Source organism: Pseudomonas putida, from assembly GCF_050989985.1.
GTDB classification, from domain to species: Bacteria; Pseudomonadota; Gammaproteobacteria; order Pseudomonadales; family Pseudomonadaceae; genus Aquipseudomonas; species Aquipseudomonas putida_AI.
Map to the genome: position 1 here is coordinate 907,501 of NZ_CP158815.1, position 56,078 is coordinate 963,578.

General features: G+C 59.8%; 50 protein-coding genes, 2 tRNA genes, 2 rRNA genes and 2 pseudogenes (2 of these 56 only partly in view). 30 read left to right on the forward strand and 26 right to left on the reverse strand.

The genetic code is table 11. The features are described 5' to 3' along the window. The 5 genes from ABTV29_RS04340 to ABTV29_RS04360 form a co-directional block, all read left to right on the forward strand. Window positions 1-2,810 (forward strand): 23S ribosomal RNA (locus ABTV29_RS04340) (it extends 84 nt beyond the left edge of the window). 142 nt (window positions 2,811-2,952) lie between these two features. Next, window positions 2,953-3,068: ribosomal RNA gene (gene rrf / locus ABTV29_RS04345) — 5S ribosomal RNA — on the forward strand. Window positions 3,069-3,216: 148 nt separating this feature from the next. Further along, window positions 3,217-3,873, forward strand: coding sequence for a paraquat-inducible protein A (locus tag ABTV29_RS04350; protein WP_433768987.1), 657 nt, complete (start codon window positions 3,217-3,219; stop codon window positions 3,871-3,873). Next, window positions 3,860-4,483 carry a paraquat-inducible protein A gene (locus ABTV29_RS04355; protein ID WP_433768988.1) on the forward strand — a complete coding sequence of 208 codons (624 nt, stop codon included), beginning with the start codon at window positions 3,860-3,862 and terminating at the stop codon, window positions 4,481-4,483. The genes ABTV29_RS04350 and ABTV29_RS04355 overlap by 14 nt, the downstream gene beginning before the upstream one ends. Then, window positions 4,476-6,779, forward strand: coding sequence for an MlaD family protein (locus ABTV29_RS04360; protein WP_433768989.1), 2,304 nt, complete (start codon window positions 4,476-4,478; stop codon window positions 6,777-6,779). The genes ABTV29_RS04355 and ABTV29_RS04360 overlap by 8 nt, the downstream gene beginning before the upstream one ends. A gap of 68 nt (window positions 6,780-6,847) precedes the next feature. Here the strand turns inward: ABTV29_RS04360 and mksF are convergent, their stop codons facing one another. Genes mksF through mksB form a run of 3 tightly spaced genes read right to left on the reverse strand, consistent with a single transcriptional unit; the run spans window position 6,848 to window position 11,656 of the window. Continuing rightward, entirely contained in the window at window positions 6,848-9,688 is a 2,841-nt protein-coding gene (gene mksF / locus ABTV29_RS04365) for an Mks condensin complex protein MksF (protein WP_433768990.1), read from the reverse strand. Then, a complete protein-coding gene (gene mksE / locus ABTV29_RS04370) occupies window positions 9,685-10,386 on the reverse strand; it encodes an Mks condensin complex protein MksE (protein WP_433768991.1) in 702 nt (233 codons plus the stop codon). The genes mksF and mksE overlap by 4 nt, the downstream gene beginning before the upstream one ends. Continuing rightward, window positions 10,376-11,656 carry an Mks condensin complex protein MksB gene (gene mksB / locus ABTV29_RS04375; RefSeq protein ID WP_433768992.1) on the reverse strand — a complete coding sequence of 427 codons (1,281 nt, stop codon included), beginning with the start codon at window positions 11,654-11,656 and terminating at the stop codon, window positions 10,376-10,378. The genes mksE and mksB overlap by 11 nt, the downstream gene beginning before the upstream one ends. 219 nt (window positions 11,657-11,875) lie before the next feature. Between mksB and ABTV29_RS04380 the strand changes: the two genes are divergently transcribed. After that, complete coding sequence (locus ABTV29_RS04380) at window positions 11,876-12,637, forward strand: energy transducer TonB (RefSeq protein ID WP_433771734.1); 762 nt, start codon at window positions 11,876-11,878, stop codon at window positions 12,635-12,637. Then, window positions 12,630-13,082 carry a ribosomal protein S18-alanine N-acetyltransferase gene (gene rimI / locus ABTV29_RS04385; protein WP_110964883.1) on the forward strand — a complete coding sequence of 151 codons (453 nt, stop codon included), beginning with the start codon at window positions 12,630-12,632 and terminating at the stop codon, window positions 13,080-13,082. Before ABTV29_RS04380 ends, rimI begins: the two co-directional genes overlap by 8 nt. Window positions 13,083-13,168: 86 nt before the next feature. On the opposite strand, the gene ABTV29_RS04390 is transcribed toward rimI, so the two are convergent. After that, on the reverse strand, window positions 13,169-13,573 hold the full coding sequence (locus ABTV29_RS04390) for a serine kinase/phosphatase (protein WP_433768993.1): 405 nt from the start codon (window positions 13,571-13,573) through the stop codon (window positions 13,169-13,171). A 155-nt stretch (window positions 13,574-13,728) separates the two neighbouring features. On the opposite strand from ABTV29_RS04390, the gene can reads away from it, so the two are divergent. Further along, window positions 13,729-14,373, forward strand: coding sequence for a carbonate dehydratase (gene can / locus ABTV29_RS04395; protein ID WP_433768994.1), 645 nt, complete (start codon window positions 13,729-13,731; stop codon window positions 14,371-14,373). 6 nt (window positions 14,374-14,379) lie between these two features. Here the strand turns inward: can and ABTV29_RS04400 are convergent, their stop codons facing one another. Further along, window positions 14,380-14,904 carry a lysine methyltransferase gene (locus tag ABTV29_RS04400; RefSeq protein WP_433768995.1) on the reverse strand — a complete coding sequence of 175 codons (525 nt, stop codon included), beginning with the start codon at window positions 14,902-14,904 and terminating at the stop codon, window positions 14,380-14,382. 144 nt (window positions 14,905-15,048) lie between these two features. After that, window positions 15,049-16,221, reverse strand: coding sequence for a hypothetical protein (locus tag ABTV29_RS04405; RefSeq protein ID WP_433768996.1), 1,173 nt, complete (start codon window positions 16,219-16,221; stop codon window positions 15,049-15,051). A gap of 137 nt (window positions 16,222-16,358) precedes the next feature. Here ABTV29_RS04405 and ABTV29_RS04410 point away from each other — a divergent pair, with 137 nt between their 5' ends. Next, complete coding sequence (locus ABTV29_RS04410) at window positions 16,359-16,649, forward strand: nucleotidyltransferase family protein (RefSeq protein ID WP_433768997.1); 291 nt, start codon at window positions 16,359-16,361, stop codon at window positions 16,647-16,649. After that, entirely contained in the window at window positions 16,646-16,987 is a 342-nt protein-coding gene (locus tag ABTV29_RS04415) for a HepT-like ribonuclease domain-containing protein (RefSeq protein ID WP_433768998.1), read from the forward strand. Before ABTV29_RS04410 ends, ABTV29_RS04415 begins: the two co-directional genes overlap by 4 nt. Window positions 16,988-17,029: 42 nt before the next feature. Here the strand turns inward: ABTV29_RS04415 and ABTV29_RS04420 are convergent, their stop codons facing one another. Beyond that, window positions 17,030-18,448, reverse strand: coding sequence for a short-chain fatty acid transporter (locus tag ABTV29_RS04420; protein WP_433768999.1), 1,419 nt, complete (start codon window positions 18,446-18,448; stop codon window positions 17,030-17,032). A gap of 199 nt (window positions 18,449-18,647) precedes the next feature. Between ABTV29_RS04420 and ABTV29_RS04425 the strand changes: the two genes are divergently transcribed. The 7 genes and pseudogenes from ABTV29_RS04425 (at window position 18,648) to ddlA (ending at window position 24,171) form a co-directional block, all read left to right on the forward strand. Further along, window positions 18,648-19,961: an MFS transporter gene (locus ABTV29_RS04425; RefSeq protein WP_433769000.1), complete on the forward strand. Its 1,314-nt coding sequence runs from the start codon at window positions 18,648-18,650 to the stop codon at window positions 19,959-19,961. Window positions 19,962-20,181: 220 nt separating this feature from the next. Next, window positions 20,182-20,820: pseudogene (locus ABTV29_RS04430) on the forward strand (PAS domain-containing protein); the annotation flags it as partial. A gap of 150 nt (window positions 20,821-20,970) precedes the next feature. Continuing rightward, window positions 20,971-21,408, forward strand: a pseudogene (locus ABTV29_RS04435) (methyl-accepting chemotaxis protein); the annotation flags it as partial. A gap of 205 nt (window positions 21,409-21,613) precedes the next feature. After that, window positions 21,614-22,174, forward strand: coding sequence for a DUF2975 domain-containing protein (locus ABTV29_RS04440; protein ID WP_433769001.1), 561 nt, complete (start codon window positions 21,614-21,616; stop codon window positions 22,172-22,174). Window positions 22,175-22,181: 7 nt separating this feature from the next. Then, window positions 22,182-22,400 carry a helix-turn-helix domain-containing protein gene (locus ABTV29_RS04445; RefSeq protein WP_433769002.1) on the forward strand — a complete coding sequence of 73 codons (219 nt, stop codon included), beginning with the start codon at window positions 22,182-22,184 and terminating at the stop codon, window positions 22,398-22,400. 52 nt (window positions 22,401-22,452) lie between these two features. Then, on the forward strand, window positions 22,453-23,052 hold the full coding sequence (locus tag ABTV29_RS04450; RefSeq protein ID WP_433769003.1) for a flavin reductase family protein: 600 nt from the start codon (window positions 22,453-22,455) through the stop codon (window positions 23,050-23,052). A gap of 24 nt (window positions 23,053-23,076) precedes the next feature. Next, entirely contained in the window at window positions 23,077-24,171 is a 1,095-nt protein-coding gene (gene ddlA / locus ABTV29_RS04455; protein WP_433769004.1) for a D-alanine--D-alanine ligase, read from the forward strand. 110 nt (window positions 24,172-24,281) lie between these two features. On the opposite strand, the gene ggt is transcribed toward ddlA, so the two are convergent. Next, on the reverse strand, window positions 24,282-26,126 hold the full coding sequence (ggt, locus tag ABTV29_RS04460) for a gamma-glutamyltransferase (protein WP_433769005.1): 1,845 nt from the start codon (window positions 26,124-26,126) through the stop codon (window positions 24,282-24,284). A 165-nt stretch (window positions 26,127-26,291) separates the two neighbouring features. On the opposite strand from ggt, the gene ABTV29_RS04465 reads away from it, so the two are divergent. Further along, window positions 26,292-27,401: a M14 family metallopeptidase gene (locus ABTV29_RS04465; protein ID WP_433769006.1), complete on the forward strand. Its 1,110-nt coding sequence runs from the start codon at window positions 26,292-26,294 to the stop codon at window positions 27,399-27,401. A 197-nt stretch (window positions 27,402-27,598) separates the two neighbouring features. Here ABTV29_RS04465 and ABTV29_RS04470 read toward each other — a convergent pair. Further along, window positions 27,599-27,675: transfer RNA gene (locus ABTV29_RS04470), tRNA-Met, on the reverse strand. Between the two features lie 116 nt (window positions 27,676-27,791). Continuing rightward, the gene (locus ABTV29_RS04475; RefSeq protein WP_433769007.1) at window positions 27,792-29,849 is read right to left on the reverse strand and encodes a methyl-accepting chemotaxis protein; all 2,058 of its coding nucleotides are present in this window, start codon (window positions 29,847-29,849) and stop codon (window positions 27,792-27,794) included. Window positions 29,850-30,180: 331 nt separating this feature from the next. Between ABTV29_RS04475 and ABTV29_RS04480 the strand changes: the two genes are divergently transcribed. Beyond that, the gene (locus ABTV29_RS04480; RefSeq protein ID WP_433769008.1) at window positions 30,181-31,398 is read left to right on the forward strand and encodes an MFS transporter; all 1,218 of its coding nucleotides are present in this window, start codon (window positions 30,181-30,183) and stop codon (window positions 31,396-31,398) included. 178 nt (window positions 31,399-31,576) lie between these two features. Here ABTV29_RS04480 and ychF read toward each other — a convergent pair whose 3' ends face one another. The 8 genes from ychF to ABTV29_RS04520 form a co-directional block, all read right to left on the reverse strand. Beyond that, window positions 31,577-32,677 (reverse strand): redox-regulated ATPase YchF, encoded by a 1,101-nt coding sequence (ychF, locus tag ABTV29_RS04485; protein WP_433769009.1) that lies wholly within the window; start codon window positions 32,675-32,677, stop codon window positions 31,577-31,579. A 22-nt stretch (window positions 32,678-32,699) separates the two neighbouring features. Further along, entirely contained in the window at window positions 32,700-33,284 is a 585-nt protein-coding gene (pth, locus tag ABTV29_RS04490; RefSeq protein WP_020799735.1) for an aminoacyl-tRNA hydrolase, read from the reverse strand. A gap of 169 nt (window positions 33,285-33,453) precedes the next feature. Further along, window positions 33,454-34,050 (reverse strand): 50S ribosomal protein L25/general stress protein Ctc, encoded by a 597-nt coding sequence (locus ABTV29_RS04495; RefSeq protein WP_433769010.1) that lies wholly within the window; start codon window positions 34,048-34,050, stop codon window positions 33,454-33,456. Window positions 34,051-34,190: 140 nt separating this feature from the next. Further along, the gene (locus ABTV29_RS04500; RefSeq protein WP_003171603.1) at window positions 34,191-35,132 is read right to left on the reverse strand and encodes a ribose-phosphate pyrophosphokinase; all 942 of its coding nucleotides are present in this window, start codon (window positions 35,130-35,132) and stop codon (window positions 34,191-34,193) included. A 47-nt stretch (window positions 35,133-35,179) separates the two neighbouring features. Further along, window positions 35,180-35,254: transfer RNA gene (locus tag ABTV29_RS04505), tRNA-Gln, on the reverse strand. A gap of 36 nt (window positions 35,255-35,290) precedes the next feature. Beyond that, window positions 35,291-36,142, reverse strand: a complete 852-nt coding sequence (gene ispE, locus ABTV29_RS04510; RefSeq protein WP_433769011.1) for a 4-(cytidine 5'-diphospho)-2-C-methyl-D-erythritol kinase — start codon at window positions 36,140-36,142, stop codon at window positions 35,291-35,293. Window position 36,143: 1 nt separating this feature from the next. Continuing rightward, window positions 36,144-36,761 (reverse strand): lipoprotein insertase outer membrane protein LolB, encoded by a 618-nt coding sequence (gene lolB, locus ABTV29_RS04515; protein ID WP_433769012.1) that lies wholly within the window; start codon window positions 36,759-36,761, stop codon window positions 36,144-36,146. Window positions 36,762-36,765: 4 nt separating this feature from the next. Continuing rightward, window positions 36,766-38,490 (reverse strand): tetratricopeptide repeat protein, encoded by a 1,725-nt coding sequence (locus ABTV29_RS04520; RefSeq protein ID WP_433769013.1) that lies wholly within the window; start codon window positions 38,488-38,490, stop codon window positions 36,766-36,768. Between the two features lie 237 nt (window positions 38,491-38,727). Between ABTV29_RS04520 and hemA the strand changes: the two genes are divergently transcribed. The 6 genes from hemA (at window position 38,728) to ABTV29_RS04550 (ending at window position 44,089) form a co-directional block, all read left to right on the forward strand. Next, the gene (gene hemA, locus ABTV29_RS04525; protein WP_433769014.1) at window positions 38,728-40,017 is read left to right on the forward strand and encodes a glutamyl-tRNA reductase; all 1,290 of its coding nucleotides are present in this window, start codon (window positions 38,728-38,730) and stop codon (window positions 40,015-40,017) included. Next, window positions 40,014-41,096, forward strand: a complete 1,083-nt coding sequence (prfA, locus tag ABTV29_RS04530) for a peptide chain release factor 1 (protein WP_110964863.1) — start codon at window positions 40,014-40,016, stop codon at window positions 41,094-41,096. The genes hemA and prfA overlap by 4 nt, the downstream gene beginning before the upstream one ends. Continuing rightward, window positions 41,097-41,927, forward strand: a complete 831-nt coding sequence (gene prmC, locus ABTV29_RS04535) for a peptide chain release factor N(5)-glutamine methyltransferase (protein ID WP_433769015.1) — start codon at window positions 41,097-41,099, stop codon at window positions 41,925-41,927. It begins immediately after the preceding gene. Next, window positions 41,921-42,676 carry a molybdopterin-synthase adenylyltransferase MoeB gene (locus ABTV29_RS04540; protein ID WP_433769016.1) on the forward strand — a complete coding sequence of 252 codons (756 nt, stop codon included), beginning with the start codon at window positions 41,921-41,923 and terminating at the stop codon, window positions 42,674-42,676. Before prmC ends, ABTV29_RS04540 begins: the two co-directional genes overlap by 7 nt. After that, complete coding sequence (gene murI, locus ABTV29_RS04545) at window positions 42,669-43,460, forward strand: glutamate racemase (protein ID WP_433769017.1); 792 nt, start codon at window positions 42,669-42,671, stop codon at window positions 43,458-43,460. Before ABTV29_RS04540 ends, murI begins: the two co-directional genes overlap by 8 nt. 110 nt (window positions 43,461-43,570) lie before the next feature. Further along, window positions 43,571-44,089 carry an acyloxyacyl hydrolase gene (locus ABTV29_RS04550; protein WP_433769018.1) on the forward strand — a complete coding sequence of 173 codons (519 nt, stop codon included), beginning with the start codon at window positions 43,571-43,573 and terminating at the stop codon, window positions 44,087-44,089. Window positions 44,090-44,221: 132 nt separating this feature from the next. Here the strand turns inward: ABTV29_RS04550 and ABTV29_RS04555 are convergent, their stop codons facing one another. The 6 genes from ABTV29_RS04555 to ABTV29_RS04580 all read right to left on the reverse strand — a co-directional run bounded on the left by ABTV29_RS04555 (window position 44,222) and on the right by ABTV29_RS04580 (window position 50,104). Further along, window positions 44,222-44,527, reverse strand: a complete 306-nt coding sequence (locus ABTV29_RS04555; protein ID WP_433769019.1) for a YkgJ family cysteine cluster protein — start codon at window positions 44,525-44,527, stop codon at window positions 44,222-44,224. Between the two features lie 97 nt (window positions 44,528-44,624). Further along, entirely contained in the window at window positions 44,625-45,407 is a 783-nt protein-coding gene (locus ABTV29_RS04560) for an SDR family NAD(P)-dependent oxidoreductase (protein WP_433769020.1), read from the reverse strand. Between the two features lie 126 nt (window positions 45,408-45,533). Continuing rightward, window positions 45,534-46,976 (reverse strand): deoxyribodipyrimidine photo-lyase, encoded by a 1,443-nt coding sequence (gene phrB, locus ABTV29_RS04565; RefSeq protein WP_433769021.1) that lies wholly within the window; start codon window positions 46,974-46,976, stop codon window positions 45,534-45,536. 13 nt (window positions 46,977-46,989) lie between these two features. Next, on the reverse strand, window positions 46,990-47,931 hold the full coding sequence (locus ABTV29_RS04570; RefSeq protein ID WP_433769022.1) for a MerR family transcriptional regulator: 942 nt from the start codon (window positions 47,929-47,931) through the stop codon (window positions 46,990-46,992). Next, the gene (locus tag ABTV29_RS04575) at window positions 47,931-48,890 is read right to left on the reverse strand and encodes a 2-thiouracil desulfurase family protein (protein WP_433769023.1); all 960 of its coding nucleotides are present in this window, start codon (window positions 48,888-48,890) and stop codon (window positions 47,931-47,933) included. Before ABTV29_RS04575 ends, ABTV29_RS04570 begins: the two co-directional genes overlap by 1 nt. A 227-nt stretch (window positions 48,891-49,117) precedes the next feature. Continuing rightward, on the reverse strand, window positions 49,118-50,104 hold the full coding sequence (locus ABTV29_RS04580; protein ID WP_433769024.1) for an NAD(P)/FAD-dependent oxidoreductase: 987 nt from the start codon (window positions 50,102-50,104) through the stop codon (window positions 49,118-49,120). Window positions 50,105-50,301: 197 nt separating this feature from the next. Here ABTV29_RS04580 and ABTV29_RS04585 point away from each other — a divergent pair, with 197 nt between their 5' ends. Both ABTV29_RS04585 and hemH read left to right on the forward strand, forming a co-directional pair. Next, a complete protein-coding gene (locus ABTV29_RS04585; RefSeq protein WP_433769025.1) occupies window positions 50,302-51,204 on the forward strand; it encodes a TIGR01777 family oxidoreductase in 903 nt (300 codons plus the stop codon). A gap of 13 nt (window positions 51,205-51,217) precedes the next feature. Next, window positions 51,218-52,240, forward strand: coding sequence for a ferrochelatase (gene hemH / locus ABTV29_RS04590; protein WP_433769026.1), 1,023 nt, complete (start codon window positions 51,218-51,220; stop codon window positions 52,238-52,240). A 101-nt stretch (window positions 52,241-52,341) separates the two neighbouring features. Here hemH and ABTV29_RS04595 read toward each other — a convergent pair whose 3' ends face one another. Both ABTV29_RS04595 and upp read right to left on the reverse strand, forming a co-directional pair. Continuing rightward, window positions 52,342-53,616 (reverse strand): uracil-xanthine permease family protein, encoded by a 1,275-nt coding sequence (locus tag ABTV29_RS04595; RefSeq protein WP_433769027.1) that lies wholly within the window; start codon window positions 53,614-53,616, stop codon window positions 52,342-52,344. 2 nt (window positions 53,617-53,618) lie between these two features. Further along, window positions 53,619-54,257: a uracil phosphoribosyltransferase gene (upp, locus tag ABTV29_RS04600; protein WP_096509110.1), complete on the reverse strand. Its 639-nt coding sequence runs from the start codon at window positions 54,255-54,257 to the stop codon at window positions 53,619-53,621. A gap of 177 nt (window positions 54,258-54,434) precedes the next feature. Between upp and ABTV29_RS04605 the strand changes: the two genes are divergently transcribed. The 3 genes from ABTV29_RS04605 to ABTV29_RS04615 form a co-directional block, all read left to right on the forward strand. Then, window positions 54,435-54,992 (forward strand): hypoxanthine-guanine phosphoribosyltransferase, encoded by a 558-nt coding sequence (locus ABTV29_RS04605; protein WP_433769028.1) that lies wholly within the window; start codon window positions 54,435-54,437, stop codon window positions 54,990-54,992. Between the two features lie 3 nt (window positions 54,993-54,995). Then, window positions 54,996-55,469 (forward strand): WbuC family cupin fold metalloprotein, encoded by a 474-nt coding sequence (locus ABTV29_RS04610; RefSeq protein WP_433769029.1) that lies wholly within the window; start codon window positions 54,996-54,998, stop codon window positions 55,467-55,469. A gap of 150 nt (window positions 55,470-55,619) precedes the next feature. After that, window positions 55,620-56,078, forward strand: the 5' portion of a protein-coding gene (locus ABTV29_RS04615) for a hypothetical protein (protein WP_433769030.1). The gene runs 27 nt beyond the window's last position; only the first 459 of its 486 coding nucleotides appear in the window; it begins with the start codon at window positions 55,620-55,622; its stop codon lies beyond the right edge, outside the window.

The window sequence follows — 56,078 nt, forward strand, 5'->3', positions numbered from 1 at the left end:
GTCGGCAAACAGACTTTGATCCGGAGATGTCTGAATGGGGGAACCCAGCCATCATAAGATGGTTATCTTGTACTGAATACATAGGTGCAAGAGGCGAACCAGGGGAACTGAAACATCTAAGTACCCTGAGGAAAAGAAATCAACCGAGATTCCCTTAGTAGTGGCGAGCGAACGGGGACTAGCCCTTAAGTGGCTTTGAGATTAGCGGAACGCTCTGGAAAGTGCGGCCATAGTGGGTGATAGCCCTGTACGCGAAAGTCTCTTAGTCATGAAATCGAGTAGGACGGAGCACGAGAAACTTTGTCTGAATATGGGGGGACCATCCTCCAAGGCTAAATACTACTGACTGACCGATAGTGAACTAGTACCGTGAGGGAAAGGCGAAAAGAACCCCGGAGAGGGGAGTGAAATAGATCCTGAAACCGTATGCGTACAAGCAGTGGGAGCAGACTTTGTTCTGTGACTGCGTACCTTTTGTATAATGGGTCAGCGACTTATATTCAGTGGCGAGCTTAACCGAATAGGGGAGGCGTAGCGAAAGCGAGTCTTAATAGGGCGTTTAGTCGCTGGGTATAGACCCGAAACCGGGCGATCTATCCATGGGCAGGTTGAAGGTTAGGTAACACTGACTGGAGGACCGAACCGACTACCGTTGAAAAGTTAGCGGATGACCTGTGGATCGGAGTGAAAGGCTAATCAAGCTCGGAGATAGCTGGTTCTCCTCGAAAGCTATTTAGGTAGCGCCTCATGTATCACTGTAGGGGGTAGAGCACTGTTTCGGCTAGGGGGTCATCCCGACTTACCAAACCGATGCAAACTCCGAATACCTACAAGTGCCGAGCATGGGAGACACACGGCGGGTGCTAACGTCCGTCGTGAAAAGGGAAACAACCCAGACCGTCAGCTAAGGTCCCAAAGTTATGGTTAAGTGGGAAACGATGTGGGAAGGCTTAGACAGCTAGGAGGTTGGCTTAGAAGCAGCCACCCTTTAAAGAAAGCGTAATAGCTCACTAGTCGAGTCGGCCTGCGCGGAAGATGTAACGGGGCTCAAACCATACACCGAAGCTACGGGTATCATCTTCGGATGATGCGGTAGAGGAGCGTTCTGTAAGCCTGTGAAGGTGAGTTGAGAAGCTTGCTGGAGGTATCAGAAGTGCGAATGCTGACATGAGTAACGACAATGGGTGTGAAAAACACCCACGCCGAAAGACCAAGGTTTCCTGCGCAACGTTAATCGACGCAGGGTTAGTCGGTCCCTAAGGCGAGGCTGAAAAGCGTAGTCGATGGAAAACAGGTTAATATTCCTGTACTTCTGGTTATTGCGATGGAGGGACGGAGAAGGCTAGGCCAGCTTGGCGTTGGTTGTCCAAGTTTAAGGTGGTAGGCTGAAATCTTAGGTAAATCCGGGGTTTCAAGGCCGAGAGCTGATGACGAGTTACCCTTTGGGTGACGAAGTGGTTGATGCCATGCTTCCAAGAAAAGCTTCTAAGCTTCAGATAACCAGGAACCGTACCCCAAACCGACACAGGTGGTTGGGTAGAGAATACCAAGGCGCTTGAGAGAACTCGGGTGAAGGAACTAGGCAAAATGGCACCGTAACTTCGGGAGAAGGTGCGCCGGTGAGGGTGAAGCACTTGCTGCGTAAGCCCACGCCGGTCGAAGATACCAGGCCGCTGCGACTGTTTATTAAAAACACAGCACTCTGCAAACACGAAAGTGGACGTATAGGGTGTGACGCCTGCCCGGTGCCGGAAGGTTAATTGATGGGGTTAGCTAACGCGAAGCTCTTGATCGAAGCCCCGGTAAACGGCGGCCGTAACTATAACGGTCCTAAGGTAGCGAAATTCCTTGTCGGGTAAGTTCCGACCTGCACGAATGGCGTAACGATGGCGGCGCTGTCTCCACCCGAGACTCAGTGAAATTGAAATCGCTGTGAAGATGCAGTGTATCCGCGGCTAGACGGAAAGACCCCGTGAACCTTTACTATAGCTTTGCACTGGACTTTGAATTTGCTTGTGTAGGATAGGTGGGAGGCTTTGAAGCGTGGACGCCAGTTCGCGTGGAGCCATCCTTGAAATACCACCCTGGCAACTTTGAGGTTCTAACTCAGGTCCGTTATCCGGATCGAGGACAGTGTATGGTGGGTAGTTTGACTGGGGCGGTCTCCTCCTAAAGAGTAACGGAGGAGTACGAAGGTGCGCTCAGACCGGTCGGAAATCGGTCGTAGAGTATAAAGGCAAAAGCGCGCTTGACTGCGAGACAGACACGTCGAGCAGGTACGAAAGTAGGTCTTAGTGATCCGGTGGTTCTGTATGGAAGGGCCATCGCTCAACGGATAAAAGGTACTCCGGGGATAACAGGCTGATACCGCCCAAGAGTTCATATCGACGGCGGTGTTTGGCACCTCGATGTCGGCTCATCACATCCTGGGGCTGAAGCCGGTCCCAAGGGTATGGCTGTTCGCCATTTAAAGTGGTACGCGAGCTGGGTTTAGAACGTCGTGAGACAGTTCGGTCCCTATCTGCCGTGGACGTTTGAGATTTGAGAGGGGCTGCTCCTAGTACGAGAGGACCGGAGTGGACGAACCTCTGGTGTTCCGGTTGTCACGCCAGTGGCATTGCCGGGTAGCTATGTTCGGAAAAGATAACCGCTGAAAGCATCTAAGCGGGAAACTTGCCTCAAGATGAGATCTCACTGGAACCTTGAGTTCCCTGAAGGGCCGTCGAAGACTACGACGTTGATAGGTTGGGTGTGTAAGCGCTGTGAGGCGTTGAGCTAACCAATACTAATTGCCCGTGAGGCTTGACCATATAACACCCAAGCAATTTGCGAACTCGAAAGAGGCCAGATTGCGGTGTGTGAAGACGCAATGAACCGAAAGTTCGCACAACACACAAGCTGTCACATACCCGATTCGCTGGAACGTCGATAGACGCGTCAGCTCAAGAATTTCTTGACGACCATAGAGCATTGGAACCACCTGATCCCATCCCGAACTCAGAAGTGAAACGATGCATCGCCGATGGTAGTGTGGGGTTTCCCCATGTGAGAGTAGGTCATCGTCAAGATTAAATTCCGAAACCCCAACTGCGAAAGCGGTTGGGGTTTTGTTTTTGCGCGCGAGAAAAGCACCACGTACTTCTAGTGCAAATTGGCACAGTTATTTTTGCTTCATGACACTAGAATAGGACCACCTTTTTCGGAGCCAGAGCCTTTATGCCAGATCCGGTTGACGCCTCCGGGCTGTCAGAATTACCGCTGGAAAATTTGGTGGCGTGTCATGAGTGCGACTTGTTGATGCGCAAGCCCGAGCTCGCCCATGGCGAGAAAGCCCTGTGCCCACGCTGCGGCTATGAGCTTTACGCCCATCGATATAACGTCGTACAGCGCAGTCTCGCCCTGGTGATTGCAGCGCTTTTGTTGTACATCCCCGCGAACTTTTTACCCATCATGCAGCTCAATCTACTCGGGCAGTCATCGCAGGATACTGTCTGGAGCGGTGTCGTCGGTCTTTTCAACTCGCAAATGCGCGGCGTCTCCGTGGTTGTGTTCCTGTGCAGCATGGCAATCCCGTTGCTCAAGCTGCTCTGCCAACTGGCTGTCCTGCTGAGCATCCGTTTCAACATCGGACGCAGCTACGGCTTGTTGCTCTACCGTATTTACCATCACTTGCGAGACTGGGGGATGCTTGAGGTCTACCTCATGGGCGTGCTGGTGGCGATCGTGAAACTGGCAGATATGGCAGCCATGACCATAGGTCTCGGGCTGGCATGCTTCATCGGTTTGTTACTGGTCCAGGTCTGGTTGGAGGTCGTGATGTCGCCTCACCAGATCTGGCAGGCTTTATCAGGAGAGGCCCATGCGGGCGATTGATGCAGGCATTCTGATCTGTGCCGAATGTCATGAGTTGAACAGGCAGGAAGCTGATACCGACGAGCAGGTCTGCACACGCTGTGGAGCGCTGGTTCACGCCCGCCGTCCGAACAGCCTGGCGAGGACCTGGGCACTGCTGATTACCGCGGCGATTCTCTATATACCGGCCAATGTGCTCCCGATCATGACCGTGCGTTCTCTGGGCAAGGGGGATCCCAGCACCATCATGTCCGGTGTGATTCAACTGGTTCAGCACGGCATGATTCCCATCGCGGCCGTGGTATTTATCGCCAGTATCCTCGTGCCTACCTTCAAGCTCGTGGGTATCGCGCTGCTGCTGTATTCCGTACAACGCCGCCAGCCTCTCTCGGCCCGGCAGCGTATCTGGATGTACCGATTCATCGAGTTCATCGGCCGTTGGTCGATGCTCGATATCTTTGTGATCGCCATTCTGGTGGCGGTCGTGAATTTTGGGCGGTTTGCGAGTGTCGAGGCTGATCTGGGGGCCATCGCCTTCGCCAGTGTGGTGATTTTGACAATGCTTGCTGCAGTAACTTTCGATCCCCGACTGATTTGGGATAACACGGAGTCGGACGACGACCATGACTGATTTGCCCGTAGCGAAAACCCGACCGGCCTCGAACTGGTCTGCCATTTGGGTATTGCCCCTGATCGCCTTGATCATCGGCGGCTGGCTCGGTTGGAGGGCCTACAACGAGACCGGCATCGAGATTCAGGTGCGCTTCGAAAGTGGTGAAGGCATTCAGGCCAACAAGACCGAAGTGGTCTACAAGGGCATGTCCGTCGGTAAGGTAAAGACCCTCAAGCTTGATGATGAAGGCAGCACCAAGGGTGTGATCGCGACCGTCGAGATGAACAAGGACGTGGAGCAGTACCTGCGCACCAGCACGCGTTTCTGGCTGGTCAAGCCGAGCGTCACCTTGGCCGGCATCACGGGGCTGGAAACCCTGGTCTCGGGCAATTATGTCGCGATCAGCCCGGGCGAAGGTGAACCTACCCGCAAGTTCAGGGCGCTGGCCGAAGAGCCGCCACTCTCCGATGCCCAGCCCGGCCTGCACCTGACGATCAAAGCCGATCGCCTGGGCTCGCTCAATCGCGGCAGCCCGGTGTTCTACAAGCAGATCAAGGTCGGCCAGGTCAAAAGCTACTTGCTGTCCGAAGACCAGAGTACCGTCGAGCTCAAGGTGTTCATCGAGCCGACCTACGCCAAGCTGGTGCGCAAACACACGCGTTTCTGGAATGCCAGCGGCATCAGCATTGACGCCAATCTGTCCGGGGTGAAGGTCCGCAGTGAGTCCCTGGCCAGCATCGTTGCCGGTGGCATCGCTTTCGCCACGCCAGACAACCGCAAGGACAGCCCGCCCACCGATCCGAGCCTGCCGTTCCGTCTTTACGAAGACTTCGATGCAGCTGCGGCCGGGATCAAGGTCAAGGTCAAACTCAACGACTTCGAAGGCCTGCAGGCCGGTCGCACGCCGGTGATGTACAAGGGCATTCAGGTGGGTACGCTCAAGGCGCTCAAGGTCGATGCGGATCTGTCCGCCGCCAGTGCCGAATTGACGCTCGACCCGCTGGCCGAGGACTACCTTGTGGACGGCACCCAATTCTGGGTCGTCAAGCCGTCGATCTCCCTGGCTGGCATCACCGGTCTGGAAGCGTTGGTCAAGGGCAATTACATCGCCGTGCGCCCTGGCGATAAAGGTAACGCTCCACAACGCGAATTCGTCGCGCGACCCAAGGCGCCGCCGCTGGATTTGCGCTCACCAGGCCTGCATCTGGTGTTGTTCACCGACAGCCTTGGTTCGCTGGATGTCGGCAGCCCGGTTCTGTACAAGCAGGTCAAGGTGGGCTCGGTTCAGAGCTATCAGTTCTCGCGCAAGAAAAACCAGCTGGTCATTGGCGTCCACATCGAGAAGGAATACGAAAACCTGGTCAATGCCTCGACACGGTTCTGGAATGCCAGCGGTATCACGCTCACCGGTGGGCTGACCGGCGGGATTCAGGTCAAGAGTGAGTCGCTGCAAAGCCTGATGGCCGGCGGCATTGCCTTTGAAACGCCGGAGGCCAAGGCGCCGTTGCAGAAGCGAATCCCGCGTTTCCGCCTGTTCGCCAATCACGAAGAAGCCAACCAGAAAGGGGCGATGATCACCATCAAGGTCGACCGCGCCGACGGTTTGCGTGCCGGGACACCGATTCGCTTCAAGGGGCTTGATGTCGGCAAGATCGAAAACGTCGACCTCAGCGATGACCTGCAATCGGTGCTGCTGACTGCACGCATCACCGAGGTGCCGGAGCGAATCGCGCGGGTTGGCAGTGAGTTCTGGGTGGTCAAGCCGGAGTTGGGTCTGATCAAGACCTCGAACCTTGAGACCCTGGTCACCGGGCAATACATCGAAGTGCAGCCGGCGGCGAAAAACCTCGGCCCACAGAAGAACTTCGTCGCGCTGCCTGCCGCCCCGGAAACCGCCAAGCAGGAAGCCGGATTGAGCCTGGTGTTGAGCGCCACTCGCCGCGGTTCGCTGAAGCCCGGCGTGCCAGTCACCTATCGCGAAATTACCGTGGGCAAGGTCACGGGCTATGAGCTGGGGCAGACGGCGGACAGGGTGCTGATCCACATACTGATCGAGCCGAAGTACGCGCCGTTGGTGCGCAGCGGTACCCGCTTCTGGAACACCAGTGGTTTCGACTTTGATGTCGGACTGTTCAAGGGCGCGACGGTGCGTACCGAATCGCTGGAAACCATGATTCAGGGTGGCGTTGCATTTGCCACACCGGATGGCGATCGCATGGGCAGTGCGGCGCGGCCTGAGCAGACGTTTGCGCTGTTCGACAAGTTCGAGGAGGAGTGGCTGACCTGGGCGCCGAAGATTTCCCTCGGTAAGTAACAGGGCAACACAAAAAAGGCCGCGATCCATCAGATCGCGGCCTTTTTATTGCCATCAACTAAAGCCGGTCAAACCGCATCCAGCTCCGGTTCATCCGCTTCGACGTTGACCGTCGCCTTCACCTGATCACGACGACGGATGTACTTCCAGTCCGCCTCGTCGATGTAAATGCCGGCCGGGCCGCTGCCACCTTCCAGGTCGATGGCGACACTGGCGCAGACCTGCGGCTTCACACTCGCCAGGATCGGTACAAAGCCCAACTGCAGACTGGTTTCCAGTAGCGCTGCCTGGTTGCGCTCGTCGATATCCGCTGCCTCATCGAGGTAGTAAGGCAGGCGCACGCGTCCGGCCAGGTCGCGGTCCATCAAGTGCAGCAACAGGTACATGTTGGTCAGCGCCTTGATGGTCATGGTGGTGCCGTTGGACGCGGCACCGTCGATGTCGGTGTGGATAACCGGTTGACCGTTGACCTTGGTGATCTCGAACGCCAGTTCGAACAAATCCTTGAGGCCGAGCTGGTTGTGGTTGGCCGCCACCAGCCGTGCCAGGTATTCCTTGGCCTCTTCGTTCTTGTTGTCCTGTTCCGCGCTCTGGCTCAGGTCGAACACCGAAAGCGTCTCGCCTTCTTCGTACTGGCCGGCGCTGTGGATGATCTGGTCGATGTGCTTGAGCGCTTCCTTGTTCGGTGCCAGCACGATGCGGAAGCTTTGCAGGTTGGACACCTGACGCTTGTTGATCTCGCGGTTGAACAGCGCCAGTTGGTGTTCGAGGCTGTCGTAGTCGCTGCGAATGTTGCGCAAGGTCCGGGCAATATCGGTAACGGCCGCACGACGGGCCTTGCCCAGGGTCAGGGCTTCGTCGGTGCGGTGCGCGTAAGCGTTGATCAGCAGTTGCAGGCGACGCTCCATATCGTCTTCGCTGTCGAACTTGGCCACGCCCTTGAGGCGCACCTGCGCGTACAGCGCTTCGATCTGGCCGTCGGCACGCAGCAGGCCTTGCCAGCTGTCCTGATAGTCATTGAGCAGCGGCAGCAGGTTGTCCATGGAATCGTCCACCGGGTCCATGAACGGCGTGCCGAACGGCAGGTCAGCCGGCAGCAGCTGACGGCGACGCAAGGCGTCATCGAGGGTGCGTTGCTTGGCTTCCATGTCGGCAATCTGCCGGCCGACCAATTGCAGCTTGGCCGACAGTTGCTGGACGCGCTCAGTGAAGGCATCGCTGGAGCGCTTCAACTCTTCCTGTGCGGCTTCCATCTGCGCCAGTTGCTCAAGCTTCTCGCCTTCCTCGGCGCTCAGGGTTTGTGTGCGACGGAAATCTTCCAGCGCCTTCTGCGCATCCAGTACCTGCTGGTACAGCGCTTCGGTCTGGGTCTTGCTCGCGGCGCGGTCGGCGGCCACGGCTTGCTGGGTCTTGAGCTGCTTGAGTTCTTTTTCCAGACGTTCTTTCTGGTCGCGCAACGCCGCGCGATCGGCCAGGGCCTGCAGCGCTGGCGGCTCGATGTGCGAGAGATCGATGGACAGGCCCGGCACTTCAAAGCGCTCGCCCTTGAAGCCGTCGAGGATCAGTTCCACGGATTTGACCCAATCACCGTTGTCGTCCAGCGCAATGCCGTGCTCGCCCAGCGGCAGGCTGAACAGCGCGCTGTTGAACAGACGCATCAGGCGCTCGACGTCCTGCTGCGAGAACTCTTCGCGCAGGCGGGCATAGCTGTTGTTGTCGGCGTGATCGAGTTGCTGCTTGACCGACTTCAGGCGTTTTTCCAGGTCGCGAAGGCGCTCTTCCAGATCCTCGGCGCTGAACTGACGGGACTGGGCCAGGGCGCCGGCCAGTTCATCGTGGGCGTCTTTGGCGGCGAGCAGCTGTTGCTCCAGTACCTTGACGTCGTCGACCAGGGCAAAGCGATGCTTGAGCACCGACAACTCGCCGAGCCAGCGCTGGATGCCGGTAATTTCCCGCTCCAGGCGCATCAGCTCCTGAGTGCCGCCACGCTGGTCGTTTTGCAGATCGTCCTGCTCGCGACGGTAGTGCTCGGCCTGGATGGTCAGCTCTTCCTTGCGCGCACTGGCGTAGTCCGACCAGGTGCCGAGCAGCGAGTCGAGCAGCGGCGACAGGCGATGCAGCTTGCCGCGCAGCACGTCGCGCTGTTTCACGCCGTTGGCCAGTGCTTCGACCAGTGGGCCGGCAGCGACCAGCGAGTTGTAGTCCTGCTCCATGCGTCGTACATCGCGGAAGGCTTCTTCGCACGCGGCGATGTAGTCCACGCTGCCAGAACGCAGGCTGTGCTCGAAGGCATCGAGGAACAGTTGCTTGAGCTTGGCCGCGGTGATTTCACGCATGTGCAGCAGGTTGATGAACAGCGCGCGGAAGGTTTTCAGGCTTTGTTCGCTGGTGGAACGCAACGGGATCAGCGTCAGGTCCAGCGGAATCGAAGTGTGACCGCCGACCAGTAGGCGACGCAGTTCGTCCGGCTTGAGTTCGTAGGCTTTCAGGCCTTCGCGCTCAAGATTGGTGAACAATTCTTTCTGGCGCAGGCAGGTGTCGTTTTTCTGATAGTGGGCCAGGTCCAGCTTGCCGGCGTAGGCAAAGAACTGGTGACCGAAACCACCACCGGGGCCGCGTCCGACCACGCCGATCACGTGTGGGCCGTGGGGCAACGAGACTTCGACGAGGATGTAGCTGGTGTCCGAGGCAAAGTAGAAACGCCGGGATTGCTCCAGGCTGTACTTGCCGAAGCTCATGTCCGACATGCGGGCCAGGATCGGGAACTGCAAGGCGTTGATCGAGGCGGATTTACCGAGGTTGTTCGCGCCGTAGACCGACAGCGGTTCTTCCAGCGGAAACAGGCCGAGGCTGTAGCCGGCGGTGTTCAAAAGGGCAAAGCGGCGAATGCCGTAGCGTTCCTTGCTCATGCGTCGAGCTCCTGTTCTTCGGCGATGGCGCGGGCCAGAGCGTCTTCTTCGCTTTCTTCTTCAAACTCCGCCAAATCCAGCGGGTCGTCGGTCTGCAGCAGCTTTTCGTCGCTGTCTTCGTCGATCAACACCGGCGCAGGAAGCGGCAATACGCTGTGCAGGCTGGCAGCCAGGTCGCGGTCCTGCTGAACCGACAGGCAGACATCGAGGAAGCGGTGCATCGGCGGCAGGAAGCGATAGACGCCATTTTCTTCACTGGCAAAACCGAGCTGGGTCATGCGGCGCATGATCTTTTCTTCCAGCTCATCCTGGGTTTGCACTTCGGCCTGGATAAACAGGTCGCGGTATTTTTCCAGCAGCGATGGCAGTTCATCGCGGCCCAGGCTACCGCCGTCGAGCACCGAGATCGGGTCGCGGCCCTGGTCGGCCAGGTGCTCGACCAGAATGAAGGTGAACAGCGCCAAGCGCTGGGCGGTCTTGTTCACCGCCGCAGCGGCGAGTTCCGGCACGAAGTAGTAGAAACCGCGGGTGTCACAAACCAATTCGAAGCCCAAGGCCTTGAACAGCGTACGGTACTGGTCCTGGAAGTTCGACAGCTGGGCATACAGTTCCGGGTCGCGACGGCTGACGTGGTAACCCTTGAACAGCTCGCGAAAGATCGGCGCCAGATGGGACAGTTCGGATAGATCAAGATGCATGTGGTGTGCTCGCAGAATTCTCGGTGGTGTTATCGCCAGCCGAGAGCAGGGCGAAGGAGCGCAGGCTGACCTGGTGCTCATGTGTGAAGTAATCGCGGCGTTCCAGGCGTTCGCGCTTGAAGCGTTTTTCCCGGGACAGGCGGGAGAACCAGTACAGCAATTCGTCGGTGGCGCCGTCCGGCTCCTGCTCCAGCAGCCAGGTCATCAGGTCCGGCATCGGCAGGGCGTCTTCGCAGCGGTCGAGCATCTCGCGAACCGTGCGTGGCGCACGTGGTGCATCGCCACCCTTGTGAAGCTTGTGCGCCTTGGGGAACTTGGCCGGCTTGGGTTCGAAGCGGGCCAGGGCATAAACGTAGGCCTCGACCTGGCTGGCGCTGCCGAGGAAGGTGCTTTGCGGCCGGGTAAACATCGGCATCGCGGCTTGGGGCACGGCATCGATGCCCTTGCGGCGAATCATCGACAGCGCCAGCGCCGCACCACGCGTCACGGCGTTGTGCCGGCGCGCTTCTTCACGCAGTGGCAGCAGCAGTTCGCGGGCATGACGCAGGGTCAATTGTGCGCTGGTCTGCATTTCGAGGATGCGCGCGTGGGTACGCAGCAGCATGTCGTCATCGACCAGGTGGCCGAGACGTTGCTGTTCGGTGAGCATTTTCAGCAGTACGTTTTCGACCTTGCGCACGCCTTGTTCGAAGGCGCCGTCAGCGTTCACCAGCTGGATCATCGGCTCGACGTATTCGTCCCAGGTCGCCAGTACCTCGGCATAACGCTGGCGCAACGGGATCTGCCGGTCGCTGGTCTTGGCCCGCTCGGCGACGGCTATCAGGGCCTGCTCGTCGTTGGCCAGTTTCTTCAAGACATCGCGAACACGCATGTCGAGCAGGCGCAGTTGGCGCGCGAGGTCGTTGCCATCGCGAATATCGAAGGCGTCCTGGATATAACCGGCCAGGCGTTCGAGGTGGCGCAGATAGGCTTCGATCTCCAGGCACAGGCCCAGGCGGTGTTCCCGGCGCAGGTAGGCCAGGAAGTCGTGGATCTGCGCATTGAGCTCGAAACGGTTCGGGCTTTTCGCCACGGGAACCAGAATGTCGAGGCGAATCCACACGTCGAGCAGGTTAGTGATGTCCTGCGGCGTGCTATCGATTTGCTGGGTGGCCAACTGTGAACGCAGTTCGTTGAGGCTCAGGGTGCCTTGGTCGAAGTGCTCGCACAGTGGCTCAAGCAGGGCCCAGTGTTCAGCGAGGGCGCGCAAGACGCGCTTGGGTTCGATCATCGGAATGGCCGGCTGGTTGGCGATTAAAAGCCGCGATTGTACTGCATCACGCAGGATGCGATTCACTCTCGGGACGGGCTGTCGCTTTTCTTTAGGTCAAGTCTATCGATCAACAGCGCGCGATCTTGAGCGAAGGGCGGTAGAATCTCCGCACTTTAGTTATCCACAAGTGGCCGACCTTTGCTTATCGAGTCCCGTCGCCGCGCCTATCTGAGCGCCATGCAGGTGGTCAATTGGCTGCCGCGCACCGAATTGCCCTTTGCTGCGCCGTCGCGGCCCGAATTGCTGGAGCCGCTCGAGCCGGTTGTCGTCGAGCCTGTGGCACCGGTTCCCGTGGCCGAAGCGGCTGCGGCCAGAGAGGCTGTGCCAGCTGCGGTCAAACCCGCCGAACGGGTAAAAATCGAAGTGCCACGGCCATCGTCGGCGAGCCCGCGTGCCACGGCCAAACCGGTGGAAGAGGCCGAAGAGGCGCCGGTGGTGGTCAAGGCGCCTGTCGTACCGCCTCCGCGATTTGCCCTGCAACTGCTGCGCGCCGGTCGCTGCCTGCTACTGGTGGAGTTACCCACAGGCGAAGCCTTCCAGTCCCGCGATCCCGCCTACTTGCTGCTCAAGGACATGCTGCGTGCCGCCGGTCTGCCGGACAGCCCGCAGATCATCGGCGAACCGGTGCGCTGGCCACTGTTGGTGCGCGGTTCCATGGATCAGGGACCGGAAGCGGCCCGCGACTTCGTGCAGGGATTTCTCGGCGCCCGGCTCGAGGACGCTCCATGCGCCTGCCTGTGGCTGATCGGCCTGCCCGCGGTGCGCTTTGCCGGCGAGGCGGATGCCGAGTCCTACAACCGCGAACTTCAGGTCGAAGGCCTGGGTTCGGTCTGGGCCTTGCCGGGCCTGGAGTTATTAATGGAAGAGCCACAGCGTAAGGCTGATGTCTGGCAAGCCATGCGTCGGCTGATGGCGCGTTGGAAAGAATCAAATGAGTGACTCTGTTTCGTTTCGCCCGATGACCGAGGCGGATCTGGACGCTGTACTGAAGATCGAATACGCCGCCTACAGTCATCCTTGGACCCGCGGCATTTTTCTCGATGGCCTGGGCAAGTACCAGATCTGGCTGATGTTCGAAGGGCAGCAGCAAGTGGGCCACGGTGTGGTGCAGATCATCCTCGACGAAGCCCATCTGCTGAACATCACCGTCAAACCGGAGAACCAGGGCCGTGGCCTGGGCTTGACGTTGCTGGAGCATCTGATGTCGATTGCCTACAAGGCCGATGCCCGGGAGTGTTTCCTGGAAGTGCGCGACAGCAACACCGCGGCGTTCAAGTTGTATGAGCGTTATGGATTCAATGAAATCGGCCGGCGCCGGGATTACTACCCGGCGGTCGGTGGTCGTGAAGATGCGGTGGTCATGGCCTGTACTTTGGTCGACTGAAAATCTGTAGGAGCTGCCGCAGGCTGCGATCTTTTGATTTTGTTTTTAAAAGATCGAAGCCTGCGGCAGCTCCTACAGAAAGCAGATCAGCGTTTGCCATCCATCGGCTCGCGCCGCGCCATCTCTGCCTCATCAAAGCCGTCACCGGCGCCAATGTCGTCGGCATCGACGATGCTCAAATCCCAACCCGCCTCGTGGCCCCGCCCGATTTCCCTGGCATCTCGGGCACCATCCTCGCGAATCAGGGTTTCCGGGCTCAGATCATCGTCGGTTGGTTGGTGATCGGCAGTCGAGGCACCGGTCATGCCGGCTTCGCGCACCCGTTCCCGAGGCATCAGGTGCTCGCGTTCACGCTCAGGCAGTTCGTCGCCGATTTTCGCGCTGGGCTGTTCGTCGTCGAAATCCAACTCGTGCACCGATCCCATGCGGTCTTCGTTATCATCGATGGGTTGCGGTTGCACCGCATCGTAGGGGCGTCGTGAATCAGTCATGGCCATTCCTCATAATGCAGGCCTCATTCTGTGGGCCTTACAAGGATGGACTCACCCGCCACACGAGAATTCCAACGGAAACACTTGCAAACCTTTGGTGACCCCGACGGGCGGTCGTCTGTCAAAGCAGCAAATCATTCTTGAGGCTTCCCAGCATGCACGACTTACAAGACCTGATTGATAACAACGAGCGTTGGGCTGACGCGATCACCAAGGAAGATCCGGACTTTTTCGCCAAACTGGCTCGCCAGCAGACACCCGAGTATCTGTGGATCGGCTGTTCCGATGCACGAGTGCCGGCCAACGAGATCGTTGGCATGCTGCCGGGTGATCTGTTCGTTCACCGCAACGTGGCCAACGTGGTGCTGCACACCGACCTCAATTGCCTTTCCGTGATTCAGTACGCAGTCGACGTGCTCAAGGTCAAACACATCCTCGTCACCGGCCACTACGGCTGCGGCGGTGTGCGGGCCTCGATGCAGGATCGCCAGTTCGGCTTGATCGACGGCTGGCTGCGTTCTATTCGTGACCTGTACTACGAAAAGCGCGAAGAACTCGCCCAGCTGCCAACCGAAGAGGAACGCGTCGACCGCCTCTGCGAACTCAACGTGATCCAGCAAGTGGCCAACGTCGGTCATACCAGCATCGTGCAAAACGCCTGGCACCGTGGTCAGAAGCTGTCGATTCACGGCTGCATCTATGGCATCAAGGACGGTCGCTGGAAGAGCCTGAACACCACGATCAGCGGGCTGGATCAATTGCCACCGCAGTATCGTCTGCGTCCTTTCGAGCCGCTGTAAAACCCTCTAGCACGAACTTTGCCGACGCCAGTGTTGCAAAAACAACTGGCCGTCGGCGTTTGGCGATTCGTCGTAACCGGTGATCCAGCCTCGGCAGTTATACGAGCCGCACAGGCAGGCAAACTGTCGCAGCAACTTGTCTTCAGTGGCGGCGTAATCCATCGCCAGCCAGTCCCCTTTCTTGATGTCCTTCAGGGCCCATAACCACAACTCACTCATGTCGAGATAGACGTTGGGGTCGCAGGAATGCCTCAGCAATCCACAGAACCGTGGGTCGTAGACATGCACCCCGGGGGCCATTTGTCGTGTGTGTCGGCAGCGATAGGGCAGTAGATGGCCCGAAACCCGACAGATGCGGCTGATGCGCGGAAATTCCCGCAACGCTACCGCAGCCATCGGCTTGCCACTGCTGTTGGCGAGAATCTCGAAGTCCGTGAGGGAGGGGAATCCAAGGTCAGTCGGTAGTTCGGTGAAGGGATAAACGCCCGCAGGGGGCGCCGCGAGAGATTTACGCAATGCACTGGCTTTCATCTAACGATCCTTGTCGGCAGGGGCTGCGACTCACATAGCTGACGATCCTGTCAGCGCTGCAGCAGATGAGTTCAGCCCAAGCCTCTCGCAGGTGGAACGGGCGGTCTACTGTCATAAATGACAGTAGGACTGCCGTTCATCGTTTTACAGCCCCGGAGCGGGGATCGTGGTGGCCGGTGCTGGCGCCTTGAGCTGTTTGAGTTGGGGCGCAATGGTCGCTGTCGCGCATTTGCCCGCGGCCTGCCCGGGCGTCAGGTTGCGGATCGAGGTGTAGAACAGCGCGCAGGTTTTCTCTTTCTCGGCCACTTGCCAGGTTTGCGTGCAGCTTTTGAGCTCGATGTCGGGATTGCTCTCCGGGTCACGACCCATGGCGGCCTGCCAGCAGGCGACACTCAAGTCCTGGGCCATGACTTTCAGGCCCGCCGTATCGGCCTTGGCCTGGGCATCCTTGCCGGTGTAGTTCGCCGGGTCAGCCGCGTACCAGATATAGCTGGGGTGGTTGGAACCCAGCACGGGCACTTTCGTCCCGCCGTTGGGGCTGATGTTGACCAGGCTCAGCACATTCAAGGTCGGCCCGTACTGCTGCTTGATCCAGTTACGCACCGGTGTACCGAAGGCGACCATCGGCAATGGGTCGCCGCTGGCCGTCACGCTGATGTTCTTGACCATGGTGGTCTGGTAATCCTTGAAGTAGTCGTAGACGCCTTCGAGGTCTTTGCCTGCGTTGGCAGGCGCTGCAATCGGCGCGATGTCGATGATCGTCTGAAAGGACGGCGTCTGCTCGGCAGGAATACCGTTCAGGGTCAGCAGGGACGCCCAGCGATCGGTCGTGGCGGACCTCAGGTAATCCTGGGCCTGGGTCAGCGAATAGTCCGGCGGGAAGTGCAGCAGTTCGACGCTTCTGCGATGTTCCAGCGGCATGCCCAGCGGCAGGAACAGGTACCAGTTATAGGCCCACTTGCCATCGGCATTGAGTTTGCTCGCGCCGTCGTACGCCAGGTCACCGGCATCGAGCAGCGCTGTCAGGGGTTTTTCATAGCTCTTGGGTACGCCGGTGATTTCTGCGTGGAGCTGGCCATTATCGGTTTTGACCATAACCTTTGCATCGCTGTAGCCATCGCGTTGCAGGCTTTGAGTCAGGTAATGCTCGACGGTTTGCTCCAGCGTCCAGTTGCGAAAGCAGATCACGTTGCAGTTGTTGGGATAAGCAAACAGGCGGGTGACGCGTTCGGTGCTGCCCAGCTTCAGGCCGACATCGGCGTGAGCGGCGACACTCAGGGTGAGAGCCGCGAGGGTAAGTCCTGCGAGTTTTAGCATGCTCAGATCCTTTCAGCGTGATCCCTTGAACAGGGTGGATACATTATATGTAGCACCCGGGTTGCCATCCGTGCAGTGTCAGCCGCGCCGGACCGCTGCTAGACTGGCGCAATATTGCACTCGATGAAAGGTGAAACATGAGGCCCTCAACCGCGCTTGATCTGCAACGAGCAGCCGTTCGTGAGGTTGTAAGCCGCTTTCCGACCTCTAATCCTCGAGTGTTCGGTTCGGTGTTGTTCGGGACGGACAAGGAAGGAAGCGATCTTGACCTGCTGGTGGATACCCTGCCGGGCGCTACCTTGTTCGATCTTGGAGGATTGCAGGTCGAACTTGAGGATTTACTGGGAGTGAGTGTTGATTTGCTGACGCCTGGAGATCTGCCATTGAAGTTTCGTCAGCAAGTGCTCGATCAGGCTCGTCCCGTATGACCGATCATCGTCTTGGCGACTATCTTGAGCATATGCGCCAGGCTGCCAGCGATGCGCTGGTTTTTGTCGAGGGCTTGGGCCGGGAGGACTTCTTCGATGACAAGCGTACCCAGCAAGCGGTCATCATGAGCCTCATTATCATTGGAGAGGCAGCGACCAAAATCATGGATCGCTACGCAGAGTTCACCACCTCAAATCCCCAAGTCCCCTGGCGTAGCATGCGGGGTATGCGTAATCGCATTGCTCATGGCTATTTCGATATCAACCTTGAGATCGTGTGGGAGACAGTTCAGGTGGCACTACCTGAATTGCTGAAAGTCCTGCCCACCGATATGTAACAGCACCTGCCTCGCAGCAGGTGCAATCACTTCCGCCCGGTATTACGGCATCACTGGCGGCGTGTACGCCAGCGTCGTGCCCAGCGCCCACAGCAACACCAGCACCAGCGGTGTATGCACCAGCAACTGTACGAACGAAAACCCGATCAGGTCCCGCGCCTTCAGCCCCAGCACGCCGAGCAGCGGCAGCATGTAGAAGGGGTTGATCAGGTTGGGCAGGGCTTCGGCGGCGTTGTAGATCTGCACGGCCCAGCCCAGGTGATAGTTCAGGTCGGTGGCCACCTGCATCACGTACGGCGCTTCGATGATCCACTTGCCGCCACCGGACGGAATGAAGAAGCCGAGAATCGCCGAGTACACGCCCATCAACAGTGCATAGGTGTCATGGGAGGCGATGCTGACGAAAAAGGTCGAGATGTGATGAGCCAGGGTCTGCGCATCGGCGCCTTTGACCGTGGTCATCAGGGCGGCGATCGAGCCGTACAGCGGGAACTGGATCAGCACGCCGGTGGTGGTCGGTACCGCACGGGCCACGGCGTCGAGGAAGCTGCGAGGGCGCCAGTGCAGCAAGGCACCGAGCATGATGAACAGGAAGTTGTAGGTGTTCAGGCCGGAAATCGCACTGATCGCCGGTTTGGTCGAGAACTCATGGAACAGCCATCCGGCCGCCAGCAGCACCAGCAGAATGATCAGCAGCGGGCTGTGTTCCAGCCATTCGCCTGGACGGGTGCGTGGTTGCAGGGGTGGCAGGTTGAAACTCGGGTCGACGCCGCAGGCCTTGGCATCACGTGCCGAATTGGGCCCGGGAGCGGTGGCGTAGGCAATGATGATCGAGATGACGACTAGGGCCAGCAGCATCACGCCGGACTGCCAGAGGAAGATCGTCTGGGTGAATGGAATCACCCCGGTGATCGACAGGATCGACGGCGGCAGGCTCGCCGGGTTGGCCTGCAACTGGGCCGCGGACGACGACAGACCCAAAGCCCACACGGCGCCAAGGCCGAGGTAGGCGGCGGCACCGGCGGCGCGGTAATCCATTTTCAGATCGGTGCGGCGGGCGAGGGCGCGCACCAGCAGACCGCCGAACACCAGCGACAGGCCCCAGTTCAGCAGCGAAGCGACCATGGAAATCAAGGCCACCCAGGCCACGGCGGAACGGCCATTTTTCGGCAACTTCGCCAGACGGTCGATCAACTTCACAGCCGGTGGCGAACTGGCCACCACATAACCGCCGATCACCACGAACGCCATCTGCATGGTGAAGGGGATCAGGCTCCAGAAACCATCACCAAAGGCCATCGCGGCATCGGTGGGCTTGGCGCCCATGGCCATGGTGGCCACGGCGACGATGATCACCGCCAGGGCGGCAAATACCCAGGAGTCGGGGAACCAGCGTTCGGCAAAACTTGAGCAGCGCAGGGCAAAGCGGGCGGAGCGGCTATCTTCGATATCAGCGGCCACGGGAGTACCTCGGATTTTTATGTTTGTTGTGGTCTTCGGGGCGGCACAGGCCCGTCTGGACAGGCACTAACAGTAAAGCAGGCGGAGGTTTTTTGCGGGGCTGTTTTGTGGCTATGGGACTTTGGTCTAACGGGTTGTTCCCGGGGACATTTGCGTAGACCATGGGCGCCTTGGATTTGCCGATACCAGAGTTCTTTTCATGACTGCCTCCATCGATTCGCGCCCGGCGCCGTTCAGCCGCTCGGACTACAAGACCCTTGGGCTCGCGGCCCTCGGCGGGGCGCTGGAAATCTACGATTTCATCATCTTCGTGTTTTTCGCGCTGACGTTGAGCCAATTGTTCTTCCCACCGGAAATGCCTGAATGGCTGCGGTTGTTGCAGAGCTTCGGGATCTTCGTCACCGGTTACCTGGCGCGGCCCCTGGGTGGAATCCTGATGGCGCATTTTGCCGACCGGCTGGGGCGCAAACGGGTGTTCAGCCTGAGCATCCTGATGATGGCGCTGCCCTGTCTGCTGATCGGGGTCATGCCGACCTACGCGCAAATCGGCTATTTCGCACCGCTGTTGCTGTTGCTGCTGCGCGTCCTGCAAGGGGCGGCGGTGGGCGGTGAGGTGCCAAGCGCCTGGGTCTTCGTTGCCGAACATGCACCGGCTGGCCATCGCGGCTACGCCCTGGGCTTTCTGCAGGCGGGGCTGACCTTTGGTTACCTGCTGGGCGCCCTGACAGCGACCTTCCTGGCCCAGGCCTTCACCCCGACCGAGATCCTCGATTACGCCTGGCGTTACCCGTTCCTGCTGGGCGGCGTGTTCGGTGTGATTGGTGTCTGGCTGCGCCGCTGGCTCAGTGAAACCCCGGTGTTCATGGCCATGCAGGCCCGGCGCGAGGAGCACGTCGAGTTGCCGCTGCGTGCGGTCCTGCGTGAGCATCGGCTGGCCATGTTGCCGGCGATGATTCTGACCTGCGTGCTGACATCGGCGGTGGTGGTGTTCGTGGTCATCACGCCGACCATGATGCAGAAAACCTTCGGCATGACCGCCAGCCATACCTTCGCCCTGAGTGCACTGGGCATCGTCTTCCTGAACATCGGCTGCGTGCTCGCCGGGTTGCTGGTCGACCGCATCGGTGCCTGGCGCACGGTCATGCTCTATAGCCTGCTGCTGCCGCTGGGGATTGGCGCGCTCTACGCCTGCCTGATCCATGGCGGCAACTGGATAGCCCTGGCCTATTCGGTGGCGGGTCTGGCTTGCGGGGTGGTTGGCGCGGTGCCATCGGTGATGGTCAGCCTGTTTCCGGCGCGGATTCGCGTTTCCGGTATTTCCTTTACCTACAACATTGCCTACGCCGCGTGGGCGAGTTTCACGCCGTTGCTGCTGATCGGTCTGATGCCGTGGAGTCCCTGGATCTGCGTGATCTTCTGCGCGGTGATGGGCGCGGTGGGCGTGGGCAGTGCCGCGTACTTCGGTGCACGAATACCGAATGTCGGCAACTGTTCCGTCGCTGGTGCTGTGTAACAGGAGGGGGCCATTTCGTGTGGCCCAACTTTTTTTGTAGGACAAGCCTCAAGGGCACTTCAGAAAAGATCCGCAAGGCCGATGGTTAGGCTGCATACCGCTTTCTATCCCTGTCCATCGGTGCTTTCCCATGTTCAATAAACGCTTGAAGCAGGAGCTGTTGGCTCTGCGCGAAGAACTCTCCAGCCTCCAGCAAGTGAAGGAAAGCCTGGAAAGCGAGATGCTGGTGCTGACCCTCGACCCTGATGGGCGGGTGCAGTCGGTCAACCAGAACTTCCTTGGCGAAATGAAATACCGGAGCAATGACCTGGTCGGCCGGCACATCGAGGAACTGGTCCCCGAACACGTAAAGGCCGATGACTTCCATAACCGCTTCAAGGCTGCGCTGACCCGTGGTGAGCACTTCGCGGGTGCCGTACGCCTGCTGCGCGGCAGCGGTGAAGAAGCCTGGTTGCGTTCTATCGTGCAACCGGTGCGCTCGTCCGATGGCCGGATCAGGCATTTCTCGATCTTCTCCAGCGACCTGACCCGTACCATCGAAGCCTCTCGCGAACATGAAAACCTGATCGGTGCACTGGTGCGTTCGACGGCGGTGATCGAGTTCGATCTCAATGGCAACGTACTGGCGGCCAACGACCGTTTTCTTTCCGGCATGGGTTACAGCCTGGCGCAGATCAAGGGCAAGCATCACCGCACCTTCTGCCGGCCGGAGGACGCCAACAGCGCCGAGTACCAGAATTTCTGGCGCCGCCTGAACGCAGGCGAGTACGTAGCCGACCGTTTCCAGCGTGTCGACAGCCATGGTCGTGCGGTCTGGCTCGAGGCGTCCTACAACCCGGTGGTTGATGCCAACAACAAGCTCTACAAGGTGGTGAAATTCGCCACGGTGATCACCGATCAGGTCAATCAGGAACAAGCCGTCGCGGAAGCTGCGAACATTGCCTACAGCACCTCGCAGCAAACCGACCAGAGCGCCCAGCGCGGCACTGCCGTCGTGACGCAGGCGGTGGACGTGATGCGTGATCTGGCCAAGCACATGCAGACTGCCGGCGACGGTATTGAAGCGCTGAACGAGCAGTCATTGGTGATTGGCACCATCGTCAAAACCATCAGCGGTATCGCTGAGCAGACAAACTTGCTGGCGCTCAACGCCGCCATCGAAGCGGCTCGCGCCGGTGAGCAGGGCCGGGGTTTTGCCGTGGTGGCGGACGAAGTGCGGCAACTGGCCTCGCGCACCAGCCAGGCCACCGACGAGATTGTGTTGGTGGTGCGGCAAAACCAGGACATGGCCCGCAACGCCGTGGCCCTGATGACCGACGGCAAGCTCCAGGCGGAACAGGGCCTGGCACTGGCTGCGGAAGCGGGCACGGTGATCGTCGAGATTCAGGACGGTGCGCAGAAGGTCGTGAATGCGGTGGGGCAGTTTGCCAATCAGTTGGCCACCTGAGGCAACGCTTTCCTCCGATGAATGAAAAGATCGCCATTGGCGATCTTTTCATTTTCACGGTGTTTATCCCATGGCAATCGGCTTCCTGCCGGGAAATAGATATCCGTCTTCACCCAATAATTAATCTTCTGCAATAATTTATTATTGTTTTGCGATAATTTTGTCTTTAGCGTGTGCCTCCCATTCATTGTTGTGAGGCATCACCATGATTTCTTTCAGTCTTGCCCGTCTCAGCCAGCGCATGGCGGCAGTCACGCTCGGGTTGATCGTCGTGATGTTGCTGCTCAATGCGATGCTGTGGTGTTTTCCTTCATTGGCATCGACGCAAGGATGGGGGTTGGGTTTTGCGCTGACGGATCGGCAGCTCTCGGAAAGGACTGAAATGGTGGCGCTGTTCCCCTGGTGGCAAAGGCTTGGCGGCTTGTTGTTGTCGAGTGTTCCGTTGCTGGCGTTGACGTTCGGCCTGGGGCATTTGCGTCGGCTGTTCCAGCGCTATGCCTGCGGTGAGTTTTTTTCCATCGAGGCAGCGTTGCACATGGGCAAGGACGGGAAGGCGGTTGCGTTATGGGTGCTGCTCGATTTTGTGTGTGAACCGATGCTCAGCCTCTGGGTTACGATGAATGAGCCGCAAGGTGAACGGCTGTTTACGGTGAGCCTCACAGCGGCGACTTTCGTGGCTTTGTTCATGGCGGCGTGTATTTCAATCATTGCGCGAATCCTCAGGCAGGCCAGCGCAGTGAACTCTGAAAATCAGACCTTCGTTTGAGATTGTTATGTCAATTGTCATTCAGCTGGACGTGATGCTTGCATTGCGCAAAGTCAAATCCAAAGACCTTGCAGCGGCCATCGGCATTACCGAAGCGAACCTTTCACTGCTCAAGCAAGGCAAGGTGAAGGGCATACGGCTGACCACCCTGGACGCTATTTGCCAGTACCTTGATTGTCAGCCTGGTGACCTGCTGGTGCATGTTTCTGACGTTGAGGAACGGTAAAGGCGGTTTTTATCCCGTTACAATCGGCTCATTTCACCAGGAGCAGACATCCATGAGCGTTTCCCATCGCCGCCCGGTTCCCTTGTCCAAGGCCTATCGCTTGCTCAACCACGGGCCGACCGTGCTGGTCAGCGCAGCCCACGGTGGCGAGCGCAATATCATGGCGGCGGCCTGGGCCATGCCGCTGGATTTCGAACCACCAAAAATCGCCGTGGTGCTGGATAAGTCCACCTGGACCCGCCAACTGCTGGAAGCGTCCGGCACCTTCGTGCTCAACGTTCCCTGCGCCGCTCAAGCCGATATTGCGCAAACCGTCGGCTCGACTTCCGGCCTGGAACTTAACCGTGAGCACGGGCGTGACAAGTTCCAGATCTATGATTTGCCCACTTTCCAGGCCGAGTTGATCGAAGCACCGATGCTCGAAGGCTGTGTCGCCTGGCTCGAATGCAAACTGTTGCCCGAACCCGGTAATCATCAGCAATACGACCTGTTTGTCGCCGAAGTGATTGCCGCTCAGGCCGACGAGCGCGTGTTCAGTGACGGTCGCTGGCACTTCGAGGGCCATGACGCGTTGCGCACCTTGCATCACGTCGCGGGCGGACACTTTTTGACCATTGGCGAGCCGGTGGACGGCAAAGCGTTGCAGCCATAAACACACTCACATTGAGGCCAGGCAATGAGCAAATTGCGTGTAGGAATTATCTTTGGCGGCCGCTCGGCCGAGCATGAAGTGTCGCTGCAGTCGGCTAAAAACATCGTCGATGCGCTGGACCGTTCGCGTTTCGAACCGGTGCTGATCGGGATCGACAAACAAGGCCACTGGCACCTCAACGACCCGTCGAATTTCCTGCTGAACCAGGAAAATCCGGCGCTGATCGCCCTCAATCAATCCAACCGCGAATTGGCGGTGGTGCCAGGCAAGACGAGCCAGCAATTGGTGGAAACCTCCAGCCAGGAGCTGCTGGGGCACGTCGATGTGATTTTCCCGATCGTCCACGGCACCCTCGGTGAAGACGGTTGCCTGCAAGGCCTGTTGCGCATGGCGGATCTGCCGTTTGTAGGCTCCGACGTATTGGGCTCGGCGGTGTGCATGGACAAGGACATCAGCAAGCGCCTGTTGCGCGATGCCGGGCTGGCGGTCACGCCGTTCGTGACCCTGACTCGCCGGACGGCGGGGCGCACCACTTTTGCCGAGGTTGCCGCCAAGCTTGGCCTGCCCCTGTTCGTCAAACCGGCGAACCAGGGCTCTTCCGTGGGCGTGAGCAAGGTCACTGGCGAAGCCGAATACAACTCGGCGGTCGAACTGGCGCTGGGGTTCGATGAGAAGGTGCTGGTGGAGTCCGCCGTCAGTGGTCGTGAAATCGAATGCGCGGTGCTGGGCAATGAAGCCGCCATCGCCAGTGGCTGCGGCGAGATCGTGGTGCACACAGGCTTTTATTCCTACGACAGCAAGTACATCGACGACAAGGCCGCTGAAGTGGTGGTCCCGGCCAATATCAGCGTCGAGGCCAGCGAGCGTATCCGCGCGATGGCGGTCGAGGCGTTCGAGGTGCTGGGATGTTCGGGGCTGGCGCGGGTCGACGTGTTCCTGACCGAGAGCGGCGAGGTGCTGATCAACGAGATCAACTCGCTGCCAGGGTTCACCCGCATCAGCATGTACCCGAAACTGTGGCAGGCCGCCGGCATGACCTACAGCGAACTGGTCACGCGCCTGATCGAGCTGGCGCTGGAGAAGCACCAGGCGCGGCGGGCGCTGAAAATCAGCCGATGAGCGAAGGCAGTGCAATCACCCGTAATGATCGGTCTGGCCGCGGTTAACAGGGCCTGATCGAGTAAAAGGGCCTACCTCCCGGTAGGCCCTTTCTTTTGCGCGCGTACGACTCAATCCCCCAATGCCTGCCCCTCGCGCCGAGGATCGGCACCGCCTGCCAGCGACGCTTTGCCTTGGGCGTCCTTGACCCGAACAATCGCCTGGGTGCCGCTGGTCATGTCGATTTCGTTGACGTTGTGGCCTTTATCCTTGAGCGCCTGAATCAGGGCCGGGCTGAATTGGCCCTGTTCCAGTTCGGTCGGGCCGTTGCGGCTGCCGAAGTTGGGCAAGTTGATGGCCGTTTGCGCGTCCAGGTTCCAGTCGAGCAGGCCGACGGTGGTTTTAGCCACGTATTCGATGATTTGCGAGCCGCCGGGTGAGCCGACGCTGGCGACGAATTCACCGCTCTGGCGGTCGAAGATCAGCGTTGGAGCCATGGACGAGCGTGGGCGTTTGCCGGGTTCGACGCGGTTGGCGACTTTTTGTCCGTGCTCTTCTGGGATGAACGAGAAATCGGTCAACTCGTTGTTGAGCAGGAACCCTTGAACCATCAAGTGCGAACCGAAGGCGGACTCGATCGTGGTGGTCATGGAAACGGCGCCACCCTGATCATCCACCGCCACTATTTGTGAGGTGGAGATTCGCAGCGGTGAGCGATCCCTCGCGTAGGCAACCTGAATGCCCGGTGGCGTACCCGGTTCGGCCGTACCCATGGTGCGCTCACCGATCAGCGCGGCGCGGCTTGCCAGGTAGGCCGGGTCCAGCAACCCCTTGACCGGCACCGGCACGAAGTCGGTATCGGCCACATATTGCGCGCGGTCGGCGTAGGCCAGGCGTTCGGCTTCGGAGATCAGGTGCACGGCGTCTGGGGCCGGTTCGATGCCGGCAGGGGCGTTGGTCCGGGTCGGTTTCATCGGCGCCAGGGCAAGGCGTTTATCGCGCGCCTCCAGGGCTTGCAGGGTGCCGAGGATCTGCGCCATGGCAATCCCGCCAGACGACGGCGGCGGCATGCCGCACACCTGCCAGCGTTTGTAGTCGGTGCACAGCGGCATACGCTCCTTGGCGCTGTAGCCCTTGAGGTCGTTCAGCGACAGGCTGCCCGGGTTGGCGTGGCCCTGCACCTTGGCCACGATTTCCTCGGCGATGGCGCCTTTGTACAAGGCATCTGCACCTTCCTTGGCGATGCGCCGGAAGACATTGGCCAGTGCCGGGTTTTTCAGGAGTGTGCCGACGGCTTTCGGGTTGCCATCGGCATTCAGGAAATACGCCGCCATGTCGGGCGAGCTGCGCAATTTCGAATCCGAGGCGATCAGCAAATGAAGGCGCGGCGAGATGGCGAAGCCTTGATCGGCGAGCTTGATAGCCGGTTCGAACAGCTCGGCCCATGGCAGGCGCCCCTGTTTTTGGTGGGCCAGTTCAAGGGCGCGCATCACGCCGGGTGTTCCCACCGAGCGGCCACCAATCTGCGCCTGGGTGAATCCCATCGGTTGCCCGTCGGCTTGCAGGAAAAGTTTCTCCGTGGCGCCGCTCGGTGCCGTTTCGCGGCCATCGTATGTGCGTACGGATTTCCCGTCCCAGAGCACGATCAGTGCGCCTCCACCGATGCCCGACGATTGCGGTTCGACCAGGGTCAGGACCGCCTGCATCGCAATCGCGGCATCGATGGCCGAACCGCCGCGACGCAGCATCTCGCGCCCGGCTTCGGCGGCCAGCGGATTGGCGGCAGCGGCCATATGCCTGGAGGCGTGGCGGGTTTGCAGGTCGGTGCGGAAACCGGAGGCATTTTCCGGAGCAAGGGGCAGTGTCGAAACCGATGGCGAGGAGGGCGGCGCGTTGCAGGCGGCCAACGTTAACGCAGCGACAATCAGCGACAGCGCTGGCAGGCGAAAGCGGTTCAGGCGGATGGCTGAATACATGCGCGGGGTTCTCTGTCCTTGGGAAAGGTTCAGGGACTTTATCGGCCGTTGTGAAGTGGCGCAAACAGCGTCCTACGACAATGACGCTTTTGTCCTTCATGAATGGGTGGAATTTCTGTAGGGTCATTGCCTATGGCCAGACAGAAAAATCAACAAGAGGCAGACATGCAGACCGAGTTCCCGACCCAACCAAGCTACCGTTCCCAGCGCGAACAATTCCTCGCCGTGGCCAGTGCCGCCGGAGCTACGTTGACGGAGTACCCACACCCGCTCAAAGGGCCGTTCGGCGAGCCACTGAGTACGGATGTGGCGGTGCTCGGCGATCCCAATGCCAAACGCCTGCTCGTGGCCCTCAGCGGCACGCACGGCGTCGAGGGTTACTATGGCTCGGGATGTCAGATCAAATGGCTGCAGGACCTGGGCAGGCGCTCCCTGCCGGCCGATGTCGCGGTTGTGATGATCCATGGGATCAATCCGTGGGGCATGGCGTGGTTGCGTCGGGTCAACGAAGACAACATCGACCTGAACCGCAATCACCTGGATTTCGACGGGCCATTGCCGGACAACCGGGCCTACGACTCCTTGCACGGCATCTATGGGTGCCCGCAGTTGCAGGGGCCCGAGCGTGATCACGCCGATGCGCTGCTGGATGAGCAGATCCGCCAACACGGCTGGTCGGCGGTCATGTCGATTGTCGAAGGCGGGCAGCATGGGCATCCCGACGGCCTGTTCTACGGCGGGGTGGCGCCGAGCTGGTCCAATCGCACGCTGCACCAGATCATGCAAAAGCACTTGGGCCATGCCGAGGTTGCGATGTGTTTCGACCTGCACACCGGCGCCGGTGAGTATGGTCATCCGATGCTGCTGACCATCACCGAGTCCGCCTATCCGGCGCTGGCGGATGCACAGGCGATTTACGGCCCGTGGCTCTACACCTTGCACACCGGTGCCGGCGAGGTCAGCGAAACCGGCGTGGCGGCGACCGCCACCGGGTACACCTCGCAGGCGCTGATCAACGCGCTGCCTCAGGTGCGACTGATGCCGTTCGTCATCGAGTGCGGGACTTATCCGGGGCCGGACGTTCATCGATATCTGCGCGATGACCACTGGCTGCATCTGCATGGCAATCCGAGCGATACCACAGGGCGCGACATCAAACTCAATCTGCTCGAGCAGTTCTATCCAGCCGACAGTGATTGGCAGGCCATGGTCTGGCTGCGCACCTGGCAGATATGGGAGAGGGCGTTGTCGGCGCTGCCGACTATTCGCATCTAAAAGGTGTTTTTTCTGTAGGAGCGAGCTTGCTCGCGATGGTCGTCAACGATTACGCGTGCTTGCTGGCTAAACGCGGTGAGCCTGAGTTCATCGCGAGCAAGCTCGCTCCTACAGAGAGCAAAAGATCTCAGGTGGAGCGGCCATTTTCTCGAGGCATAAAAAAACGGCCTACCTTGCGGTAAGCCGTTTTTAGTACTTGGTGGCTACACAGGGACTTGAACCCCGGACCCCAGCATTATGAATGCTATGCTCTAACCAACTGAGCTATGTAGCCAAGTGGCGCGCATTATTCACCGGTAATGCAGATGCGTCAAGCGTAATTCGAAAATATTTCTCTACACTTTCAACCGCTTATCCTCCAGAGCCGCAAAAACGGCTCGGGGGAGGGCATCACTTGAGCTGGAACCTGCCGGTATTGGCACTCAGCGCCTTGCTGCCCTGGCTCAAGGTATCCGCGGCAAGGTTTACCGCCCGTGCGCCTTCAAGCAGGCGAACCGCCGCCTGATCGACTTGCTGGATGTTGCCGCTGACTTCGTCGGCGGTGCTTGCCTGTTCGTCGACGGCGGTGGCGATTTGCGCCAGGGTATCGGTTACACCCTGCACGGCGCTGGCAATTTCGCCCAGGCGTTCACCCAGGCCAGTGACGGCCTGGGCATCGGATTGTGCCTGGCCACAGGCGGCTTCCATCAGGCTGACGGCCTCGTTCACCGTGCTGCGCAAACTGTCGACCGTCCCGGCAATCTGGGCGGTGGAGGTCTGGGTGCGCTGCGACAGGCTGCGCACCTCGTCGGCCACCACCGCAAAACCACGTCCCTGTTCCCCTGCACGAGCCGCCTCGATGGCGGCATTGAGTGCCAGCAGGTTGGTCTGCTCGGCGACGCCGCGAATGGTGTCGACCACCAGCTGAATCTGTTGCCCCTGTTCACTGACCCGTCCCAGGGCGGCTGCCGTGTCATTCAGGCGCTGATTGAGCTGCTGGATACTGGCTGTCGTGCGCTGGCTGTCACGGCTGCTGTCGGCGGCAATGCGTCGGGTGTGCTGGGCGCTGCCAGAGGCGCGCTCACAGCTCGCGGCGACCCCTTGGGAGGTGGCGGCCAGTTGCGTCGCGGCTGCGGCGATCTGGCTGATCTGCAGTTGCTGGGCTTCGACTTCGCCAAGGGCGTCGCTGGAATGATGATTGAGGGTTTGTACCGCGTGGCTCAGTTGCGAGGTTTCGTGATCGACACCCAGCAGGCTACTGCGCAGTTGCACGACCGCGACATTCAGGGCGGTGCTGATGGCTGCCAGCTCATCGCGTCCCTGCACCGGTGCCTGCAGGCTCAGGTTGCCATCGCGCAGGGCCTGGGCGAGCAGGGTGATGCCGCTGGCACTGCGGCGGATCGACGCCTGCAAGCAGATGAACAGGTACAGGGCGGCCAGCAGCAGGACGCCAAAGATGCCCGCCACGACGATGAACTGACGAATCGCCGTGCCATGGTAGTAATCCAGGCGTTGATCCAGTGACACCAATGATTGCTGGCGCAGTGTCGCCAGATCCGAGAGCAGGGCGTCCATGCTGTGCTCGAAGTTTTCCGGCTTGAGGTTGATGCTGCCGCCGAACACGCCATCATCGAGGACTTTCAGCCCGGCATCGAGGCGCTTGAGGCTTTCCTGGTACTGCCCGGCCCAGGCTTGCAGGGCGTTGGGCAGCCGCGCTTCTAGCAGGCTGGCGGTTTTCACCAATTGTTCGCGGGCGTCACCGATACGGCTGCGCAAGTCGCGAAGTTGCAGGCGGCTCTGCAGGGTGAATTGCCCCGACACCACCGACGCCTGGCCAACGGCTGCCAGGCGGCCGACCCGCTCGATCAGGTCCGGGGCGTGCTGTGTGGAGATCTGCGTCAGCAAATAGGTTTCCAGCCACGGCGCGAGGGTCAGGCGATTGTCCATGGCGATCTGTTCGCGCAGCGCCTGCAGGGCACTCAGGGCGCTGGTGAAGCGGTCATAGCCGTCCGGCCACCAGCCGACGCTGCCCAGGCTCTTGGAGTCCAGGCCCTCAAGGGCTTTCTGCAGCGCTTGATAGCGGACCAGGGTTTCACCCTCGGCGCCTTCGTGTTGCAGCGAGTTGCTCAGATCAGACGTGGCCTGGGCGACGGCAGGTTGAACGGCGTCGAACGCGGCCATGGCGGAGAGGGTTGCCGGCGTCGGCTGACGGTTGGTTTCCGTCGCTCGCCAGCGCGCTGCGCGATCGCGTTGGGCGGCCAACAGGTTATCCAGTGCATCGAGGGCAAGCAGTTGACGAACCCCGGCACGTTCGCCGGAGATCAGATTCAATTTGTCGCGATAGTCCTGGCCGATCATCCACAAGCTGCCGGCCAGCGGCAGGATAAACAGCAGAAACAACAGCTGGAATTTACGTGCGAACCCGAAACGCCCCAGCAGTCCGATCCCCGGTGATAAAAAAGCCTGCATGCCCCATGACTCCCCTGGACACCACGCACCATTGGCGTGCGTCGGGAGACTTTCGCCCCCGACCCGTGCCCTTTAAAAGGCCTCGAAAGTTCACCCTCGCCAGCTCTGTAGGCCGACTCTGTGGCGAAACTTCCCATTCTCGGCCCCCTTTGTAAGGGGGCCGCGTTGAAGCGGATAGCAAGGCAAGATTCAGACCATGGCTATGGGCTATCAGCGTTCCCGCGATGAAAAAACGAAGTCGTTAGCAGGCTAAGGGGATGGCGCTGTTGCGGCGAAAAGTGGCACATTGGCGCACCTGCCTGTGCGCACCCTCTGTTGTCCGGAATTCCTCATGGCTATCAGCAATGCCCCATCCGCCGCTACGACGGCGCCCGCCAGTTCACAAAGCAGTCCTCTGGTCATGCGGATCATCGGCGCGGTGGCGCTGGCGCACTTGATCAACGACTTGATTCAATCGGTACTGCCGTCGATCTATCCCATGCTCAAGGCCAGTTACGGCCTGACGTTTACCCAGGTCGGCCTGATCACGCTGACCTTTCAGTTGACCGCCTCGCTGCTGCAACCCTGGGTGGGTTATCACACCGACCGCCATCCCAAGCCGTGGCTGCTACCGGCCGGTACGGTCTGCACATTGATCGGCATTCTGATGATGTCGGTGGTGGGCAGCTTCCCGTTGATTCTGCTGGCGGCGGGGCTGATCGGTATCGGCTCCTCGACCTTTCACCCGGAAGCGTCCCGTGTCGCGCGACTGGCTTCGGGCGGGCGCTTCGGGTTGGCGCAATCGACCTTCCAGGTCGGCGGTAACGCAGGCTCGGCCTTCGGTCCATTGCTGGCGGCGGCGATCATCATTCCCTACGGCCAGGGACATGTGGCCTGGTTCGGGCTGTTTGCTGTTTTCGCATTGTTCGTGCTTTACCGGATCAGTCGCTGGTACGCCAATCACCTGAACCTGTTCAAGCTCAAAAAAGGCCAGGCGGCGACTCACGGCCTGTCCAGGGGGCGAGTGATCGGCGCACTGGTGGTGCTGGGACTGCTGGTGTTTTCCAAGTACTTCTACATGGCCAGTTTCACCAGCTACTTCACCTTCTACCTGATCGAAAAATTCGACCTGTCGGTGGCCAGTTCACAGCTGCACCTGTTCCTGTTTCTTGGTGCGGTAGCGGCGGGGACCTTCTTTGGCGGGCCGATCGGCGACAAGATAGGGCGCAAGGCGGTGATCTGGTTCTCGATCCTCGGCGTGGCGCCCTTTACCCTGGTCTTGCCGCATGTCGACCTGTTCTGGACCAGCATACTCAGCGTGGTCATCGGCTTCATCCTGGCTTCGGCGTTCTCGGCCATCGTGGTGTATGCCCAGGAACTGGTGCCGGGCAATGTCGGGATGATTGCCGGAGTGTTCTTCGGATTGATGTTCGGCTTTGGTGGGATCGGGGCTGCGCTGCTCGGGCACCTGGCGGATATCCACGGGATCGAGTACGTGTACTTCCTGTGCTCGTTTTTGCCGTTGCTGGGTGTGCTGGCGGTCTTTTTGCCGCGTACCAAAAAGGCGTGATCACATAGATCCACTGTAGGAGCGAGCCTGCTCGCGATGGTGTATCAGACAAGTAAGTGCTGACTGACACACCATCGCGAGCAGGCTCGCTCCTACAGTAGATGGATGGTGCTGCAGATCAAATTTCAGGCACAAAAAAGCCGCGTATCAAACGCGGCTTTTTCTTGGGCGGTGTGTCTTACACGTTGAAACGGAAGTGCATCACGTCGCCGTCTTTAACGATGTAGTCCTTGCCTTCCAGGCGCCATTTACCGGCTTCCTTGGTACCGGCTTCACCCTTGTACTGGATGAAGTCGTTGTAGGCGATCACTTCGGCACGGATGAAGCCTTTTTCGAAGTCGGTGTGGATCACGCCAGCGGCTTGTGGTGCGGTGGCACCGACGCGGACGGTCCAGGCGCGGACTTCTTCGACGCCGGCGGTGAAGTAGGTCTGCAGGTGCAGCATTTCGTAGCCGGCGCGGATCACGCGGTTCAGGCCAGGCTCTTCGAGGCCCAGGGCTTCGAGGAACATGTCTTTTTCTTCGCCGTCTTCAAGTTCGGCGATTTCCGCTTCGATCTTGTTGCAAACCGGAACAACCACGGCGCCTTCTTCTTCGGCGATGGCCTTGACCACGTCCAGGTGCGGGTTGTTCTCGAAACCGTCTTCAGCGACGTTGGCGATGTACATGACCGGTTTGGTGGTCAGCAGGTGGAAGCCCTTGATCACCGCTTTCTCGTCGGTGCCCATGTTCTTCATCAGGCTGCGCGCCGGCTTGCCTTCGGTGAAGTGAGCAATCAGTTGCTCCAGCAGGCCTTTCTGGACCACTGCGTCCTTGTCACCGCCCTTGGCGTTGCGCGCGACTTTCTGCAGTTGCTTCTCGCAGCTGTCGAGGTCGGCGAAGATCAGTTCCAGGTCGATGATTTCGATGTCGCGTTTCGGGTCGACGCTGTTGGAGACGTGAATCACGTTCTCGTCTTCGAAGCAGCGGACCACGTGAGCGATGGCGTCGGTTTCGCGGATGTTGGCCAGGAATTTGTTGCCCAGGCCTTCACCTTTCGATGCACCGGCAACCAGGCCGGCGATGTCGACGAACTCCATGGTGGTCGGCAGGATGCGCTTTGGATTGACGATGGCTGCCAGGGCATCCAGGCGCGAATCCGGCATCGGCACGATACCGCTGTTGGGCTCGATGGTGCAGAAGGGGAAGTTTTCGGCCGCGATACCGGATTTGGTCAGGGCGTTGAACAGGGTGGACTTGCCGACGTTAGGCAGGCCGACGATGCCGCAATTGAATCCCATGGTGTTTCCCCTCGGGTAAGAGTCAGGCCTTCTGGCTGTGCAGGTTTTTCATCGCGCGGTTCCATTCACCGGCGAGGATATCCGGCAGCACGCCGAGGGCAAAGTCGATGCTGGCATCGAGTTTTTCCTGTTCGGCGCGTGGCGCACGACCCAGGACGAAGTTTGAAACCATACTGGCAACGCCCGGGTGGCCAATGCCAAGCCGCAGGCGGTGAAAGGTATTCTGATTGCCCAGTTGCGCAATGATGTCGCGCAACCCGTTGTGACCGCCATGGCCGCCGCCCACTTTGAGTTTGGCAACGCCCGGAGGCAGGTCGAGTTCGTCATGCGCCACCAGGATTTCTTCAGGCTTGATGCGGAAGAATCCGGCGAGTGCCGCTACGGCCTGGCCGCTGCGGTTCATGTAGGTGGTGGGAATCAACAGACGAACATCCTGACCCTGGTGCGAAAAGCGCCCGGTCAGGCCGAAATACTTGCGATCGGCCACAAGATTCACGCCTTGTGCGTTCGCGATGCGCTCAACAAAAAGGGCCCCTGCGTTATGCCGGGTCTGTTCGTATTCGGCGCCTGGATTTCCCAGGCCAACGATCAGTTTGATGGCAGTCACGATAGGGGCCCTTCCTTGAAGTGGTGGATAACATCGCCGCAAGCAGTGCGTGCGGCGAAAGTGGACGAAAAATGCTCATTTACCATGAATGTAAACTCCGCGTTCCCGCCCGCTTTCTCGCTACGTACCAGTCCGCGATGTTTCCGTCACTCCGGCGTACAGAGTGAAATTACTCTGCAGCGCCTTCTGCAGCTTCTGGAGCAACACGTGGAGCGTGGACGTTGGCAACTGCCTTGTCATCGCCGTGTGCCAGAGCAACGAACTCAACGCCTTTAGGTGCTTTGAGGTCGGACAGGTGAATGATCGAACCGACTTCGGCGTTAGCCAGGTCGACTTCGATGAACTCAGGCAGGTCCTTGGCTTCGCAGGAAACTTCGATTTCTGCAACAACGTGCGAGATCTCGCCGCCTTTCTTGATCGGAGCTTCTTCGTTGATGAAGTGAACCGGTACTTTAGCGGTCAGTTTCTGGCCAGCAACAACGCGCACGAAGTCAGCGTGCATGATGAATTGCTTGGCTGGGTGACGCTGCATCGCTTTAACGATGACGTTCTGCTTGGTGCCGTCGACGTTCAGCTCGATAACGTGGCTGAAAGCTGCTTCGTTTTCGAACAGCTTGGCGATTTCCTTGGCCAGGATGGTCACGGATTCAGCAGGCTTGTTGCCACCGTATACAACGGCAGGGATGTTCAGAGCGTGACGCAGGCGGCGGCTCGCACCTTTCCCCAGGTCAGTACGCGCTTGAGCGTTCAGAGTAAAGTCAGTCATTTTGTATCTCCAAAATAGCCATCACCGATAGGCGTTTGCGACCAGCGCCAGACACGGTATGGGCAAAAAAGCCCCGCCCCGGCAGGAATGCCGGGGCGGGGCGCTTTTCGTCAACGGGATGTTCGAGAAGGGCAGGGCCCTTAGCGGAACATCGCGCTGATCGATTCTTCATTGCTGATGCGGCGGACCGCCTCGGCAACTACCGGTGCGATATCCAGTTGACGGATACGCGCACAGGCTTGTGCTGCAGCGGACAGCGGGATGGTGTTGGTCACCACCAGCTCGTCCAGCACGGAATTTTCAATGTTTTCGATCGCCCGACCCGACAGCACAGGGTGCGTGCAGTAGGCGAAAACCTTGGCAGCGCCATGCTCTTTCAAGGCCTTGGCCGCGTGGCACAGGGTGCCGGCGGTATCGACCATGTCATCGACCAGGATGCAGGTACGCCCTTCGACATCACCGATGATATGCATCACTTCAGAGTGATTGGCTTTCTCACGGCGTTTGTCGATGATCCCGAGATCCACGCCCAGGGATTTGGCAACGGCACGTGCACGCACGACGCCGCCAATGTCCGGGGACACGATCATCAGGTTTTCGAAGCGCTGATCTTCAATGTCATCCACCAGAACCGGGGAGCCGTAGATGTTATCTACCGGAATATCGAAGAAGCCCTGAATCTGGTCAGCATGCAGATCAACCGTGAGAACACGGTCGATGCCGACTACGGTAAGCATGTCAGCAACGACTTTCGCGCTGATAGCCACACGTGCGGAACGCGGACGGCGATCCTGACGGGCATAACCAAAGTAAGGAATAACAGCAGTAATACGAGTAGCCGAGGAGCGGCGGAAGGCATCAGCCATCACTACCAGTTCCATCAGGTTATCGTTGGTCGGAGCGCAAGTCGGCTGAATAATGAAGACGTCTTTACCGCGAACGTTTTCATTGATCTCGGCAGTAATTTCGCCGTCGGAGAATTTACCGACAGAGATGTCACCGAGAGGGATATGCAGCTGACGTACGACACGCCGAGCCAGATCGGGGTTAGCGTTCCCCGTAAAGACCATCATCTTGGACACGCGCAGTACCTGAAGGCTGAGGGTATACCTGGATGAGTATAGGAAAATGGCAGGGGCGGCTGGATTCGAACCAACGCATGGCAGGATCAAAACCTGCTGCCTTACCGCTTGGCGACGCCCCTGTATCTGTTGCAACGAGTACCCTGTACTCGGTTCCTTTAGAGCAGACTCTGTAACTTGCGATGCAACATCGAAATGTTGCTTCCTTTTGCTACAAAACCTGTAAGGGTCTCTGTAAGAAGGGCCGAGACTTTATCAGCTTCAGCTTTGCTTGGGAAGCCCCCAAACACACAACTTCCAGTTCCGGTGAGTTTTGCTTCGGTAAAATTACCTAGCAAATTCAAGGCGTTACGCACTTCTGGATAACGTCTTGCTACCACCGGCAAGCAGTCGTTACGACTGTTTCCCTCGGGAACGGGGCGCACTTTAATGGGCGCCGAGTTACGTGTCAACAACGGATCGGAAAAAATTTCTGCTGTGCTTACAGAGACTTGCGGCACCAGCACGACGTACCAGGGTTCCTCGGGTTCAACGGGGGTAAGTTTCTCCCCCACGCCTTCGGCAAAAGCCGCATGGCCACGTACGAAAACCGGAACGTCGGCCCCCAGTGTCAGGCCCAGCGCGGCCAACCGGTCCTCATCCCAGCCCAGTTGCCAGAGATGATTGAGGCCCAGCAAAGTGGTCGCGGCGTTCGAGCTTCCGCCACCGATCCCGCCGCCCATGGGCAGGATTTTTTCGATCCAGATATCAATGCCGAGGGTGCAGCCCGATTGCTCCTGAAGTTTTCTCGCCGCCTTCACGATCAGATTGCTGTCGTGAGGAACTCCGTCGAACTCGGTGTGAAGTTGAATCACCCCGTCTTCGCGCAGGGCGAAGGTGATTTCGTCGCCGTAATCGAGAAACTGAAACAGCGTCTGCAGTTCGTGGTAACCGTCTTCGCGGCGACCAAGAATGTGCAGCATCAAATTGAGTTTGGCCGGGGAAGGCAGGGTCAGGCGAGCGTTCGACATGTCAGCTCCCAAGCTTGCGCGGCTGCCAGGTCTTGATCACCAGCGTGACATCAAGGTCAGTGCCGTGCAGCTTGATCCGCTCGGGCAGCCAGTAGCCGTTTTGCTCGGTGTAGGCGGTGTATTCAACCTGCCAGCCATCCTGTTCGAGACTGGCCAGGCGGCTGTCGCCGTCCAGGGTCAGGCGGCTTTTGCTGTCCGGCGCTGGAAGCCCGCGGACCCACCAGGCCAGATTGGAAACCGGCAGCTTCCAGCCCAGCTGCTCTTCGAGCAATGCATCCGGAGTCGGCGCTTCATAGCGTCCCTGGTTGGCGACTTCCAGCGACACTTTGCCCGGCCGTCCGGTCAGGCGGGCGGCGCCGCGACCCAAAGGCCCGGAGAGGCGGATGTCGTAGTAATCCTGGCGCTGCAACCAGAACAGCGTGCCGCTGCCCGAGTCTTTCGGCGCACGAATGCCGATCTTGCCGTCGATCTGCCAGCCGTCGAGGTTGGTCAGTTGCGTTTTGTGCTCGCGCCATTGCGCAGGATTGCCGTGCCCCTCGACTGATTCGCGGGCACCGAAACCCGCGCAACCGGCGAGCAGGGCGATGAAGCTGAATGCGATGATGTGACGCAAAAACATAATCTTAAAGAGTCTCTGAACCGGTCAGGCGCTTGATGGTGCTGCGCAGGATAGGGCTGTCGGGTTGTGCCTTGAGGAACTTGTCCCAGATTTGTCGGGCTTCGCGCTGTTTGCCGCTGGCCCACAGGACTTCGCCCAAGTGAGCGGCGACTTCCTGGTCGGGGAAGCGTTCCAGGGCCTGGCGCAGCAGGCGTTCCGCTTCGTCTAGATTGCCCAGGCGGAAATTCACCCAGCCGAGGCTGTCGAGTACCGCCGGATCTTCCGGATTGATCTGGTGCGCCTGCTCGATCAAGGCCTTGGCTTCGGCGTAACGGGTCGTACGATCGGACAGGGTGTAACCGAGGGCGTTCAGCGCCATCGCGTTGTCCGGATCGCGCTTGATGATCAGGCGCAGGTCTTTTTCCATCTGCGCCAGGTCATTGCGTTTTTCCGCTTGCATGGCCCGGGTGTATAGCAGGTTCGGATCATCCGGGTATTGCTGCAGCCCCTTTTGCAGGACTTGCCAGGCCTTGTCGCCCTGTTTGTTGGCGGCCAGGGTTTCGGCTTCGATCAGATACAGCTGGATCGCGTAGTCCGGTTGCTCATCGCGCTGGGCCGCAAGCTTGCGCTGGGCTTCGGCAGTCTTGCCGTTGTTCATCAGGATATCGGCCTGGCGCAGCTGCGCCGGCAGGTAGTCGTTGCCCGGACCGACCTGTCCGTACTCAATCAGCGCGCCCTGTGGATCGTTGCGCTCTTCGGCGATCCGCCCCAGGTTCAGGTGTGCCGAATCGACGTGGCTTTCGCGGGCGATCAAGTCCTCGAGGTAGCCCTTGGCCTCATCCCAGGCCTTGGCTTCCAGGCAGACCAGCGCCAGGGAATAACGCAGCTCGTCGTCTTCCGGGTACTGCTGGACGAGGCTGGAGAACTCGGCCTTGGCGTCATCCATGCGGTCCTGTTCAACCAGCATGCGGGCGTAGGTCAGGCGCAGGCGCTTGTCGTCCGGGTACTTCTTGATGCTTTTTTGCAGCAGCGGCAGGGCTTCATCACTGCGACCAAGGGATTGCAGCAGGCGTGCACGCAGCAAAATCGGCGCTATTTCGCCGTCATCCGGGGGATTGTTTTCCAGAAGGGTCAGCGCAGCGCGGGTGTCACCGTCCTGTTGCAGCAGCAAGGCCTTGCCGAAGATCAGCTGGCCGTTGTTCGGGTGGCGTTGCAGCAAACGGTCGAAGCTCTTCATCAGACCGTTACGGGTGTCCTGGTCGGTGTCGGCCGCGGACAGGGCAAGGAAATCGAAATGGGTGTCGCCCTTGCCTTGCAGGACTTTCTCCATGTAGACCATGGAGTCGTCATAGCGCCCGGCCCGTGCCAGTTGCACTGCGGCGGCACGTTGAGCCTCAAGGTCATCCGGGGCGTTTTTGGCCCAGATCAGTGCGGTGTCCAGGGCAGGCTGGTCGGCGCCCAGGTATTCGGCGATGCGAAATGCCCGTTCGGAAACGCCCGGATCCTGTGTGTTGATCGCCTGGGTCACGTAGTTGTCCAGGGCAATGTCAAAGCGATTGCGCTGGCCCGCCAGTTCGGCGCTCAGCAGGCTGTAGATCGTATCCTGGCTGAACGAGCTGTAAACCTTGGGCTTTTCAGGTGCCGGGGTGCTGTCTTCGGTCGGTGAGGTGCCGTCCGGCGACACCGGGGCCAGGGCCTGGCAGCCGGTGAGGAAGACAAAAGCGAGGAGCAACGCGGAAGATCTATTCATATAGGAAGAGGACGACTAACCTGCGGTCGGATCATCATGACACAAGCCTTCGGTCAAACATAACCGGCCCGGCAATTTACCGGATTCACGGACTGGGACAGCAGCGCCATGCCCCTGCAAACGAGAACGGCTCGCAATCGCCGGCGATCTCTACCGGGGTGATAGATATCGGGTAGTTGTCCTGAATCTGACGAAGTAGGACAATTGCCGGCTTCACGTCACCATCAGCGACTTTGAATGGCCTTCCTCGCACTCGGTATTAACCACAAGACTGCTTCAGTAGACGTCCGCGAGCGCGTGGCCTTTACCCCTGAGCAGCTGGTTGAGGCCTTGCAGCAGCTCTGCCGACTCACCGACAGCCGCGAAGCTGCGATCCTCTCCACCTGCAATCGCAGTGAACTCTATATAGAACAGGATCACCTGTCGGCCGATATCGTGCTGCGCTGGCTGGCCGAATATCATCAATTGAGCCTCGAAGAGCTGCGCGCGAGCAGTTATGTGCACGAAGATGATGCGGCAGTTCGTCACATGATGCGCGTCGCTTCCGGGCTCGACTCGCTGGTGCTGGGCGAACCGCAGATTCTCGGCCAGATGAAATCGGCCTACGCCGTGGCCCGCGAAGCCGGCACCATCGGGCCGTTGCTCGGGCGGCTGTTCCAGGCCACGTTCAACGCAGCCAAGCAAGTCCGTACCGACACCGCCATCGGCGAAAACCCGGTGTCCGTGGCGTTTGCCGCGGTCAGCCTGGCAAAACAGATTTTCAGCGACCTGCAACGCAGCCAGGCCCTGTTGATTGGCGCTGGCGAGACCATCACCCTGGTCGCCCGCCACCTGCATGACCTCGGGGTAAAACGCATCGTCGTGGCCAACCGCACGCTGGAGCGCGCCAGCATCCTGGCCGAACAGTTCGGCGCTCATGCGGTGCTGTTGTCCGACATTCCCGCTGAGCTGGTGCGCAGCGACATCGTGATCAGTTCGACCGCTAGCCAATTGCCGATCCTTGGCAAGGGCGCCGTCGAAAGTGCGCTGAAACTGCGCAAGCACAAGCCGATCTTCATGGTGGATATCGCCGTTCCACGGGATATCGAGCCTGAAGTCGGCGAGTTGGACGACGTTTACCTCTACAGCGTCGACGATCTCCACGAAGTGGTCGCCGAGAACCTCAAGAGCCGCCAGGGCGCCGCGCAAGCCGCGGAGGAAATGGTCTCGGTCGGTGCTGAGGATTTCATGGTTCGCCTGCGCGAACTGGCGGCGGTCGACGTGCTCAAGGCCTATCGTCAACAAAGCGAGCGCTTGCGCGACGAAGAACTGCAAAAGGCCCAGCGCCTGCTGGCCAATGGCGCCAGCGCCGAAGAAGTGCTGGTGCAACTGGCCCGAGGCCTGACCAACAAACTGTTGCACGCCCCAAGCGTGCAGTTGAAAAAGCTCTCTGCCGAAGGGCGCCTCGATGCGCTGGCGATGGCCCAGGAACTCTTTGCCCTCAATGAGGGCTCATCGGAAAGCTTTTCGGAAAAGAAATCGCAATGAAAGCGTCACTGCTCAATAAGCTGGATGTCCTCCAGGATCGTTTCGAAGAATTGACCGCCCTGCTGGGCGACGGCGAGGTCATTTCCGATCAGGCCAAATTCCGTACCTATTCCAAGGAATACGCGGAAGTCGAGCCGATTGTCGAAACCTATAAACAGTTGGTCAAAGTGCAGGGCGATCTCGAAGGCGCCCAGGCCCTGCTCAAGGACAGCGACCCGGACATGCGCGAGATGGCCGTGGAAGAAGTCCGCGAAGCCAAGGAGCAACTGGTCGAACTGGAAGCCAGCCTGCAACGCATGTTGCTGCCCAAGGACCCGAACGACGGACGCAACGTGTTCCTCGAAATCCGCGCCGGCACCGGTGGCGACGAGGCGGCGATCTTCTCCGGCGACCTGTTCCGCATGTATTCGCGCTATGCCGAGCGTCGTGGCTGGCGCGTGGAAATCCTCTCGGAAAACGAGGGTGAGCACGGCGGCTATAAAGAAGTCATTGCCCGGGTCGAAGGCGAAAACGTCTACGGCAAACTGAAGTTCGAATCCGGCGCCCATCGCGTGCAACGGGTCCCGGCGACAGAGTCCCAAGGGCGCATCCATACTTCGGCCTGCACCGTGGCCGTGTTGCCCGAGCCGGACGAACAGGAAGCGATCGAGATCAACCCGGCGGACCTGCGGATCGATACCTATCGCTCCTCCGGTGCCGGTGGTCAGCACGTCAACAAGACCGACTCGGCAATCCGCATCACCCACTTGCCATCCGGCATCGTGGTCGAGTGCCAGGAAGAACGTTCGCAGCACAAGAACCGTGCGCGGGCGATGGCCTGGCTGTCGGCCAAGCTCAACGACCAGCAGACCAGCGCCGCGGCCAATGCCATCGCCAGCGAGCGCAAGTTGCTGGTGGGTTCCGGTGACCGCTCCGAGCGTATCCGTACCTACAACTTTGCCCAGGGCCGGGTGACCGACCATCGGGTCAACCTGACCCTGTACTCCCTCGACGAAATCCTCGCCGGTGGTGTCGAGGCGGTGATCGAGCCGCTGCTGGCCGAATACCAGGCCGATCAACTGGCAGCGATAGGTGAGTAAATGACGATCATCGCCAGTCTGTTGCGTGCCGCCGAATTGCCTGACTCGCCCACCGCGCGTCTGGATGCCGAATTGTTGCTGGCGGCAGCGTTGGGCAAGTCCCGCAGCTTTTTGCACACCTGGCCGGAACGTATCGTGCCGAGTGAAGCGGCATTGACCTTCGCCAATTACCTGCAGCGCCGCCGCAGCGGTGAGCCGGTGGCTTACATTCTGGGGCAGCAGGGTTTCTGGAAGCTCGACCTGGAAGTCGCACCGCACACGCTGATCCCGCGCCCGGACACCGAGTTGCTGGTGGAGGCCGCCCTCGAACTGTTGCCTGCCACACCGGCCAGGGTCCTGGACCTCGGCACCGGCAGCGGCGCGATCGCATTGGCGTTGGCCAGCGAGCGTCCGGCCTGGAAGGTCACGGCAGTGGACCGCGTTCCCGAAGCGGTGGCCCTGGCCGAGCGCAATCGCCAGCGCCTGAATTTGAATAACGCCACAGTGCTCAGCAGTCACTGGTTCAGTGCGCTGCAAGGCCAGCGTTTTCAGTTGATCATCAGCAACCCGCCCTACATCGCCGCCGCCGATCCGCACCTGGTCGAAGGTGATGTGCGCTTCGAGCCGGCCAGTGCCCTGGTGGCCGGTGTCGACGGTCTCGACGATCTGCGTTTGATCGTTGCCCAGGCACCGGATCATCTGGAGGCCGGTGGCTGGTTGATGCTCGAACACGGTTACGATCAGGCCGATGCAGTGCGCGACCTGCTGCTGACTCGCGGCTTTGAAGAAGTCCACAGCCGCACCGACCTGGGCGGCCACCAACGCATCAGTCTGGGGCGCCTGCCGTGCTGAATGATCAGGAATTGCTGCGTTACAGCCGACAGATCCTGTTGGCGCACATCGACATCGACGGTCAGTTGCGGCTAAAAGACAGTCGCGTACTGATTGTCGGCCTCGGTGGTCTCGGCGCACCGGTGGCGCTGTACCTGGCGGCGGCGGGTGTCGGCGAGTTGCACCTGGCGGACTTCGATACGGTCGATCTGACCAACCTGCAACGCCAGATCATTCACGACACCGACAGCGTCGGCACGACCAAAGTCGATTCGGCGATCAAGCGCCTGACGGCCATCAATCCCGAAGTCCGGCTCGTGGCCCATCGCGCTGCCCTGGATGAAGACTCGCTGGCGGCGGTCGTGGCCGGGGTGGATCTGGTCCTCGACTGTTCCGACAACTTTTCCACCCGTGAAGCGGTCAATGCCGCTTGCGTCGGGGCCGGCAAGCCGCTGGTCAGCGGTGCGGCGATTCGCCTTGAAGGGCAGTTGTCGGTGTTCGACCCGCGCCGCCCGGAAAGCCCGTGCTACCACTGTTTGTATGGGCACGGCAGCGAGGCCGAGCTGACCTGCAGCGAAGCCGGTGTCGTCGGCCCGCTGGTAGGCCTGGTGGGCAGCTTGCAGGCGCTCGAAGCCCTGAAGTTGCTGGCCGGATTCGGCGAGCCGCTGGTGGGGCGCTTGTTGTTGATCGATGCGTTGGGCTCGCGCTTCCGTGAATTGCGGGTCAAGCGTGATCCGGGTTGCAGCGTCTGTGGGCCAACGCATGCGTGAAGCGCCGATTGGCGTATTCGATTCCGGTGTCGGCGGGCTTTCGGTGCTGGCCGAGATCCAGCGCTTGCTGCCCAACGAATCGCTTTTGTACGTCGCCGATTGCGGCAACATTCCCTACGGTGAGAAAACCCCGGAATTCATCCAGCAGCGTTGCAGCGTCATCGCCGACTTTTTTCAACAGCAGGGCGCCAAGGCCCTGGTGCTGGCCTGCAACACCGCGACTGTGGCGGGTGTCGCCGACCTGCGACGCGAATACCCCCAGTGGCCCATCGTCGGCATGGAGCCGGCGGTCAAGCCGGCCGCAGCCGCCACCCGCAGCGGCGTGGTCGGCGTGCTGGCGACGACAGGCACGTTGCAGAGCGCCAGGTTTGCGGCGTTGCTCGACCGTTTCGCCAACGATGTGCAAGTGATCACCCAGCCTTGCCCCGGGCTGGTAGAACTCATCGAGAGCGGCGATCTGCATAGCCCCGCCTTGCGCCAGTTACTGGAAAACTACGTTCGGCCGCTGCTTGCAGCAGGCGCCGACACCATCATTCTTGGCTGCACCCATTACCCTTTTCTCAGGCCGCTGCTCAAGCAGATGATCCCCGATGACATCAGCCTGATCGACACCGGCGCCGCCGTTGCACGGCAACTTCAACGCTTGCTGGCCGAGCGCGAACTGCTCGCCGACGGACCTGCGCGAGCTGCGCGGTTCTGGAGCAGTGCCGATCCTGAGCACTTCACAAATATATTGCCAATCCTGTGGCATAACTCTGGCGTTGTGCAAAGCTTGCAAAGGTAGTTTGGGGAAACCGAAAAAGAGGTGAACTTCTGATTTACCGTCGACTTCTATAGCTGTGAGCGTCAAGCAACAATAAAACCAAACGAAATCGTTCGGAAAAGGATGTTTCTATGAAGCGACTATTCTGCTTGGCCGCGATTGCGGCCGCATTGATGGGGCAAAGTTTTACGGCACAGGCGGCAGGGGTGGAGTTCGGGGTCGGTCAGACCAGTGATTCGACCATGACTTATCGTCTGGGCATGCAGTTCGATTGGGACAAGAGCTGGTGGCAGAGCGACGTCGGTCGACTGACCGGTTACTGGAGCGGCGCCTATACCTACTGGGAAGGTGACGAGTCCTCCAGCAACCACAGCCTGTCATTCTCGCCTGTGTTCGTTTATGAGTTTTCCGGCCAGAACGTCAAACCCTACGTTGAACTTGGGGTCGGCGTGGCGCTGTTTGCCAATACCGAGGTTGAAAACAACCAGCTTGGCAGCGCCTTTCAGTTTGAAGACCGTTTCGGCTTCGGCCTGCGCTTTGCCGGCGGACATGAAGTCGGTGTTCGCGCGACACACTATTCCAATGCCGGGATGACCAATCCGAACGACGGTGTAGAGAGTTACTCATTGCATTACACGATGCCGCTGTAAGCAGAATCCCCCTGTAGGAGCGAGCCTGCTCGCGATGGTCGTCAACGAATACGCGTGTTTGCTGGTTACACGCGGCGCTCTTGAGTCCATCGCGAGCAGGCTCGCTCCTACAGGGGAGGCGTTGCTTGGATTTCAGCGATACGCCGTCGAAATCCCCTGGCGTTCATCGAGGCATTCCGGCGCGCCCATTTCGAATTCCCGGCAGATCAGCGGGCGTTTTTCGTAGATGGTGCACATCATCGTGTCGCGATCCAGCGCGGCACACCAGCCGTCGTCCAGGCGCAGCATGACTTCCCCGCCCCACTCATCGGTATCGATATAGCGCTCGGGTACGCCTGTATCGGTGATCAGCATCACTTCGAGCTGGCAGCAGCAAGCCGCGCAGGTCGAACACGTCACGGCCGACTCGGCAATTTGCAGATGGGGAATGGTTTTCATGGCGCGCAGTGTAAGGCACGCCGTCGACAGTGTGTGAAAGCTCTGACGGACGCCCGGCCGCGCCCATCAGGCTTGCTTCATGCCCTTATGGAGCTGCTCACGGCGAGTCCATGATCGGTGGGCTGCTGCGTACCATGCTTTTACCGATCGTCAGCTCTGTCTTGCAGGGCAATTTCGCCATCGGCCATAGCTCGGCGACAGTCGTCCCCGAGAAGTGAATCTCCAGAGGACGGTTTTTGAGTTTTTCAAAGATATAGCGTGCGGCCTTGGCAGCCGGCCAGAGGAAAGGGGCCAACGGGTCTTTTTTGGCGACGGGCGATATGTCGAGCGCGCCGGGGCTGACCACGGTGACTTCGACCCCATCCGATGCAACGTCCAGGCGCATGGACTCGAACAGGTAACGCAAGCCTGCTCGGGAATTGCCATAAGCTTCGGCCCGGGGGAGCGGCAGGTAGGTGACCGGGCTGGCCAGGCCCACCAGGTGAGGTGCGGTTCCGGCGCGCAACAACGGCAACGCCGCTTCAACGCAATAGCTGCTGGCAAGCAGGTTGGTACGTACCACGTGCTCGACGATCGAGGCATCGAACTGTTTGGCATCCACGTATTCGCATGTACCGGCATTGAGAATCAGCGTGTCCAGCGAGCCCCAGATCTCGGCAATCTGCTCGCTTGTTTCACGTACCGTCTGACTGTTGGTCATATCGCCAGCCAGCACCAGCACTTGCCCCGGATAGCGTTGAGACAAGACTTTCAATGGCGCCAGTGAGCGTGAGCTGACGGCCAGATGGGCGCCGGTTTTCAGTATCTCTTCGGCCAGCGAGGCGCCCAGGCCGTTGCTCGCTCCGGTCAGCCAATATCGTCGTGGAGGCGTAATACTCATCCCGTGCTCCTTTTCGACCGAGGGTTGCCCCGATCCCATATCGATAAAAGATCCAGACACAGTGGCCCGCCATTGAAGCATTGCAGATGGCCATGAAATTCCTGGCGTCGGGTCAATTGCCAGCTGTTATTCATATGCACCTCCGGCGCTTTGGCGTGACGGCAGGTTCTTGAACGCGGCAAGGGCCCGTGCGCGGGAAGCGTGCAGGTCGACAATCGGCGACGGGTAATCCGCGACGCCGAACAGACCGCTGACCTGCGGATTATGGACTTCTTTTTTGTTCAACCCTGCCAGCTCCGGCAGCCAGGACTTGATGAATATGCCCTGTTCGTCGAATTTTTCCGACTGGCTCAGCGGGTTGAAAATACGGAAGTAGGGTGCCGCATCGGTGCCGGTCGATGAGCTCCATTGCCAACCGCCATTATTGGCTGCCAGGTCGCCATCAATCAGGTGGCGCATGAAAAAGCGCTCGCCTTCTCGCCAGTCGATCAGCAGGTTTTTGGTCAGGAACATTGCCACGATCATGCGCAGGCGATTGTGCATCCAGCCGGTTTCCAGCAACTGGCGCATGGCCGCGTCAATGATCGGCAGCCCGGTGCGGGCCTCCTGCCAGGCAGCGAGCTCATCCGGCGCATCGCGCCAGGCCAGGGCTTCGGTTTCCGGGCGAAATGCGCGGTGGCGGGACACCCTGGGGTAACCCACCAGAATGTGCTTGTAGAACTCGCGCCACAGCAGCTCATTGATCCAGGTAACCGCGCCGACGTTGCCGCTTTCGAATTCCCCTTGATTGCTCGAAAGCGCGGCGTGCAGGCACTGGCGCGGGGAAATCACGCCGGCGGCGAGATAGGCCGACAGTTGGCTGGTGCCGGGTTTCGCCGGGAAGTCCCGTTCGGCCTGGTAGTGGGCGATCTGAGCGTCGGTAAAGCTGTCGAGGCGGCGTCTTGCTTCAATCTCGCCGGCCGGCCACAGCGCGCGCAGGTGCTCGGAGGGTGGGGCAAAACCCTTGATCCGGGTGGGGATCTCGTCGCCGGAAATCTTCAACGGCTTTCGTGCCGTGGGTGCTTTCACCAGCCGCGGCAACGAATGGTGCAGACGTTCGTAGCAGACCTTTCGGAACTGACTGAAGACCTGAAAGTACGTACCGGTTTTGGTCAGCACGCTGCCAGGCTGGAACAGCAGCTGATCGAGATAGCTGTGGACGGCAATGCCTTCGCCTTGCAGTTTGTCGGTCACCGCCTTATCGCGCCGGCTTTCATGGACGCCGTATTCCTCGTTGAAATGCACGGCATCGATCTTCAGTTGCCGGCACAGATCGAGCAGCACCGCTGGCGCCTGATCCCAGTGCTCGGCCGAGCGGATCAACAGGGGAATGTTCAGTTCGCCCAGCGCCTGGCTCAGCTGCGTCAGATTACGTAGCCAGAAATCCACCTTGCACGGTGCATCGTCGTGTTCCAGCCATTGCCCGGGGCTCAGCAGATACACCGCAACGCAGGGGCCCACCGCGGCTGCGGCCGAGAGGGCGGTGTTGTCATTTACGCGCAAGTCGCCGCGTAGCCAGATCAATTGCATGCAAACGTCCACATTAAATGAGCCCACGCTGAATGAGTGCCTGGTGTGCCAACAACGGGTCTTCAGCCAGGTACAACTCGGCAGTTACGGAAGTTCTTTCGGACAACTCGGCGTGGTGGATACACACCGTTGGTCCGGCGATCATTTTTGGGCAGCTGACGCCATTCAAAAGTTTCGTCAGCTGCGCCAGGTTCATGGCTTTGCTGGAATACAGCAGTACGCCCCGGGGTTGCAGGTGATCCACCGCCAGCGCCAGTTCGCCGGCGGGCAGTGGCCAGTCGAACACTTCCACCGGGCAATCGGCGCTGCTGATCAACCAGGCGGTGAGCCACAGATGCGGTTCCAGCGGCAGGTCGGAGTGATTGATCAACAGCAGGGGCGAAGTGTGTAACTGGCGGTTGTTATGGTAGATGCGCGCGCCAAATTTGCTGCGTAGCCAGGAATAAAAAAATACCCGCTCCATCTGTGCGCCGAACTGGCCTTGCCAGCGTTGCTCCAGATCCGCCAGCAAGGGCATCAGCAGCTGCTCGCACAAGGTCCGTGGCGGGTACAGCGCGATGGTTTGATTGAGGGTGTCGTCAAGGGTGCGCTCGGCCAGATGCGTCACCGCTTGCAGCAATGTCTGACGCAGCCGTTGCCAATCGTTTTCCACCGATTCGCTGATGGCCTGCGGGGTGTCGAGCAATTGCTTGACCTGGCTGACGGCGACGCCTCGGTTGAGCCAGGTGAGAATCGTCAGGATGCGTTGCACATGTTCGGCCGAGAACAGTCGATGGCCCTTGGGCGTGCGCTGCGGCACGATCAAGCCATAGCGCCGTTCCCAGGCACGCAGGGTGATGGCATTGACGCCCGTCCTTCGCGCGACTTCACGAATGGGAAGCCAGCCTTCGTCGAGGGCTTTGCGAAAGTCCGTGCCGAGGTCTTCGCTGGCGCTGCGGTCGGGTAGGGCGTTCATTAAATGGCGTTTCGCAAACTGAGGTTTTCCGGGTGCGGTTGCAGGTAGACCTGCTGCGCAATGTAGGGATCCGGGTGCTGGCGAAAGTGATGCTTGAGCAGTGTCAGCGGCACCACCAGCGGCACGATGCCGTGACGATACTGGCCGATGACGTGCTGAACTTCCTGTTTATCCTCGGCGCTGATCGCCTGTTTAAGATAGCCGCTGAGGTGTTGAAGGACATTGCTGTGTGTGCCCCGCGTGGCGCATCGTTTCAGGGCTGTCATCAGTTCGCTGAAGTAACGCGGACCCAGTATCTGCGGATCGCTGTGGCCCATGTTGCCCAGCAGGTTGCCCAGTGTTTTGTATTGCACCGGGTTATGCGCCATCAGCAGGTACTTGTAGCGCGAATGAAAGTCCGTGAGGCCACGACGGCTCAAGCCTTCTTGCAGCAGTTGCTGCCAGGCGTGGTAGGCGAATACGCGGGTGAGGAAGTTTTCTCGCAGTACCGGGTCGTTCAGCCGACCGTCCTCTTCCACCGGCAAATCAGGACGCGAGTCGCAAAAGGCCTGGGCGTAGATGCCCTGGCCGCCACGGTCCAGCAGTGCGCCGTTGGCGTGGTAGACCTTGACCCGCTCCACTCCACAGGATGGAGACTGCTGCATGAAGATGTAGCCGCAGATATCGCCCAGTTCCGCTGCCATGTGCTGGCCGTATTCGGCCAGTGGCCGGGTGACGTTGAGCTGGGGATTGACCGTGCCGAGCGCCTGGGGCTGATCCACATCCTCCACCAGCCGGATCGGTTCACGAGGAATGCCCAGGCCGATGGCGACTTCCGGACAGACCGGCACGAAATCGAAGTAATCGGTAAGGGTCTGGCTGCATAGCCGTGATGCCTTGTGCCCGCCGTTGTAGCGCACCTCGGCCCCCATCAGGCAGGCGCTGATGGCGATTTTCGGCTTGGTGGCGGGCAGGGGCATGGAAGCACCTCGGAATCAAAAACCTGTACAGGCCTCTTTGTCTGTACAACTCAGGTTCATCATAGATTCAAAGGTGTGCAAGTCAAATTTTTTGTATAAGTTTTTAAACACCCTGTAGGAGCGAGCTTGCTCGCGATGAACGGGAAGGCAGCGTTGGTTTCCACAACGTGCGCGTTACCGTTAATGACCATCGCGAGCAAGCTCGCTCCTACAGGGATTGATGTGGTTCATTGCAAATGCTCATGCAACCGGCGTGCGGCTTCCTGGCCGCTGAGCCAGGCGCCTTCCACGCGCCCCGACAGGCACCAGTCGCCACACGCGTACAGGCCCAGATCGGCATCGGCCAGGGTGCCCCATTCATGGTTGCTGTTGGGGCGGGCGTAGAGCCAGCGGTGGGCGAGGCTGAAGCTCGGTGCGGGCATGGCGCTGTGCAGCAGTTCGGCGAAGGCACCGTGCAATTGTTCGATCACGGCTTCCTTGGGCAGGTCGATGTGCTGGCGGCTCCAGGCGCTGGTGGCATGCAGTACCCAGGTGTCCATCGTATTGTCGCGTCCGGGTTTGCTGCGGTTGCGTGCCAGCCAGTCGAGAGGGCTGTCTTGCAGGAAGCAGCCTTCCATGGGGGTGTCCAGCGGGGTTTCGAACGCCAGGGCGACTGCCCAGGTCGGGTCCATTTTTACCCCGGCGGCGGCACCGGCAAGCTTCGGCGCGGAGGCCAGCAAGGCGGTTGCCTGCGGTGCGGGCGTGGCGACCACGACGTGGCTGAAGGGCCCGTGGGTAAAGCCTTCGGCGTCCTGTAAGTGCCAGTGTTCTTCACCTCGATACACTTCGGTGATCCGGCAGGCGAAATGCACTTCGAGATCACCGAGCAGGGCGCGGGTGATCGCGCTCATGCGCGGCGTACCGACCCAGCGCGTCTGCTCGTCCGGCGACAGATCGAGCCGGCCACCGTGGTAGGTGTACAGCTGCGGCGTCCATTCGGCGACCCAGCCTTTGGCTTGCCAGCGCTGGACTTCGGTGACGAAGCGGCGGTCGCGAGCAGTGAAGTATTGCGCCCCCATGTCCAGAACACCCGCATCGCTGCGCTTGCTCGACATACGTCCGCCACTGCCGCGGCTTTTATCGAAAAGTTGCACGACATGCCCTGCATCTGTCAGGGCTTGGGCGGCTGAGAGCCCGGCTATGCCGGTGCCGATGATTGCGATAGGTACAGTCATAAGGGCCTCGTTTACCTTTCTGTACAGACTACGCGGGGGTTAAAACCTGTACATTTTTGTTATGTGGTACAACTTTTTGCGTTCTCGTTCCGACAGCTTGGCCTATTGTTAAACACAGAGTCTGCCCGATATCAAAGATCCCTTGCTTATAAAAATAGACTAGTGATCAGGGTAAAACGCCACGCGAGGAAGAAGTCATGCACATATTGCTGACCGGCGGTACTGGTTTGATAGGACGTCAGCTCTGTCGGCACTGGTTGGGTCAGGGGCATCGGTTGACTGTCTGGAGTCGCACGCCGTCCAAAGTGGCCAAAATCTGTGGTGCTAAAGTGCGGGGTATCGCTCGCCTGGAAGATGTGGGGCAGGAGCCGGTCGATGCCATCGTCAATCTCGCTGGCGCACCAATTGCCGATCGCCCATGGACGCACAAGCGCAAGGCGTTGTTGTGGAGCAGCCGCATCACCCTGACGGAAACCCTGTTGGCCTGGCTCGAAAGCCGGGAGCAGAAACCACGGGTGATGATTTCCGGATCCGCCGTGGGCTGGTATGGCGACGGCGGCGAGCGTGAACTGACCGAAGAATCGCCACCGGTGATCGATGATTTCGCCAGCCAGTTGTGCATCGCCTGGGAGGAAACCGCCCAGCGCGCCGAAGCCTTGGGTATTCGCGTGATACTCATCCGCACGGGGCTGGTGCTATCCGCCGAGGGCGGCTTTTTGTCGCGGCTGTTATTGCCGTTCAAACTGGGGCTGGGCGGGCCTATCGGCAATGGTCGGCAATGGATGCCGTGGATCCATATCAACGATCAAATCGCCCTGATCGATTTTCTTCTGCATCGCAATGAAGCCAACGGTCCCTATAATGCCTGCGCGCCAAAGCCGGTACGCAATCGCGAGTTTGCCAAAACCCTGGGCAGCGTGTTGCACCGCCCGGCGTTCATGCCGATGCCGGCGATTGCGTTGAAGGTCGGGTTGGGCGAGTTGTCGTTGCTGCTGTTGGGTGGCCAGCGAGCCACGCCGGCTCGCCTGCTCAAGATGGGTTTCATTTTCCAGTTCACTGATTTGCGCGCGGCCCTGGACGATCTGTCCAGCCGCCTCTGAAATAGGACGTTGCATGACCGATCACGCGTTGCTCCTGGTCAACCTGGGCTCACCGGCCTCCACCTCGGTGGCGGATGTGCGCAGCTACCTCAATCAGTTTCTGATGGATCCCTACGTGATCGATCTGCCATGGCCGGTGCGGCGCTTGCTGGTGTCATTGATTCTGTTCAAGCGACCCGAGCAGTCGGCCCACGCCTATGCCTCGATCTGGTGGGAGGAGGGCTCGCCGCTGGTGGTGCTCAGCCGGCGCCTGCAACAGGCCATGACCACGCAATGGCATCACGGTCCGGTTGAACTGGCGATGCGTTACGGCCAGCCGTCCATTGAATCGGCACTGTTGCGTCTGGTCGACCAGGGTCACAAGCGCATCACCCTCGCGCCGCTTTATCCACAGTTCGCCGACAGCACCACGACCACCGTGATCGAGGAAGCCAGGCGGGTTGTGCGCGAGAAGAAGCTCAATGTGCAACTGTCGGTGCTCCAGCCTTTCTACGATCAACCGGAATACCTCGATGCCCTGGTGGCCACGGCCAGCCCTTACCTGCAACAGGATTACGATCACCTGTTGCTGAGCTTCCACGGGTTGCCGGAGCGACACCTGACGAAACTCAACCCGGGCCACCGCTTCGATGGCGAAAGCGACTGTTGCGCCGGCGCACCACCGCAGGTGGTTGCCACCTGTTATCGCGGCCAGTGCCTGCGTACCGCCAGGGAGTTTGCCAAGCGCATGGGCCTGCCGGACGGCAAGTGGTCGGTGTCTTTCCAGTCGCGCCTGGGGCGCGCCAAGTGGATCGAACCCTACACCGAAGCGCGGCTCGATGAGCTGGCCAAGAACGGCGTGAAGAAGGTGCTGGTGATGTGCCCGGCATTCGTTGCCGATTGCATCGAGACCCTGGAAGAGATTGGTGATCGCGGGCTGGAGCAGTTCCGCGAAGCGGGAGGGGAGGAGTTGGTGCTGGTGCCTTGTCTTAACGATGACCCGCGGTGGGCACAGGCGTTGAGTACTTTATGTGAGCGAGCGCCGTTGGTGCTTTAAACGCATCGCGGGCAAGCCCGCTCCCACAGGTTTTGTATGGACCTTGTGGGAGCGGGCTTGCCCGCGATAGCGATGTCACAGTCACAAAAAAACTTGAACCGTTACAACAACGACTCATCCGCCTTCTTGTGCTTCCAGCTGTCATTGCCCGGCAGAATCAGGTTCAGCGCAATCGCCACCACCGCGCACAGCGCGATGCCTTTGAGGCCGAAGTCGTCCGGACCGGTACCGGTGCCGACCAGTACGCCGCCAATCCCGAACACCAGCGTCACCGAGACGATCACCAGATTGCGTGCTTCGCCCAGATCGATCTTGTGGCGGATCAGTGTGTTCATGCCAACGGCCGCGATCGAACCGAACAGCAGGCAGAGAATTCCGCCCATCACCGGCACCGGAATGCTCTGCAGCAGTGCGCCGAATTTGCCGATGAACGCCAGGCTAATGGCGAAGATCGCCGCCCAGGTCATGATTTTCGGGTTGTAGTTCTTGGTCAGCATCACCGCGCCGGTCACTTCGGCATAGGTGGTGTTGGGCGGGCCGCCGAACAGGCCGGCGGCGGTGGTGGCGATGCCGTCACCAAGCAGGGTGCGATGCAGTCCCGGCTTCTTCAGGTAATCGCGACCGGTCACGCTGCCCACCGCAATCACACCGCCGATGTGCTCGATGGCCGGAGCCAGCGCCACGGGGACGATGAACAGGATCGCCTGCCAGTTGAATTCCGGTGCGGTGAAGTTCGGCAGGGCGAACCAGGGGGCCGCGGCGATCTTCGCGGTGTCGACCACCCCGAAATAGAACGACAGGGCAAACCCCACCAGTACGCCGGAAATGATCGGTACCAGGCGGAAGATACCTTTGCCGAACACCGCCACGATCAAGGTGGTCAGCAGCGCTGGCATCGAGATCAGCATCGCGGTCTGGTAGTGGATCAGCTCGGAGCCGTCGCCAGCCTTGCCCATCGCCATGTTGGCGGCGATCGGTGCCATGGCCAGGCCGATGGAAATGATCACGGGACCAATCACCACGGGCGGCAGCATGCGGTCGATGAAACCGGTGCCTTTGATCTTCACGGCCAGGCCGAGGAAGGTATAGACGAAACCGGCCGCCATCACGCCGCCCATGGTCGCTGCCAGGCCGAACTGACCCTTGGCGAGAATGATCGGGGTGATGAAGGCAAAGCTCGACGCCAGGAACACCGGCACCTGACGCCCGGTGACGATCTGGAACAGAATCGTCCCAAGACCTGCGGTAAACAGTGCCACGTTCGGGTCAAGGCCGGTGATCAGTGGCATCAGTACCAGGGCGCCAAAGGCCACGAACAGCATCTGCGCGCCGGACAGCACCGTGCGCCAGAGCGGATCGTTGAACTCATCCTGCATGGTTACGCGTCCTTCTGCTTGGTGCCGAAGATCTTGTCACCGGCATCGCCCAGGCCCGGGATGATGTAGCCATGTTCGTTGAGTTTCTGATCGATGGAAGCGGTGTAGATGGTGACGTCCGGGTGGGCCTTCTCGACCACGGCAATGCCTTCCGGCGCGGCGACCAGCACCATGGCGCGGATATCCTTGCAGCCGGCTTTTTTCAGCAGGTCGATGGTTGCGACCATCGAACCGCCGGTGGCGAGCATCGGGTCGATGATCATGGCCAGGCGCTCGTCGATTTCCGGTACCAGTTTTTCCAGGTAGGTGTGGGCTTCGAGGGTTTCCTCGTTGCGGGCCACGCCCACGGCGCTGACTTTGGCGCCCGGGATCAGGCTGAGCACGCCTTCAAGCATGCCGATACCGGCGCGCAGGATCGGCACCACGGTAATTTTCTTGCCGGCGATTTTTTCCACCGACACGGTGCCGCACCAACCCTCGATATCGTAGGTTTCCAGCGGCAGGTCTTTGGTGGCTTCATAGGTCAGCAGGGCGCCGACTTCCTGAGCGAGCTCACGGAAATTCTTGGTGCTGATGTCTGCGCGGCGCATAAGGCCAAGTTTGTGACGGATCAGCGGATGGCGGATCTCGAGGATGGGCATGGGGAAAGGCTCCGGCGGCGGGCAAAAAAACCGGCCTAGATTAATCTATCCGTGGGTGTTGTCCTATAGACATTACTGTACGTTAGTCCACAAACGCTTGATCTGGCCGTTCGGGATGCGTACCTTTGCCCGCTTTTCCGAAATCGACCCTCCCCCCAGACCCCCTTGGAGAGCGCCATGTCCGCTAATCTCGAGCATATCCGTCAAATCATGCGAGAGGCTGACTGCCTGTACACCGAAGCTGAAGTCGAGGCGGCCATCGCCCGCGTCGGTGCGCAAATCAATGAAGAACTGGCGGACAGCAACCCGGTGGTGTTCTGTGTGATGAACGGCGGGCTGATTTTCTCCGGCAAGCTGCTGACCCATCTGAATTTTCCGCTGGAATCGTCCTACCTGCACGCCACCCGCTATCGCAACGAAACCAGCGGCGGTGAGCTGTTCTGGAAAGCCAAGCCGGAAATCTCGTTCATCGACCGTGACGTACTGATCATCGACGATATCCTCGATGAAGGTCACACCCTGGGCGCGATCATCGACTTCTGCAAACACGCCGGCGCGCGTAAAGTGCACACCGCCGTCCTGATCGACAAGAACCACGACCGCAAGGCTCGCCCGGACCTGAAGGCCGATTTCGTCGGTTTGCCGTGCATCGACCGCTACATCTTCGGTTACGGCATGGACTACAAAGGCTACTGGCGTAACGCCAACGGGATTTTTGCCGTTAAAGGAATGTAAGCAATGGCTACCCCGAGCTTTTTTGATCAAGCGCTGTTTGCTGAATTGGCCGAGAAAGCCGGGGCCAATCCTCGTGGACGCCAGCACCACAACTTCCACCAGATGGAAGATGCCTGTCACCGCATGGCGGTCGGGCTGCAACCGGGCACCTATATTGCGCCTCACCGCCACTTGGGGGAAGACAAGGCCGAAACCTTGCTGGTCCTCAAGGGGCGCCTTGGGCTGTTGATTTTTGATGAGACCGGCGCAGTGGTGAAAAAGCAGATCCTGCAGGCCGGTGGTGACTGTGTCGGTGTGGATCTGCCGACCGGGGTGTTCCACGGTCTGGTGGTATTGGAAGCCGACAGTTTGATGTTCGAGTGCAAGGCTGGCCCTTATCGCCCGGTCGGCGAAGGTGAGCTGGCCCATTGGGCTCCCCGTGAAGGCGAGCCGGGTGTTGCTGAATATCACGCCTGGATGCGCGCGCAGTTCGATTGACTTTTACCCTGTAGGAGCGAGCTCGCTCGCGATGGACGTGAACGATTACGCGTGCTGTCTGCATGCAGGAGTCGCCTTCAAGATCATCGCGAGCAAGCTCGCTCCTACAGGTGCATGCTAGAGTGCTCGGCCCCGTTTCCGGAGCCTGTCATGAGCCCTTTGATCCGCTGCTGCGCCGCCCTGTTGCTGACCCTCAGCCTGCCCCTGGCCGCCGCCCCGGCGCCGATGCATGGGCAATACCTGCCGCCGGATGACCTGACCCTGCGTGACGCAGAGCCCGAGCAGCAACAGCTGTTGCAAGTCACCGAATATTCGGTGGTGGTCGGCAGTCAGCGCCAGTCCAACCAGCAACCGATCCCGGTCACTTCGCCGTTGTTGATCCGCCTCAAGGGCAAATCCCTGAACAAGGGCGCAACGATCAGTCAGGTACTGGTTAATTTCGATGGCGAGAGCAAAAGCCTGAAAAAGCCGGTCTACGACGACCAAAGCAAGACACTGACCCTTTACTACCCGCTGGCTCAGTACCGGGTAATCATCGATCTGCTGCGTAATGACACGGTGTATTGCCAGTTCCTCAGCTACGCCAATGGCCATGTCTGGGCCGATCTG

Coding starts and splice junctions, on each gene's coding strand:
- ABTV29_RS04350 (WP_433768987.1), top strand. CDS start 3,217: ATGCCAGATCCGGTTGACGCCTCCGGGCTGTCAGAATTACCGCTGGAA.
- ABTV29_RS04355 (WP_433768988.1), top strand. CDS start 3,860: ATGCGGGCGATTGATGCAGGCATTCTGATCTGTGCCGAATGTCATGAG.
- ABTV29_RS04360 (WP_433768989.1), top strand. CDS start 4,476: ATGACTGATTTGCCCGTAGCGAAAACCCGACCGGCCTCGAACTGGTCT.
- mksF (WP_433768990.1), bottom strand. CDS start 9,688: ATGAGCAAGGAACGCTACGGCATTCGCCGCTTTGCCCTTTTGAACACC.
- mksE (WP_433768991.1), bottom strand. CDS start 10,386: ATGCATCTTGATCTATCCGAACTGTCCCATCTGGCGCCGATCTTTCGC.
- mksB (WP_433768992.1), bottom strand. CDS start 11,656: ATGATCGAACCCAAGCGCGTCTTGCGCGCCCTCGCTGAACACTGGGCC.
- ABTV29_RS04380 (WP_433771734.1), top strand. CDS start 11,876: ATGCAGGTGGTCAATTGGCTGCCGCGCACCGAATTGCCCTTTGCTGCG.
- rimI (WP_110964883.1), top strand. CDS start 12,630: ATGAGTGACTCTGTTTCGTTTCGCCCGATGACCGAGGCGGATCTGGAC.
- ABTV29_RS04390 (WP_433768993.1), bottom strand. CDS start 13,573: ATGACTGATTCACGACGCCCCTACGATGCGGTGCAACCGCAACCCATC.
- can (WP_433768994.1), top strand. CDS start 13,729: ATGCACGACTTACAAGACCTGATTGATAACAACGAGCGTTGGGCTGAC.
- ABTV29_RS04400 (WP_433768995.1), bottom strand. CDS start 14,904: ATGAAAGCCAGTGCATTGCGTAAATCTCTCGCGGCGCCCCCTGCGGGC.
- ABTV29_RS04405 (WP_433768996.1), bottom strand. CDS start 16,221: ATGCTAAAACTCGCAGGACTTACCCTCGCGGCTCTCACCCTGAGTGTC.
- ABTV29_RS04410 (WP_433768997.1), top strand. CDS start 16,359: ATGAGGCCCTCAACCGCGCTTGATCTGCAACGAGCAGCCGTTCGTGAG.
- ABTV29_RS04415 (WP_433768998.1), top strand. CDS start 16,646: ATGACCGATCATCGTCTTGGCGACTATCTTGAGCATATGCGCCAGGCT.
- ABTV29_RS04425 (WP_433769000.1), top strand. CDS start 18,648: ATGACTGCCTCCATCGATTCGCGCCCGGCGCCGTTCAGCCGCTCGGAC.
- ABTV29_RS04440 (WP_433769001.1), top strand. CDS start 21,614: ATGATTTCTTTCAGTCTTGCCCGTCTCAGCCAGCGCATGGCGGCAGTC.
- ABTV29_RS04445 (WP_433769002.1), top strand. CDS start 22,182: ATGTCAATTGTCATTCAGCTGGACGTGATGCTTGCATTGCGCAAAGTC.
- ABTV29_RS04450 (WP_433769003.1), top strand. CDS start 22,453: ATGAGCGTTTCCCATCGCCGCCCGGTTCCCTTGTCCAAGGCCTATCGC.
- ddlA (WP_433769004.1), top strand. CDS start 23,077: ATGAGCAAATTGCGTGTAGGAATTATCTTTGGCGGCCGCTCGGCCGAG.
- ggt (WP_433769005.1), bottom strand. CDS start 26,126: ATGTATTCAGCCATCCGCCTGAACCGCTTTCGCCTGCCAGCGCTGTCG.
- ABTV29_RS04465 (WP_433769006.1), top strand. CDS start 26,292: ATGCAGACCGAGTTCCCGACCCAACCAAGCTACCGTTCCCAGCGCGAA.
- ABTV29_RS04475 (WP_433769007.1), bottom strand. CDS start 29,849: ATGCAGGCTTTTTTATCACCGGGGATCGGACTGCTGGGGCGTTTCGGG.
- ABTV29_RS04480 (WP_433769008.1), top strand. CDS start 30,181: ATGGCTATCAGCAATGCCCCATCCGCCGCTACGACGGCGCCCGCCAGT.
- ychF (WP_433769009.1), bottom strand. CDS start 32,677: ATGGGATTCAATTGCGGCATCGTCGGCCTGCCTAACGTCGGCAAGTCC.
- ABTV29_RS04495 (WP_433769010.1), bottom strand. CDS start 34,050: ATGACTGACTTTACTCTGAACGCTCAAGCGCGTACTGACCTGGGGAAA.
- ispE (WP_433769011.1), bottom strand. CDS start 36,142: ATGTCGAACGCTCGCCTGACCCTGCCTTCCCCGGCCAAACTCAATTTG.
- lolB (WP_433769012.1), bottom strand. CDS start 36,761: ATGTTTTTGCGTCACATCATCGCATTCAGCTTCATCGCCCTGCTCGCC.
- ABTV29_RS04520 (WP_433769013.1), bottom strand. CDS start 38,490: ATGAATAGATCTTCCGCGTTGCTCCTCGCTTTTGTCTTCCTCACCGGC.
- hemA (WP_433769014.1), top strand. CDS start 38,728: ATGGCCTTCCTCGCACTCGGTATTAACCACAAGACTGCTTCAGTAGAC.
- prfA (WP_110964863.1), top strand. CDS start 40,014: ATGAAAGCGTCACTGCTCAATAAGCTGGATGTCCTCCAGGATCGTTTC.
- prmC (WP_433769015.1), top strand. CDS start 41,097: ATGACGATCATCGCCAGTCTGTTGCGTGCCGCCGAATTGCCTGACTCG.
- murI (WP_433769017.1), top strand. CDS start 42,669: ATGCGTGAAGCGCCGATTGGCGTATTCGATTCCGGTGTCGGCGGGCTT.
- ABTV29_RS04550 (WP_433769018.1), top strand. CDS start 43,571: ATGAAGCGACTATTCTGCTTGGCCGCGATTGCGGCCGCATTGATGGGG.
- ABTV29_RS04555 (WP_433769019.1), bottom strand. CDS start 44,527: ATGAAAACCATTCCCCATCTGCAAATTGCCGAGTCGGCCGTGACGTGT.
- ABTV29_RS04560 (WP_433769020.1), bottom strand. CDS start 45,407: ATGAGTATTACGCCTCCACGACGATATTGGCTGACCGGAGCGAGCAAC.
- phrB (WP_433769021.1), bottom strand. CDS start 46,976: ATGCAATTGATCTGGCTACGCGGCGACTTGCGCGTAAATGACAACACC.
- ABTV29_RS04570 (WP_433769022.1), bottom strand. CDS start 47,931: ATGAACGCCCTACCCGACCGCAGCGCCAGCGAAGACCTCGGCACGGAC.
- ABTV29_RS04575 (WP_433769023.1), bottom strand. CDS start 48,890: ATGCCCCTGCCCGCCACCAAGCCGAAAATCGCCATCAGCGCCTGCCTG.
- ABTV29_RS04580 (WP_433769024.1), bottom strand. CDS start 50,104: ATGACTGTACCTATCGCAATCATCGGCACCGGCATAGCCGGGCTCTCA.
- ABTV29_RS04585 (WP_433769025.1), top strand. CDS start 50,302: ATGCACATATTGCTGACCGGCGGTACTGGTTTGATAGGACGTCAGCTC.
- hemH (WP_433769026.1), top strand. CDS start 51,218: ATGACCGATCACGCGTTGCTCCTGGTCAACCTGGGCTCACCGGCCTCC.
- ABTV29_RS04595 (WP_433769027.1), bottom strand. CDS start 53,616: ATGCAGGATGAGTTCAACGATCCGCTCTGGCGCACGGTGCTGTCCGGC.
- upp (WP_096509110.1), bottom strand. CDS start 54,257: ATGCCCATCCTCGAGATCCGCCATCCGCTGATCCGTCACAAACTTGGC.
- ABTV29_RS04605 (WP_433769028.1), top strand. CDS start 54,435: ATGTCCGCTAATCTCGAGCATATCCGTCAAATCATGCGAGAGGCTGAC.
- ABTV29_RS04610 (WP_433769029.1), top strand. CDS start 54,996: ATGGCTACCCCGAGCTTTTTTGATCAAGCGCTGTTTGCTGAATTGGCC.